The sequence below is a fragment of the Sphingomonas molluscorum genome, assembly GCF_039522995.1.
Lineage (GTDB): Bacteria > Pseudomonadota > Alphaproteobacteria > Sphingomonadales > Sphingomonadaceae > Sphingomonas > Sphingomonas molluscorum.
This window is the reverse complement of record NZ_BAAAEL010000015.1, coordinates 339,651-397,321: the sequence shown is the minus strand read 5'-3', so window position 1 is coordinate 397,321 and position 57,671 is coordinate 339,651. Positions and strand designations below refer to the sequence as shown.

Annotated in this window: 50 protein-coding genes (1 of these 50 only partly in view); 22 read left to right on the top strand and 28 right to left on the bottom strand. The window is 68.2% G+C overall.

Annotated elements, in window-relative coordinates; genetic code table 11:
• Positions 1-8: 8 nt before the first annotated feature.
• The 3 genes from ABDZ92_RS16090 to ABDZ92_RS16080 are packed head-to-tail and all read right to left on the bottom strand — an operon-like array spanning position 9 to position 5,964.
• Complete coding sequence (locus ABDZ92_RS16090) at positions 9-1,457, bottom strand: efflux transporter outer membrane subunit (RefSeq protein WP_125960000.1); 1,449 nt, start codon at positions 1,455-1,457, stop codon at positions 9-11.
• Positions 1,450-4,680, bottom strand: coding sequence for a multidrug efflux RND transporter permease subunit (locus ABDZ92_RS16085; protein ID WP_272695319.1), 3,231 nt, complete (start codon positions 4,678-4,680; stop codon positions 1,450-1,452). The genes ABDZ92_RS16090 and ABDZ92_RS16085 overlap by 8 nt, the downstream gene beginning before the upstream one ends.
• A gap of 3 nt (positions 4,681-4,683) precedes the next feature.
• Positions 4,684-5,964, bottom strand: a complete 1,281-nt coding sequence (locus ABDZ92_RS16080) for an efflux RND transporter periplasmic adaptor subunit (protein WP_241211780.1) — start codon at positions 5,962-5,964, stop codon at positions 4,684-4,686.
• Between ABDZ92_RS16080 and ABDZ92_RS16075 the strand changes: the two genes are divergently transcribed.
• A complete protein-coding gene (locus ABDZ92_RS16075) occupies positions 5,957-6,739 on the top strand; it encodes a TetR/AcrR family transcriptional regulator (RefSeq protein ID WP_272695318.1) in 783 nt (260 codons plus the stop codon). The genes ABDZ92_RS16080 and ABDZ92_RS16075 overlap by 8 nt on opposite strands.
• 19 nt (positions 6,740-6,758) lie before the next feature.
• Here ABDZ92_RS16075 and ABDZ92_RS16070 read toward each other — a convergent pair whose 3' ends face one another.
• Positions 6,759-7,406, bottom strand: a complete 648-nt coding sequence (locus ABDZ92_RS16070; protein ID WP_343763863.1) for a Crp/Fnr family transcriptional regulator — start codon at positions 7,404-7,406, stop codon at positions 6,759-6,761.
• A gap of 265 nt (positions 7,407-7,671) precedes the next feature.
• On the opposite strand from ABDZ92_RS16070, the gene ABDZ92_RS16065 reads away from it, so the two are divergent.
• The 9 genes from ABDZ92_RS16065 (at position 7,672) to ccoS (ending at position 15,957) form a co-directional block, all read left to right on the top strand.
• Positions 7,672-7,971, top strand: a complete 300-nt coding sequence (locus ABDZ92_RS16065; RefSeq protein ID WP_125960005.1) for a hypothetical protein — start codon at positions 7,672-7,674, stop codon at positions 7,969-7,971.
• Between the two features lie 96 nt (positions 7,972-8,067).
• Positions 8,068-9,753: a cytochrome-c oxidase, cbb3-type subunit I gene (ccoN, locus tag ABDZ92_RS16060; RefSeq protein WP_125960006.1), complete on the top strand. Its 1,686-nt coding sequence runs from the start codon at positions 8,068-8,070 to the stop codon at positions 9,751-9,753.
• Positions 9,754-9,764: 11 nt separating this feature from the next.
• A complete protein-coding gene (gene ccoO / locus ABDZ92_RS16055; RefSeq protein ID WP_125960007.1) occupies positions 9,765-10,499 on the top strand; it encodes a cytochrome-c oxidase, cbb3-type subunit II in 735 nt (244 codons plus the stop codon).
• A complete protein-coding gene (locus ABDZ92_RS16050) occupies positions 10,496-10,660 on the top strand; it encodes a cbb3-type cytochrome oxidase subunit 3 (protein WP_125960008.1) in 165 nt (54 codons plus the stop codon). Before ccoO ends, ABDZ92_RS16050 begins: the two co-directional genes overlap by 4 nt.
• Positions 10,653-11,618 (top strand): cytochrome-c oxidase, cbb3-type subunit III, encoded by a 966-nt coding sequence (gene ccoP / locus ABDZ92_RS16045; RefSeq protein ID WP_125960009.1) that lies wholly within the window; start codon positions 10,653-10,655, stop codon positions 11,616-11,618. The genes ABDZ92_RS16050 and ccoP overlap by 8 nt, the downstream gene beginning before the upstream one ends.
• The gene (locus ABDZ92_RS16040; RefSeq protein WP_125960010.1) at positions 11,605-13,152 is read left to right on the top strand and encodes a 4Fe-4S dicluster domain-containing protein; all 1,548 of its coding nucleotides are present in this window, start codon (positions 11,605-11,607) and stop codon (positions 13,150-13,152) included. The genes ccoP and ABDZ92_RS16040 overlap by 14 nt, the downstream gene beginning before the upstream one ends.
• Complete coding sequence (locus ABDZ92_RS16035) at positions 13,149-13,628, top strand: FixH family protein (RefSeq protein ID WP_272695317.1); 480 nt, start codon at positions 13,149-13,151, stop codon at positions 13,626-13,628. The genes ABDZ92_RS16040 and ABDZ92_RS16035 overlap by 4 nt, the downstream gene beginning before the upstream one ends.
• Positions 13,625-15,772 carry a heavy metal translocating P-type ATPase gene (locus ABDZ92_RS16030; protein WP_125960011.1) on the top strand — a complete coding sequence of 716 codons (2,148 nt, stop codon included), beginning with the start codon at positions 13,625-13,627 and terminating at the stop codon, positions 15,770-15,772. The genes ABDZ92_RS16035 and ABDZ92_RS16030 overlap by 4 nt, the downstream gene beginning before the upstream one ends.
• On the top strand, positions 15,769-15,957 hold the full coding sequence (ccoS, locus tag ABDZ92_RS16025) for a cbb3-type cytochrome oxidase assembly protein CcoS (protein WP_125960012.1): 189 nt from the start codon (positions 15,769-15,771) through the stop codon (positions 15,955-15,957). Before ABDZ92_RS16030 ends, ccoS begins: the two co-directional genes overlap by 4 nt.
• 284 nt (positions 15,958-16,241) lie before the next feature.
• Here the strand turns inward: ccoS and ABDZ92_RS16020 are convergent, their stop codons facing one another.
• Positions 16,242-17,789 carry an alpha/beta fold hydrolase gene (locus ABDZ92_RS16020; protein ID WP_272695316.1) on the bottom strand — a complete coding sequence of 516 codons (1,548 nt, stop codon included), beginning with the start codon at positions 17,787-17,789 and terminating at the stop codon, positions 16,242-16,244.
• A gap of 255 nt (positions 17,790-18,044) precedes the next feature.
• On the opposite strand from ABDZ92_RS16020, the gene ABDZ92_RS16015 reads away from it, so the two are divergent.
• The 3 genes from ABDZ92_RS16015 to ABDZ92_RS16005 all read left to right on the top strand — a co-directional run bounded on the left by ABDZ92_RS16015 (position 18,045) and on the right by ABDZ92_RS16005 (position 19,845).
• Positions 18,045-18,431, top strand: a complete 387-nt coding sequence (locus ABDZ92_RS16015; protein ID WP_272695315.1) for a VOC family protein — start codon at positions 18,045-18,047, stop codon at positions 18,429-18,431.
• Positions 18,432-18,652: 221 nt separating this feature from the next.
• The gene (locus ABDZ92_RS16010) at positions 18,653-19,486 is read left to right on the top strand and encodes a chromate transporter (protein WP_272695314.1); all 834 of its coding nucleotides are present in this window, start codon (positions 18,653-18,655) and stop codon (positions 19,484-19,486) included.
• Positions 19,393-19,845 carry a chromate transporter gene (locus ABDZ92_RS16005; protein ID WP_272695313.1) on the top strand — a complete coding sequence of 151 codons (453 nt, stop codon included), beginning with the start codon at positions 19,393-19,395 and terminating at the stop codon, positions 19,843-19,845. Before ABDZ92_RS16010 ends, ABDZ92_RS16005 begins: the two co-directional genes overlap by 94 nt.
• Before the next feature lie 144 nt (positions 19,846-19,989).
• Here the strand turns inward: ABDZ92_RS16005 and ABDZ92_RS16000 are convergent, their stop codons facing one another.
• The gene (locus ABDZ92_RS16000) at positions 19,990-20,679 is read right to left on the bottom strand and encodes an OmpW/AlkL family protein (protein WP_241211781.1); all 690 of its coding nucleotides are present in this window, start codon (positions 20,677-20,679) and stop codon (positions 19,990-19,992) included.
• A gap of 130 nt (positions 20,680-20,809) precedes the next feature.
• On the opposite strand from ABDZ92_RS16000, the gene ABDZ92_RS15995 reads away from it, so the two are divergent.
• Positions 20,810-21,049, top strand: a complete 240-nt coding sequence (locus ABDZ92_RS15995; protein ID WP_125960014.1) for a hypothetical protein — start codon at positions 20,810-20,812, stop codon at positions 21,047-21,049.
• A 56-nt stretch (positions 21,050-21,105) separates the two neighbouring features.
• Here the strand turns inward: ABDZ92_RS15995 and ABDZ92_RS15990 are convergent, their stop codons facing one another.
• The 7 genes from ABDZ92_RS15990 to carA form a co-directional block, all read right to left on the bottom strand.
• Positions 21,106-22,116 (bottom strand): 2-hydroxyacid dehydrogenase, encoded by a 1,011-nt coding sequence (locus ABDZ92_RS15990; protein WP_125960015.1) that lies wholly within the window; start codon positions 22,114-22,116, stop codon positions 21,106-21,108.
• Between the two features lie 14 nt (positions 22,117-22,130).
• A complete protein-coding gene (locus ABDZ92_RS15985) occupies positions 22,131-22,997 on the bottom strand; it encodes a pirin family protein (protein ID WP_125960016.1) in 867 nt (288 codons plus the stop codon).
• Positions 22,994-23,956: a glutathione S-transferase family protein gene (locus tag ABDZ92_RS15980; protein ID WP_125960017.1), complete on the bottom strand. Its 963-nt coding sequence runs from the start codon at positions 23,954-23,956 to the stop codon at positions 22,994-22,996. The genes ABDZ92_RS15985 and ABDZ92_RS15980 overlap by 4 nt, the downstream gene beginning before the upstream one ends.
• A 71-nt stretch (positions 23,957-24,027) precedes the next feature.
• On the bottom strand, positions 24,028-24,504 hold the full coding sequence (greA, locus tag ABDZ92_RS15975; RefSeq protein WP_125960018.1) for a transcription elongation factor GreA: 477 nt from the start codon (positions 24,502-24,504) through the stop codon (positions 24,028-24,030).
• Between the two features lie 79 nt (positions 24,505-24,583).
• Entirely contained in the window at positions 24,584-27,916 is a 3,333-nt protein-coding gene (gene carB / locus ABDZ92_RS15970; protein ID WP_125960019.1) for a carbamoyl-phosphate synthase large subunit, read from the bottom strand.
• Positions 27,916-28,503: a hypothetical protein gene (locus ABDZ92_RS15965; protein ID WP_125960020.1), complete on the bottom strand. Its 588-nt coding sequence runs from the start codon at positions 28,501-28,503 to the stop codon at positions 27,916-27,918. The genes carB and ABDZ92_RS15965 overlap by 1 nt, the downstream gene beginning before the upstream one ends.
• Positions 28,500-29,696, bottom strand: a complete 1,197-nt coding sequence (gene carA, locus ABDZ92_RS15960; RefSeq protein ID WP_125960021.1) for a glutamine-hydrolyzing carbamoyl-phosphate synthase small subunit — start codon at positions 29,694-29,696, stop codon at positions 28,500-28,502. The genes ABDZ92_RS15965 and carA overlap by 4 nt, the downstream gene beginning before the upstream one ends.
• A 141-nt stretch (positions 29,697-29,837) precedes the next feature.
• Between carA and ABDZ92_RS15955 the strand changes: the two genes are divergently transcribed.
• The 8 genes from ABDZ92_RS15955 (at position 29,838) to ABDZ92_RS15920 (ending at position 41,437) form a co-directional block, all read left to right on the top strand.
• The gene (locus tag ABDZ92_RS15955; protein WP_125960022.1) at positions 29,838-30,293 is read left to right on the top strand and encodes a GatB/YqeY domain-containing protein; all 456 of its coding nucleotides are present in this window, start codon (positions 29,838-29,840) and stop codon (positions 30,291-30,293) included.
• Positions 30,294-30,343: 50 nt separating this feature from the next.
• The gene (dnaG, locus tag ABDZ92_RS15950) at positions 30,344-32,239 is read left to right on the top strand and encodes a DNA primase (RefSeq protein WP_125960023.1); all 1,896 of its coding nucleotides are present in this window, start codon (positions 30,344-30,346) and stop codon (positions 32,237-32,239) included.
• A gap of 41 nt (positions 32,240-32,280) precedes the next feature.
• A complete protein-coding gene (gene rpoD, locus ABDZ92_RS15945; RefSeq protein WP_125960024.1) occupies positions 32,281-34,305 on the top strand; it encodes an RNA polymerase sigma factor RpoD in 2,025 nt (674 codons plus the stop codon).
• Between the two features lie 160 nt (positions 34,306-34,465).
• Positions 34,466-35,122, top strand: a complete 657-nt coding sequence (locus ABDZ92_RS15940; RefSeq protein ID WP_125960025.1) for a DUF6975 family protein — start codon at positions 34,466-34,468, stop codon at positions 35,120-35,122.
• 72 nt (positions 35,123-35,194) lie between these two features.
• A complete protein-coding gene (locus tag ABDZ92_RS15935; protein WP_125960026.1) occupies positions 35,195-35,737 on the top strand; it encodes a CHAP domain-containing protein in 543 nt (180 codons plus the stop codon).
• A 34-nt stretch (positions 35,738-35,771) separates the two neighbouring features.
• Positions 35,772-37,157: a hypothetical protein gene (locus ABDZ92_RS15930; RefSeq protein WP_272695311.1), complete on the top strand. Its 1,386-nt coding sequence runs from the start codon at positions 35,772-35,774 to the stop codon at positions 37,155-37,157.
• 74 nt (positions 37,158-37,231) lie between these two features.
• Positions 37,232-39,505 carry a coiled-coil domain-containing protein gene (locus ABDZ92_RS15925; protein WP_164521215.1) on the top strand — a complete coding sequence of 758 codons (2,274 nt, stop codon included), beginning with the start codon at positions 37,232-37,234 and terminating at the stop codon, positions 39,503-39,505.
• A gap of 273 nt (positions 39,506-39,778) precedes the next feature.
• Positions 39,779-41,437: an MFS transporter gene (locus ABDZ92_RS15920; RefSeq protein WP_164521216.1), complete on the top strand. Its 1,659-nt coding sequence runs from the start codon at positions 39,779-39,781 to the stop codon at positions 41,435-41,437.
• On the opposite strand, the gene ABDZ92_RS15915 is transcribed toward ABDZ92_RS15920, so the two are convergent.
• The 15 genes from ABDZ92_RS15915 to nuoF form a co-directional block, all read right to left on the bottom strand.
• The gene (locus tag ABDZ92_RS15915) at positions 41,424-42,668 is read right to left on the bottom strand and encodes a S41 family peptidase (RefSeq protein WP_125960030.1); all 1,245 of its coding nucleotides are present in this window, start codon (positions 42,666-42,668) and stop codon (positions 41,424-41,426) included. The two genes, ABDZ92_RS15920 and ABDZ92_RS15915, sit on opposite strands and share 14 nt — an antisense overlap.
• Positions 42,669-42,715: 47 nt before the next feature.
• Positions 42,716-43,402, bottom strand: coding sequence for a GNAT family N-acetyltransferase (locus ABDZ92_RS15910; protein WP_125960031.1), 687 nt, complete (start codon positions 43,400-43,402; stop codon positions 42,716-42,718).
• Positions 43,403-43,765: 363 nt separating this feature from the next.
• A complete protein-coding gene (locus tag ABDZ92_RS15905; RefSeq protein ID WP_125960032.1) occupies positions 43,766-44,026 on the bottom strand; it encodes a DUF1467 family protein in 261 nt (86 codons plus the stop codon).
• A 5-nt stretch (positions 44,027-44,031) separates the two neighbouring features.
• Positions 44,032-45,669: a ribonuclease J gene (locus tag ABDZ92_RS15900; RefSeq protein ID WP_125960033.1), complete on the bottom strand. Its 1,638-nt coding sequence runs from the start codon at positions 45,667-45,669 to the stop codon at positions 44,032-44,034.
• Positions 45,670-45,748: 79 nt separating this feature from the next.
• Positions 45,749-46,537 carry a type III pantothenate kinase gene (locus tag ABDZ92_RS15895; RefSeq protein WP_125960034.1) on the bottom strand — a complete coding sequence of 263 codons (789 nt, stop codon included), beginning with the start codon at positions 46,535-46,537 and terminating at the stop codon, positions 45,749-45,751.
• Positions 46,538-46,577: 40 nt separating this feature from the next.
• On the bottom strand, positions 46,578-47,291 hold the full coding sequence (locus ABDZ92_RS15890; protein WP_425542298.1) for a biotin--[acetyl-CoA-carboxylase] ligase: 714 nt from the start codon (positions 47,289-47,291) through the stop codon (positions 46,578-46,580).
• Positions 47,288-48,745, bottom strand: a complete 1,458-nt coding sequence (gene nuoN, locus ABDZ92_RS15885; RefSeq protein ID WP_125960035.1) for an NADH-quinone oxidoreductase subunit NuoN — start codon at positions 48,743-48,745, stop codon at positions 47,288-47,290. Before nuoN ends, ABDZ92_RS15890 begins: the two co-directional genes overlap by 4 nt.
• Complete coding sequence (locus ABDZ92_RS15880; protein ID WP_125960036.1) at positions 48,745-50,313, bottom strand: NADH-quinone oxidoreductase subunit M; 1,569 nt, start codon at positions 50,311-50,313, stop codon at positions 48,745-48,747. Before ABDZ92_RS15880 ends, nuoN begins: the two co-directional genes overlap by 1 nt.
• A gap of 109 nt (positions 50,314-50,422) precedes the next feature.
• Positions 50,423-52,543, bottom strand: a complete 2,121-nt coding sequence (gene nuoL / locus ABDZ92_RS15875; RefSeq protein WP_125960037.1) for an NADH-quinone oxidoreductase subunit L — start codon at positions 52,541-52,543, stop codon at positions 50,423-50,425.
• A gap of 7 nt (positions 52,544-52,550) precedes the next feature.
• Entirely contained in the window at positions 52,551-52,856 is a 306-nt protein-coding gene (gene nuoK, locus ABDZ92_RS15870) for an NADH-quinone oxidoreductase subunit NuoK (protein ID WP_125960038.1), read from the bottom strand.
• Positions 52,853-53,464 (bottom strand): NADH-quinone oxidoreductase subunit J, encoded by a 612-nt coding sequence (locus ABDZ92_RS15865; RefSeq protein WP_125960039.1) that lies wholly within the window; start codon positions 53,462-53,464, stop codon positions 52,853-52,855. The genes nuoK and ABDZ92_RS15865 overlap by 4 nt, the downstream gene beginning before the upstream one ends.
• A gap of 127 nt (positions 53,465-53,591) precedes the next feature.
• Entirely contained in the window at positions 53,592-54,077 is a 486-nt protein-coding gene (gene nuoI / locus ABDZ92_RS15860) for an NADH-quinone oxidoreductase subunit NuoI (protein WP_125960040.1), read from the bottom strand.
• A complete protein-coding gene (gene nuoH / locus ABDZ92_RS15855) occupies positions 54,074-55,129 on the bottom strand; it encodes an NADH-quinone oxidoreductase subunit NuoH (RefSeq protein ID WP_125960041.1) in 1,056 nt (351 codons plus the stop codon). Before nuoH ends, nuoI begins: the two co-directional genes overlap by 4 nt.
• The gene (gene nuoG / locus ABDZ92_RS15850) at positions 55,126-57,126 is read right to left on the bottom strand and encodes an NADH-quinone oxidoreductase subunit NuoG (protein WP_125960042.1); all 2,001 of its coding nucleotides are present in this window, start codon (positions 57,124-57,126) and stop codon (positions 55,126-55,128) included. Before nuoG ends, nuoH begins: the two co-directional genes overlap by 4 nt.
• Positions 57,126-57,671, bottom strand: partial view of an NADH-quinone oxidoreductase subunit NuoF gene (gene nuoF, locus ABDZ92_RS15845; RefSeq protein ID WP_125960043.1) — the 3' portion only. Its footprint extends 759 nt past the window's final position; 546 of the gene's 1,305 nt are visible here — the last part of the coding sequence; its start codon lies off the right edge, out of view — the gene reads right to left on this strand; it ends in the stop codon at positions 57,126-57,128. Before nuoF ends, nuoG begins: the two co-directional genes overlap by 1 nt.

Below are 57,671 nucleotides of genomic sequence, written 5' to 3'. Positions count from 1 at the left end.
GCCGCATGTTACTGGGCGGACACCTCACGAAGGCCGCCGCCCAGCGCCACATAGAGCGACACGCCGTTCTGGAGCTCTGCGGCGCGAAGCGCCAGCAGTTGCTGCTCGGCCGCGAACAGGTTGCGCTCCGCGTCCAGCACCTCGAGGTAGATCGAGATGCCGTTCTGGTACCGCAGCCGCGCCGTGCGGGCGAGGCTGCGCTGCGCGGCCACGGCTCGCGTCTGCGCCTCGATCTGCTCGGCGTAGCGCCGACGCGCGACCAGAGCGTCTGCGACTTCGCGGAACGCCTCCTGGACCGTACGCTGATAGGCCGCGACGAGTTCGTCCGCCTGTGCCCGCGTCAGCTGCAGATTGGCCTCGCGGCGTCCCCAGTCGAAGATGGGCAGGTTGAGCGCACCGCCGAAGGACCAGCTCTGCGAGCTTCCGCTGAACAGGCCTCCGAGATCCGGCGAGGCGAAGCCATAGTTGCCGGTCAGCGAGATGTTCGGGAAAAAGGCCGCCCGCGCCGCGCCGATGTCGGCATTCGCCGCACGCAGCTGCAGTTCCGCGCCCAGGATGTCCGGCCGGTTGGCCAGGAGCACAGAAGGCAGTCCGGGGTCGATCGCGCTGAACTGCGCGGACTGGCTGAGCGGACGCGCCTCCGGCAGCGGCCCCGTCAGCGGCCCGCCGATCAACACGGTCAGCAGGTTCTCCGACTGGGCGGTGGTCCGCCGCAACTCGGCGAGTTCCGCTTCCGCCTGGGTCACCAGCAAGGTGGACTGGTCAAAGTCCACCGAGGAGGTGACGCCGCGCTCCATGCGAATGCGCGCAATGCGCAATCCCTCGCGGCGGGCTTCCAGCGTCCGTTCGGCAAGCGCGATGCGCTCCTCGCCCGCGCGGATCGACAGGTAGGTCGCCGCGACCTGGCTCACCAGCGACAGGCGGAACGAACGCTCCGCCTCGATCGTCGCCAGATAGCGCGCCCGTGCCGCTTCGCTGAGGTTGCGCACCCGGCCCCAGAAGTCGAGTTCGAACGAGGTGACCGCCACGCCGACGTTCAACTGGGTGACTTCGATCGCGTCCGGCGACTCCGCAGCCTCGCCGCCGCCGCCCCCCAGCGCATCGCCGAACCCCAGCGAGTTGAGCGGGGTCCGGGTGCGGGTGCCGCTGGCCTGTAGCCCCAACTCCGGCAAGCGCTGCGCGTCGGTGATGCGGTACTGCGCCCGCGCCTGGTCGATGCGCGCGACGGACTGTGCCAGGTCGCGGTTATTGGCCAGTGCCGCAGCGATATAGGACTCCAGCCGCGCATCGCCGAAGAACTCGCGCCAGCCGATCTCGGTCGCGAGGCGGCTTCCCGGGGCAGCTACCGCCTCCGGGAACGTCCCGGACACGGGTGCCACGGGCTGGCGGTACTGGGGTGCGAAATTGCACCCCGCGAGCATGGTGGTCGCCGCAAGGGCGGTGACGAGCTTACGCATTCTGGGGCTCCCCGGCGCGGCCGTCGCGCTCCGCAAGGCGTCGGGCATCCTCCGCCTCCTCGCGCGCATCCATCGCCTCATAGTCGTGGTCGCGGGCAAGCCACTTCTTCGCCGCGATGTAGAACACCGGCGTGAAGAAGATGCCGAGCAGCGTGGCAGTGATCATGCCGCCCATCACGCCCGTACCCACCGCATGGCGGCTTGCCGCACCCGGACCGGTCGCGATCACCAGCGGGACCATGCCCAGGATGAAGGCAAGGCTGGTCATCAGGATCGGTCGCAGGCGCTGGCGTGCGGCCTCTATGGTCGCAGCCTCGGCAGTCTTGTCGCCCTGCTCGTCCTCGATCGCGAACTCGACGATCAGGATCGCGTTCTTTGCGGCCAGGCCGATGATCGTGATCAGGCCGACGTTGAAGTAGACGTCCGCCGAAAGCCCGCGCAGCGAGGTGAAGACCACCGCGCCCAGCACGCCGAACGGCACCACCAGCAGCACCGCCAGCGGGATCGGCCAGCTGTTGTAGAGCGCGGCCAGCAGCAGGAAGACGACCACCATGGAGAGGCCGAGCAGAAGGCCGATCTGGCCGCCCGCCTGCTTCTCTTCATAGGCAGTGCCGGTCCACTCATACGCCTGGCTGCCCTTCAGCACCTCGCCCGCGATCTTCTCCATCTCCTCGAGCGCGGTACCGCTCGACTGACCCGGAGCCGCCTGACCCGAGATCGTCAGCGACGGATAGCCGTTGTAGCGTTCGAGCTGGGTGGGGCCGGACGTCCAGCGCACGGTGGTGAAGGCGGAGAACGGCACCATCGTGCCGGTCGTCGCATTGCGGACGCGCAGGTTTAGCACATCCTCCGGCTTCATCCGCTGCGGAGCGTCCGCCTGCAGATAGACGCGCAGCACGTTGCCGTCGCGGCTGAAGTCGTTGGCATAGGCCGAGCCGAAGCTGATCGCGAGGGTCGCGTTCACGTCCGCGATCGAGAGGCCAAGCGCACGTGCCTGTACCCGATCGATGTCGACGTAGAGCTGCGGCGCCTCACCCTGGCCTTCCGGCCGGACGCCGGCGAGCACCTTGCTCTGCATGGCGCGGCCGAGGATGGCGTCGCGTGCTGCAAGCAGGCCGGCACGATCGGTGCCGCTGCGGTCCTCGATCTTCATCGAGAAGCCCGTGGCGTTGCCGAGCGACTGGATCGGCGGCGGGTTCAGCGGAAACACGGTCGCCGACGCGATGCCCGACACGAAGCCGAACGTCTTGCCGATGATGGTGTCGACGCTGTTCTCCGCGCCCGGACGCTCTTCCCACGGGTGGAGGTCGACGAACGACAACGCCGCCGACTGCCCTTGGCCGAAGAAGTTGAAGCCGACGATCGACACGATGTTCCGGACCTGCGGCTGCTCCTTCAGGAAGGCCTCGGTCGTCTTCACCGCCGCCTCCGTCCGCTGCATCGTGGACCCGGGCGCCGCGTCATAGTTGACCATGAAGTAGCCCTGGTCCTCGTTCGGCAGGAAGCCGCCGGGCAGGCGCATGAACATCAGGACGGTGATGACGAGCACGACCGCGAACACGGCCAGCCAGCGCACCGGACGCGACAGCATCGATCCGACACCACGCCCGTAGCGGTTGGTCGCGCGACCGAACCGGTTGTTGAACCAGTTGAAGAAGCGCTGCGGCATGCCCCGCCAGCCCGGCTTCGGCTCCGGCGGGTGCTCGCCCGGCAGATGCGCCTGATCCCGCTTCAGCAGCTGCCCGCAAAGAGCAGGCGTGAGCGTGAGCGCGAGCACGGCCGAGAAGAAGATCGACACGGCCAGCGTGACGGAGAACTGGCGATAGATGCCGCCGGTCGAACCGGGGAAGAACGCCATCGGGATGAACACCGCGATCAACACCAGCGTGATGCCGATGATGGCGCCGCGGATCTGGCCCATCGCCTTCACGGTTGCGCGGCGGGGGCTGAGCCCCTCCTCCGCCATGATGCGCTCGACGTTCTCCACGACGACGATCGCGTCGTCGACGAGGATGCCGATCGCCACCACCATGCCGAACAGCGACAGCGTGTTGATGGAGAAGCCGAAGAGGTAGAGCCCCAGGCACGCACCCGCGAGCGCGATCGGAACCACGATCGCGGGGATCAGCGTCGCCCGCCAGTTCTGCAGGAACAGGAACATGACGAGGAACACCAGCACCATCGCCTCGACCAGCGTATGGATGACGCTGTCGATCGAGGCGTTGATGAAGGGCGTCGTGTCGAACGGCACCCGCCACGTCATCTCAGGCGGGAAGTTCGCCTCCAGCTCCTGCATGCGGGTGCGCACGGCCTCTGCCGTCGCGACCGCATTGGCGCCGGCCGCGAGCTGCACGCCCATGCCGGCGATCTCGCTGCCGTTCAGCGTCGCCTTGAAGCCATAGCTCTCGGCGCCGAGCTCAATACGCGCCACGTCGCCCAGGCGAATGGTCGCGCCGCTCGGGTCGGAGCGGACGATGATGTTCCGGAACTGCTCCGGGTCGCTGAAGCGGTTCTGCGTGACGATCTTCGCGTTGAACTCGGTCTCGCGCGTGATCGGCTGCTCGCCCAGGCCGCCACCGGCCGTCTGGCTGTTCTGCTCCTGAACCGCCGCCAGCGCCTCGGCCGGCGAGATGCCGTAGCCGGCAAGCTTCTCCGGATCGAGCCAGATGCGCATCGCATATTGCGAGCCGAACAGCTGCACATCGCCCACGCCCTCGACACGGCGCAGTTCGTTGACGACGTTGTTCGCCGCGTAGTTGCCGAGCTCGACGACCGGCATGGTGCCGTTCTTCGACGTCAGCGCGACGACCATCAGGAAGCCCGAGGTATTGTCCGTGATCTGGATGCCCAGCCGCCGCACGTCTTCCGGCAACCGCGGCTCAGCGCGGTTGAGGCGGTCCTGGACCTCGACGCGGGCGGTGTTCAGATCGGTGCCGCTCTGGAAGGTGAGCGTGATCTGCGCCGTGCCGTTCGAGCGGCTCGTCGAGTTCATGTACAGGAACCCGTCGATGCCGTTCATCTCGCGCTCGATGACTGAAGTCACGTTGCGGTCGAGCGTCTCGGCGTCGGCACCGTTATAGGTGAAGGCGAGATTCAGCGCCGGCGGCGCCACCTGCGGATACTGCTCGATCGGAAGGCCGATCAGCCCGATCACGCCGGCCAGGGCGATGAACGCCGCGATGACCCACGCGAAAACGGGCTTGTAGACGAAAAAGCGGTCCATGGATCAGCGTCCCGATGCGGGGCCGTTAGCGGCACCCGGTTGTCCGGGCTGCCCCGACTGCGCGGCAGTGCCGCCCTGGCCCGGCTGCCCAGCGGCCCCGCCCTGTCCGGCCGGCCCTGCGCGGCCAGGGGCGCCGGCTGCGGCGGGCTGCTCGCCCTGCACCCGCACCTTGCCGCCCGGCTGTACCTTCTGCCAGCCTTCGGTGATCACGCGGTCCCCCGCCTTCAGGCCCGAGCGGATGATCCAGTTGGCACCGCTCTGGCCGCCCAGCTGCACCTGACGCGTGCTCACGCTTCCGTCCTGTGCAACGACGGAAACACTCGCGTTGCTGCCGGCGATCTGCACGGCGCGCTGCGGGACCATGAAGCCGTTGACGGTGCCCGCCGACAAGCGGCCGCGCACGAACTGACCGGGCAACAGACGCCGATCCGGGTTCACGAAGCTTGCCCGCAGCACCTGGCTGCCGGTTGCGGGATCGACGCTCAGGTCGGCGAAGTTCAGCCGGCCGACCGGGCCATATTCCTCACCGCTCTCCAGGATCAGCCGGACTTCCACGCCGGTAAGCGTCGGCAGCTTCAGCTCACCGTTGCGCGCACGAGTAAGCAGCGTCTGCAGCTCGGTGCTCGACTGGGCGAAGACAGCGTAGACCGGGGTCAACTGCTCGATGGTCGTGAGCGGCGTCGCCTGGGTGGCGCTGGCAAGCGCACCCTCGGTCACCTGGGCTCGACCCACCCGGCCGCTGATCGGCGCACGCACGGTCGCGTAGCTCAGCTCCAGCTCTGCACGCGTCAACGCCGCGCGCGCATCGGCGACGCTCGCCTCCGCCTGGCGAAGCGTGGCCTGGGCAGCCTCAAATTCCTGGGCGCTCACCGCACGCTCGCTGATCAGCGGCCGATAGCGTTCGTACACCTGGCGGGCGTTGACGCGCGTCGCCTCTGCACGCTGCACTGCAGCGCGAGCCTGCTGCACCGCGGCCCGCTTGTCGCGCGGATCGATCAGGAACAGCGGCGTGCCTTCGCGCACGTCGGTTCCTTCCTGATACAGACGGCGCTCGATGATGCCGTCGGTGCGCGCGCGGACTTCCGCCGAGCGAACCGCCTCGATGCGGCCGGGCAGCTCGATGATGTTGGGCACGGTCTGCGCCTGGATCGTCACCACCGACACGAGCGGCGGCGGGGGTGCAGGCGGTTGCTCCGCACCGCCGCCACAAGAGGCGAGCGCAAGCGCACCAGCGACGACGACCAGCGTCCGGCCGGGCCGGCCGAAGGAGGGGGCGATGATCACAAACGATTCTCCAAGAGGGCGAGCCCGTGCAGGCGCGGATTTCTGTACCGCTCCGATGCGACAAATCAACTGTGTCGTGCATTTTTTTGCGGACCAGTTTATAACGTTTCGAGGGAAGCGTGGAGCTACTGATTTGAAATGTGGTGAACGCCGGGGCGCCGGCCGTCCGACGCGCGAAGAAGCAGCTGCAATCAACGATCGCGTGCTCGACGGGGCCCGCACCGCTTTCTGCCGCCAGGGAATATCCGGTGCGTCGATGGACGAAATCGCAACCGCGGTCGGCGTTACCAAGCACACCATCTACCGCCGCTATCCCAGCAAGGCAGCCTTGCTGGAAGCCGTTGTGCAGCGCGACATCGCGCGCTTCGCAGGAGAGATGCAGGCCAATAGCGATCAGGCGGCGGCAGAAGCCAGTGGGCCCGTGGAGGCGCTGAAACTCGCCACGCGCCGTTTCTTCCAATGCTGCGTAACACCGGAGGACGTCGCCTTCATCTCCTTCCTCCAGGCGGAGGGCGCCTTTTCGGAAGACATGCGCCGCAAGCTGACGGAGTGGGAGCGCGTTGCCAACGCACCTTTGCGCGAACGAATCGAAGATGCGCAGGCGGCGGGCTGCGTTCGCACGGGCGATCCCGCCCGGATCTGTGAGGTCCTCGTCGATCTGATCGACGGCGGCGCCCGGCGGTCCACCTCCACCGAAGGCACCAAGAGCCTTTCCGAAGAGCGGTTCGAGGAGCGCTGGAGCATCTTCGCGCGCGCGATGCTCGAACGCTGTTGAGGCACCCTAGCCGGCGAGGTTACTCGGCGGTCTCGCCCTCCGTCTCGAGGCGTTCCGCATCGAGGATGCGCACCCGCTTGCGTCCGGCCGCAACGATGCCGGCACGCTCCCACCGGCTCACCAACCGGCTGACGCTGTGGAGCGTCGTGGCGGTCAGTTCGGCGAGATCCTGACGCGAAAGCGCCACTTGCACCCCGCCCTCGCCCGGCGCCCCGTCCGCTGCGAGCCGCAGGAGCGCGCGCGCCACCCGCTGCGCGACCGGCAGCGTTGATACCTCGTGAAGCCGCTGGAGCATCTCCTCGTTGCGCTCGGCGATCATCTGCAGGAAGTTGCTCGCAAGTTCGGGGTGCGCGGCGATGAGCTGACGCATTTTATCGGCTGGCCAACTCAGCGCACGAATGTCGGTCAGTGCCGTGACGGTCGCAGGATAGGGCATCTGGCGAAGTGCGGCGACGCAGCCCGGCATTGTCCCCGGCCCCAGCATGTGCACGGTCATGGCCGTGCCCCCGGTCGACGTCCGCCACACCCGCACACGCCCCTCCGTCAGCAGCAGGAACTGATCGGGTCGGTCCTCCTCGTACATCAGGACCTGACCGGCCCGGTACGTCCGGGGGGTCGCACTGCGACGCAGCACGGCGTCCAGTTCTTCCGGAAGACCGTTAAACAAGCGGCAATTGGTCAACAATCCTGGCACGGTGATTCCGTTTCTCCGCGCGAGGAAGCGGCGCGCCCGTTGCAAGCAGCTGCGAACCCCCGCGGCTTCCCCGACAGTCCAGCACCTAGAAACCCGCGCGCAATGCTTCTTTGACGCGCGTCAAACCGCGTTCTTTGACCGCCATCAAATCCCGTTCGTCTCGGCCGTGCCATTCGGAACCCGTGATTCCCGGCACCTGAGCTGTGCCGGGACTATTGGCGCAGGGAGGACGATGCGCATGCCGATCGGAGTAATCACCGGTACCTATGGGCTGTTGATCCTGGTGACGCTGGTGTCGGGGTATTTCGCATTCCTGCACGCCAACACGCTCGCGCGGGAATCGCAGACGCCGGACAACGACGTCGTTGCAGGCCGCAGCCGCCCGGTCGGCCGCCGCGGGCGGGCACGCCGGTCGATCCTGGCGGTGATCATCTTCCACCTGGCCTGGATCGGCCTGATGGTTCTGATCGGCCTGCACGTGAGCGGCACGCTCTCCACCCTGGTCAAGTCCCAGGATGTGACGGTGCAGCGGCCGTAGCGCCCGCGCCGCTGGTCTTGACGGAAATCAATGTTGCAGGGGGCCGAGCAGCCGAGGGCCCCCGTTAGCTGGATCGGCTGCTCGAGCGAGGGGCTCATGGACAATATCATCACAAATGCCGGGGCCTGGTTGCTCCTGGCTATTCTGGCGCTGTTCGGCGCGGCGCTCGCCGCCGACGCGGGCTTCGCCGTCCACATGGGGATCATGGCGATCGCGGCGCTGGCCGCGTCGTTCCTCACCATTTCCAAGGGTGACTTCAACGCGCTCCCGGGTCGGCTTGCCGGCCCCGCGGCACTGCAGAGCCGCTACTACGACGACGTGATCCGCTGGGGCGTGATCGCGACCGTCTTCTGGGGCGTCGTCGGGTTCCTGGTCGGCGTGGTGATCGCGCTCCAGCTGCCCTTCCCGGCGCTGAACCTCAACAACGAGTTCACGACCTTCGGCCGCCTGCGCCCGCTGCATACCTCCGCCGTGATTTTCGCGTTCGGCGGCAACGCGCTGTTGGCGACGAGCTTCTACGTCGTGCAGCGCACGTGCCGCGCGCGGCTGTTCGCCCCCAAGCTCGCGAACTTCGTGTTCTGGGGCTACCAGCTGTTCATCGTCCTGGCGGCGACCGGCTACGTCCTCGGCATCACCGAGGGCAAGGAATATGCCGAGCCCGAATGGTACATCGACCTGTGGCTGACGATCGTCTGGGTCTGCTACCTGGTCGTCTTCGTCGGCACGATCGTGAAGCGGTCCGAACCCCACATCTATGTGGCCAACTGGTTCTACCTGTCCTTCATCATCACCATCGCGATGCTCCACATCGTCAACAACCTGTCGATGCCGGTGTCGCTGCTGGGCTCCAAGTCCTACGCCGCCTTTGCCGGCGTGCAGGATGCGCTGACCCAGTGGTGGTACGGCCATAACGCGGTAGGCTTCTTCCTGACCGCCGGCTTCCTGGGCATGATGTACTATTTTGTGCCCAAGCAGGCCGAGCGCCCCGTCTACAGCTATCGCCTGTCGATCATCCACTTCTGGTCGCTGATCTTCCTCTACATTTGGGCGGGTCCGCACCACCTCCACTACACCGCCCTGCCCGACTGGGCGCAGACGCTGGGCATGGTGTTCTCGGTGATGCTGTGGATGCCCAGCTGGGGCGGCATGATCAACGGCCTGATGACGCTCAACGGCGCCTGGGACAAGATCCGCACCGATCCGATCATCCGCATGATGGTCTTCGCGCTCGCCTTCTACGGCATGGCGACCTTCGAAGGCCCGATGATGTCGATCAAGTCGGTCAATTCGCTCAGCCACTATACTGAATGGACCATCGGCCACGTGCACTCAGGGGCGCTCGGCTGGAACGGCATGATCACCTTCTCGGCGATCTACTACATGGCGCCGCGCCTGTGGGGTCGTGAGCGGCTCTACTCGCTCCGGATGGTGAACTGGCACTTCTGGCTCGCGACGCTGGGGATCGTTCTCTACGCCTCGTCCATGTGGGTGGCGGGCATCACCCAGGGCCTGATGTGGCGTGAGTACGGGGAGGACGGCTACCTCGTCTACGCCTTCGCCGAAGTCGTCTCCGCAATGAAGCCCTACTACGTGATCCGCATGGTGGGCGGCCTGTTCTACCTCACCGGTTCGCTGGTGATGGCCTGGAACATCTTCAAGACGATCAAGGGCGAACTGCGCCAGGAGGCGCCGATGACCGACGCCGCCTTTGATCCCGAGGCGGACCGCCCGGTCGTGCGGGCGCCCGCCGCCGGCACCCCCCAGCCAGCCCCCGCCGAGTAAGGACAAGGACGATGGCTTCCAAGTTCCTCGATCACAAGAAGATCGAACGCAACGTCACCGTCCTGGGCGTCCTCGCCTTCCTGGCGGTGATCATCGGCGGCATCGTGGAGATCGCGCCCTTGTTCTGGATCGACTCCACGGTCGAGAAGGTGGAGGGGGTCCGCCCCTACACCCCGCTCGAGCTCGCGGGTCGCAACATCTACATCCGTGAGGGCTGCTACAACTGCCACAGCCAGCAGATCCGCCCCTTCCGGGATGAGGTGGAGCGCTATGGCCACTACAGCCTGGCGGCCGAGAGCATGTACGACCACCCGTTCCAGTGGGGCTCCAAGCGCACCGGGCCGGACCTGGCCCGGGTCGGCGGCCGCTATTCGGACGAGTGGCACGTCCAGCACCTGAAGGACCCGCGCTCGGTGGTGCCGGAGTCGATCATGCCGCCCTACGCCTTCATGGCCGAGCGCGACCTGGATGCGGGCGACATGGCCAAGCACCTGATGGCGTTGCGCCGGGTCGGCGTCCCCTACACCGATGAGGACATTCAGAAGGCGCAGCAGGACCTGTCGCTTCAAGCGCTGGCCGACGGCGACGCCGCCGACTTCGCCCGCCGTTATCCCAAGGCGCAGGCCCGTGACTTCGACGGGGATCCAAACCGACTGACTGAGATGGATGCGCTGGTCGCCTATCTCCAGATGCTCGGCACCACCGTCGATTTCCGGTCGGCGGAGGCACAGGAGCAGCCCCGGTGAACTACAGCGATCTGCGGCATTTCGCAGACAGCTACGGCCTGGTCTTCATGAGCGTGGTCTTCCTAGTGCTGGTCGGATGGACGTTCCGCCGCAATGCCGGGAAGCACCACGACCAGGCCGCCCACAGCATCTTCGAGGAAGAGGACCGCTCCGATGGTTGAGCGCAAGCGGATCGACGACAAGACCGGCACCAGCACGGTCGGCCACGAATGGGACGGCATCGAGGAACTCGACACGCCCATGCCCCGCTGGTGGCTGATCACCTTCTTCGCCAGCATCGTGTTCGCGGCGGTATACGTCGTGCTCTACCCGGCATGGCCGCTGGTCCACAGCGCCACCGCGGGCGTGCTCGGCTGGTCCAGCCGCGGCCAGCTCGCGAAGGAAGTGGCGTCCGAGGGCGACCGCAAGGCGCCGATCGAACAGGCGCTCGCCCGCATCCAGATCGAGCGCCTGCCGGAGAACAGCGAACTGTTCCAGGCGGCCGTCGCCGGCGGCAGCGCCGCGTTCAAGGTGCACTGCGTCCAATGTCACGGTGCGGGGGCGGCCGGCAGCAAGGGCTATCCAAACCTGAACGACGACGACTGGCTGTGGGGCGGCGACCTCAAGACCATCCAGCAGACGCTCGCCAACGGCATCCGCCAGCCCGGCAACGACGCGACCCGCATGTCGGTGATGCCGGCCTTCGGCCGCGACGGCATCCTCCAACCCGCCGACGTCCAGGACGTGGTGAGCTATGTCCGCGTGATCTCCGGCCAGGAGAAGCCGAGCGAGGCTGCAAGGCGCGGTGCCGCGCAGTTCGCCAACAACTGCGTCGCCTGCCATGGGCCGCAGGGCAAGGGCATGCGCGAGTTCGGTGCGCCGAACCTGACGGACGGCATCTGGCTCTACGGCGGCGATCGCGACAGCCTGACCCAGACCGTCACCAACTCGCGCTATGGCGTGATGCCCGCCTGGGGTCATCGCCTCGATCCGGTGACCATCAAGATGCTCGCAGCCTATGTCCATTCGCTGGGCGGCGGCGAGGCGTTCGTACCCGAGACGCCGGCGACCGTTGCGGCCGCCACGTCCAACCCGGAGGCGGCCACACCGGTCGCGCAACCCCGAAATGTCCAGCCCTGACGACCTGGCGGGCCCCAAGCAGAAGCTGTTCGAGGCCCGCACCAAGATCTTTCCCAAGGCAGTCGACGGCAGCTTCCGCCGGCTGAAGTGGGCGCTGATGGCCGTGACCCTGACCATCTACTATGTGACGCCGTGGCTGCGGTGGGATCGGGGGCCCTATGCCCCCGACCAGGCGGTGCTGGTGGACATCGCCCACCGCCGCTTCTTCATGTTCTCAATCGAGATCTGGCCGCACGAGTTCTACTACGTAGCTGGCCTGCTCATCATGGCCGGCATCGGCCTGTTCCTGGTGACCTCTGCGGTGGGGCGCGCCTGGTGCGGCTATGCCTGCCCCCAGACGGTCTGGACCGACCTGTTCGTCCATGTCGAACGCTTCGTCGAAGGCGACCGCAACGCCCAGATCCGCCTGCAGAAAGCGCCATGGGGTCCGGCCAAGATCGCCAAGCGCGTCACTAAGCACGGCATCTGGCTGCTGATCGCGGTCGCGACCGGCGGCGCCTGGATCTTCTATTTCGACGATGCCCCGACGTTGTTCGGGCAAGTCGTCCACGGCGAGGCGCCGATCGCCGCCTATGCCACCATCGCGATCCTGACGGGCACCACCTATGTGCTGGGCGGGCTGATGCGCGAGCAGGTGTGCGTCTACATGTGCCCGTGGCCGCGCATCCAGGGCGCGATGCTCGACGAGAAGTCGCTGCTGGTCACCTATAAATACTGGCGGGGCGAGCCGCGCACCCACGGCCTGAAGCGCGCCGCTCCTGCCGCGCGCCGGCCGGAAGTGCAGGACCAGGCCGCCGAGCCGCAGGTCGGCATCCCCTCGCTGGTGGCGCTCGCCGCCAACCCGGAAAAGACGCCACGCATTGGCGACTGCATCGACTGCAACGCTTGCGTCGCGGTGTGCCCGACCGGCATCGACATCCGCAATGGCAGCCAGATCGGCTGCATCACCTGCGGGCTGTGCATCGACGCGTGCGACCAGATCATGGCCAAGATCGGCCGGCCGCCGCGGCTGATCGGCTACAGCACCATCGCCGACGAGACGATCGCGGGCGAAGGCGGCGAGCCGATGCATCCTCTGCGCCGGCTGCTGCGGCTGCGCACCATCCTTTATACGCTGGTGTGGGCGGGGATCGGCATGGGCATGTTGTTTGCCCTGGGTACGCGCACCCGCATCGACCTGTCGGTCAGCCAGACGCGCAACCCGCTCTACGTCCGCCTGTCGGACGGCAGCATCCGCAACACCTACACGATCAAGGTTCGCAACATGGAGAACCGCCCGCGCGAGGTGGAGATCGGCCTTGCCGGCCTGACGGGCGCCGCCCTGTGGAACGACGGCGGCAGCCGCGAGGCCGCAGGGCAGACCGTCCGGCTCAAGGTGCCGGCCGACCAGGTCGCACGGACCCGCGTGTTCGTGGCCGCGCCCGCTCAAGGACCGACCCGCCAGGACGTGACCTTCACCGTCCGCGCCCTCGACCAGGAAGGCGGGCAGGACACCGACCAGAACTTCTTCGAGCGCCCGGAGACCGGACAATGATGAACCCCCGCCCCGCCCCCGCCGGCCGCTTCACCGGCTGGCACATGCTGGCGATCCTGCTGGGCATGTTCGGCACGATCATCGCGGTGAACTTCGTCATGGCGCGCTCTGCCGTGGGTACGTTCGGGGGGACGGTGGTCGACAACAGCTATGTCGCCAGCCAGAAGTTCAACCGCTGGCTTGCCGAGGCACGGGCGCAGGAGGCGCTCGGGTGGAAGCTGGACGTGACGGTGGATCACAGCCGCACCGTCCGCATCGCCACCAACTCGCCGATGGGGCCGCTGTACGCCGCCACGATCGACGCCGTGGCGACCCACCCGCTGGGCCGCGCACCCGAGCAGAAGCTCCATTTCGTGAACGTCGGTGGCGGCGCCTTCGCATCGCAACAGCCGCTGCCGGAGGGGCGCTGGCTGCTCCGGATCGAGGTCCGTGAGGGGCGCAGCACCGCCCGCTTCGACGACCAGGTCGGCGCATGAACGCCCCCGCCCCCGCGGCCCTTGCGGCCGAGCGCTGCGCCACCAGCCAGTTCAGCGTGCCAACGCTGCATTGCGCCGGCTGCATCGCCAAGCTGGAGGGCGGGCTCGCCGCCACGCCGGGGGTGATCGACGCGCGGGTCAACTTCACCACCAAGCGGGTGCGGGTCGCCCACCTGCCCGAGCTCGACACCGGCGCGGTGCGCGACGCGATCGCCCGCATCGGCTTTCCGGCCGAGCCGTTCCTGGGCGAAGCGGACGGCGCCGCCAGTCGGGAAGGCCGGGAGCTGGTGAAGGCGCTGGCGGTCGCGGGCTTTGCCGCGATGAACGTCATGCTGCTGTCGGTGTCGGTCTGGTCCGGGGCGGAAGGCGCGACCCGGCAGCTGTTCCACTGGCTTTCGGCGATGATCGCGCTCCCGGCGGTCGCCTATGCCGGGCGCCCGTTCTTCCGGAGCGCCTGGGCGGCGCTGCGCCATGGCCGCACCAACATGGACGTGCCGATCTCGATCGGGGTGGTACTCGCCTGCGGGCTGAGCCTCTACGAGACCGCGACGGGCGGGCACGACGCGTACTTCGACGGCGCCGTCATGCTGCTGTTCTTCCTGCTTGCGGGCCGCTTCCTCGACAGCGTGATGCGGGCGCGGGCGCAGGACAGCGCGGGCGCGCTGCTGCGCCAGACGGCGCCGGGCGCACAGGTGCTCGACAAGCAGAACGTGCCGCAATGGCGCGCGGCCGAGGAGCTTGCCCCCAACATGCGGATGCTGGTGGCGGCTGGCGATCGGCTGGCGGCCGACGGCGTGGTGGAGAGCGGCACCAGCAGCGTCGACCGCTCGCTGATCACCGGCGAGAGCGTGCCCGAGGCGGTGGCACCCGGCAGCCGGGTGCTCGCGGGCACGATCAACATGGACGGGCCGCTGATCGTGAAGGTGACCGCCGCGGGCGAGAACACCGCGATCGCGGACATCGCCCGGCTGATGGAGGCGGCGGGCGGCACCAAGTCCCGCTACGTCCGCATCGCCGATCGCGCGGCGCGGCTCTATGCGCCTGCCGTCCACAGCCTGGCGGCGCTGAGCTTCCTGGCCTGGATGCTGGCGGGTGCCGGTGTGCACCAGGCGGTGCTGATCGCGGTGGCGGTGCTGATCATCACCTGTCCCTGTGCGCTGGGGCTGGCAGTGCCGGTGGCCCAGGTGGTCGCGGCGGGCGCGCTGATGCGGGCGGGCGTGCTGATCAAGGACGGCTCGGCGCTGGAGCGGCTGGCCGAGGCCGACATCGCGCTGTTCGACAAGACCGGCACGCTGACCCTGGGACGGCCGACCCCTTTCGGTTCCCTGCCGCTCACCGTCGAGGAGAAGCCGGTCGCGCTCGCGCTGGCGCGGGCGAGCCGCCACCCACTGTCGCGGGCGTTGGCCGCAGCGCTGGAAGCAGAAGGCGTCCAGGCAACCACGATCGCGGACATGATCGAGCAGCCCGGCCTGGGGATCGAGGGACACGTTGAGGGCGTCCGCGCACGGCTTGGCCGGGCGGACTGGGTCGGCGCGGAGCAGCCGGCGGAGGGCGCGGCGCTCAGCACCGGCTTCGTAATGGGCAGCGCGCCCGCGCGGCTGCTGCGGTTCGAGGACGCCTTGCGGCCGGACGCCGAACCGGCAATCGCGCGGCTGCGCAGCCAAGGGCTCGCGCCCGCCATCCTGTCCGGGGACCGGGCGCAGGCCGTGGCGGCGATCGGCCATCAGCTGGCGGTCGACGCGACGGCCGAGCTGTCGCCCGCCGACAAGTTCGCCGTGATCGAGCGGCTGTCAGCATCCGGGCGCCGCGTGCTGATGGTGGGCGACGGCCTCAACGACGGCCCCGCGCTGAAGGCGGCGCACGTCTCGATCGCCCCCTCCTCCGCCAGCGATGTCGGCCAGACCGCGGCGGACCTGCTGTTCCTGGGCGACCGGCTGATGCCGGTGCCGGTGGCGGTCGCCGCCGCGCGCCGGACCATGACGGTCGTGCGGCAGAACTTCGCCCTGGCGATCGGCTATAACGTGCTGGCCGTGCCGCTCGCCATTGCAGGCTATGTGACGCCCTTGATCGCGGCGCTCGCCATGTCCGGTTCCTCGCTGATCGTGGTGGCCAATGCGCTGCGGCTGCGGAGTGCCGCCCGATGAACGGCCTGGCCCTGTTGATCCCCATCGCGCTGCTGCTGGGCCTGGCCGGCCTGGGCGCGTTTTTCTGGTCGGTGAAGTCGGGCCAGTTCGAGGACATGGACGGTGCCGCCATGCGAGTGCTGATCGACGACGAGGCCCCCGGTGAGGCTCCGGACGAGGGATCCGACCGCGGAAGGTTAAGCTAAAGTTAGTCCAAGAACGCTTCTGTCGTCCTGTGCCGAAGGCGCGTTTCCGCGCCATTGCGCGGCTTCTCCGGGCGGCATCACGCCGGCGCGGATTGCACCCTTCGCGCAGCTGATGGCGATCGTGCTCCGGCAACGCTCCGACCTTGGGTTGAGGGGAAGCAGCGTAGCCCGGCGTCGCTGCTGTAGGACAGAGGCGGCCTCGTCCCGGCGCGCCTGAAGCCTGGACCCCCGCCTTCAGATCGTGCGCTCTCCGGACGGCAACGGGTGGGAAGCCGAGGTCCGGCTTATCGGGCAGCCTCAAGCCCGCGCGGCGCGAGCGCATCGCGCAACCAGTCGCCGACCAGCGAAACGAGCCGGGGCGAACCGAGGTTCGCACCCAGGACGGCGCTCTCTTCCACGGTTCCGGTCGTGGCGCCCTCCTGGAACCAATGGCTCAGCCCGTCGAACACCACCACTTGGGCGCGCGGATTGCCGGCAAGCGCAGTGCGCGCCGCGGGCGCCTCCTGCGACGCGATGACCAGCGGATCCAGCGTGCCGAACACCGCCAGCACCGGCACCTGCAACGCGCGCAGATCGGACGCGGAGCGCAAGCGGTGCGCCCGGGCCACCTCTTCGGTATCGATCATCGCCAGCCCCGCTTCGCTTTCGACGCGTGTGAAGCCCGACGCCTGCAGCCGGTCGACCAGCGTGGCGCGCAGCGGCGCCATCGCCGCGGCATCGCGGTTGTCGATCCGACCCTGGATCAGCGCAAGCGCGGCATCCACCGTCGGCTCGATCGAAGCCGCCGGCCGGTGTGCTGCAACCATCTGGTTGCGCAGCGCCTGGCGAAGGTAGGGCAGGCCGTCGCCGACGGACCCCGCCAGCGTCACCACCGCGGCAATGGCCGGATCGGCCGCGGCCACGGCCGGGGCGATCACGCCGCCTTGGCTCTGCCCGACCAGCGCGACGCGGCGGCCGTCGAGCTCCGGCCGGCGGCGCATCGCGGCCACCGCCGCTGCGGCATCGGCAGTCAGCCGCTCGATGTCCTCGCGATACTCGCCGGTCGACTGGCCGATGCCGCGCTTGTCATATTCCAGTGTGGCGATGCCCTCCGCGGCGAGTCGCTTCACGATCTCGGGGAAGCCGCCGCGACCGTTGCGCCCGTGCCCCTGGATCAGCACGGCGATCGGCAGCGGGCCGGGGCGCCCGACCGGCAGGTGCAGCGTTCCTGCCAGCGTCACGCCGGGTTCGGACGGGATCGTCACGTCCATGGCGATCGACCGCGGGCGAAAGGCGGCAAAGGCGCTAGTCACTCCGTCGCGGTCGGGTGCGCCGCGCTGAAATGCGACCGGGCCCAACGTCACGCTTCCCGCCGCGAGCCCGAGGGGGACGGACAGCGACTGGGTTCCGGCGGCGAAGGCGGAGGGCGCGGTGCCGCTGATCGTCACCTGCTGCCACCTGGGGGCAAGCGTAACCTGCGCCTGGGCGAAGCGGGCGTAGCCGGGTGCTCCGCCCTGCATTCCGATCGTCACGGCCGTGGGGCGTTCCGCGCGTACCCAGAACACCGCACTCACCCGTTCTCCAGCGGAGAGCGCTCCCGGTATCGGAAGCGCAGCGCCGCTGGACCATGGCTCGCCACCGCGCGTGCCACGCGGCTCGACCCGCACCGTGCCCTCTCCAGGCACGTTTGCATCGCGTGTCCGGGTATAGGCGGTGCCATAGACCTGCCATTCGGACGCGGACAGCACCTGCGCTTCCTGCGATCGCGCCGGCAGCGGTGCGGAAAGCGCAACCGTCGCCAGCGGCAGCGCCCAACGCAGTAGACCCTTCGAGCGTGTCCCCGTGTGTGCCATGCGCCTTCTCCCTGTTCGGTTGCGATCAGTCCATGAGCATGCCGTCCACGCACAGCCGCGCCTGCCAGCGCGAACGCTTCGGGGCGTTACCTTTCGGTCCGCGACTTGATGGTTAGCGGGCAGTCTCCCTTGAGAAGGGAGACCAGCATAGCAGACAATGTGCGGCGCGGCTGCATTCCCCGCGACGATTTCAAACGGCCAGCGTGCCTTGGCGCAACGCGCAGATTCGGGCAGTTTCACCGGATGCCCCAGCGCTTGAGCCTGACCACCCTTCTCGTCGACGAATATGACACTGCCCTGTCCTTCTTCGTTGGGAAGCTTGGCTTCGAGCTGCGTGAGGATTCCGAGCTGGCAGACGGAAAGCGGTGGGTCGTGGTCGCGCCGCGCGGTGCGCAGGGCGGACTGCTCCTGGCGCGCGCAATAGGCGACCGGCAACGGCAGGCGATCGGGAATCAGAGCGGTGGGCGGGTGTTCCTGTTTCTGGAGACCGATGACTTCGCCCGGGATCACCTCACCTACACAAGGCGGGGCGTGCGTTTCGTCGAGGCGGCTCGCCACGAGCCATATGGCATCGTCGCCGTCTTCGAAGACCTTTACGGCAACCGCTGGGATCTGATCCAACCTGCTTCCGTGGAGCGATAGTTCGCGGCCTCTCCGCCTGGAGTTGGAGAACGGAAGACCCCCCTGAATAAGCCGCGGTAGGGCGGATCGGCCGCGAGGGCGTTCATCGCTCGCTGGCGGCCGTTGTGTCGGGGCGGTGATCGTGCATAATCGGCCGCACGGGCCTTTGTCGCGGACGCCCGTTCAGACGGTTGTCGTCCAAGTCCGCTCCCGGAGTCGCGCCTTTGCGACCAGGAGCCGATATGATGCACGCCCATTCGCCCCACCCTTCCGCCATCAGCCTTCCGCGGTTGTTCGCCAAGTTCCTGCGCTTCGGCATGCTGGCCTTTGGCGGGCCGGTCGCGCAGATCGCGATGATCCGACAGGCGCTGGTGGAGGAGGAAGGCTGGATCCCGAGCAGCCGGTTCAATCGCCTGCTGGCGGTGATGCAGGTGCTGCCCGGGCCGGAGGCGCACGAGCTGTGCGTGCACATGGGCATGGTCGCGCGCGGACGCATCGGCGGAGTGCTGGCGGGCCTGGGGTTCATGCTGCCGGGCTTCGCCCTGATGCTGCTGTGCGCCTGGGCCTATGCCGCCTTCATTGCGGGCAATGCGCAGCTCGCGGGCGTGCTGCTGGGCGTGCAGGCAGCGGTGCTGGCGATCATCCTGCGGGCCGTGCACCGGATCGGCAGCCATATCCTGGTCGACCGGACCCTGGTGGGGCTGGCGATCCTGGGCCTCCTCGGCACGCTGGCGGGGGTCCCTTTCTGGGTCCTGCTGGCGGCGGCGGGGGCTGCCCACGCATTGCTCCGGCGGCCCGTGACAATCCTGGGTTCGGTGCTGCTGGTGGCGGTCGCGGCCTGGATCGGGATCCAGGCCCGCGGAGCGCCGGACACCGCCGTGCTCACGCACGTAGCCGCTCCGGCCGGAGTCCTCGCGCTGTTCGTGGCGGGGCTGAAGGGCGGGCTTCTCACCTTTGGGGGCGCCTATACCGCCATCCCTATGTGCGCGAGGATACGGTCGGCCGGGGCTGGCTGGCGGACGGCGCCTTTCTCGACGGGGTGGCGCTCGCAGGGCTGTTGCCGGCGCCGCTGGTGATCTTTGCGACCTTTGCCGGCTATCTCGCCGGCGGCCTGGCGGGCGCGCTGGCGATCACGGCGGGCATGTTCCTGCCGGCCTTTGCCTTCTCGCTGCTCTTCTTCGAGCGGCTGGAGGCGCTGGTCGACAACCCGACCCTGCACCGCGTGCTCGACGGGGTGGCGGCGATGGTGGTCGGCATCATCGCGGCGACCTTTCTGGAGCTCGGCGCCAGCACGCTGGAGCGAGCGCCGCGGTTGCTGCCGGTGGTGGCGATCTTCGTGGTTGCGGCGCTGGCCGGCTGGCGGCTGAAGGGGCGTTGGCTGCCGCTCGCGCTTGTGGGCTTTGGCGGCGCGGCGGGTTGGCTGGCGCTTTCCTGACGCCCTGCTGCCGCTTGCGGCGGGGTTCGTCTTCCACCCCAGCGTCGTCGCACACGGAAAAACCCTGCCCCTCCGCCTCTCCGTCCTGCGCGGGCAGTCGGTTGAGGTGGAGGAACAGGGTCCCCTCGCTCCGGGCGGAGAGCCTTAGAAGCGGGTGCCGATACCGATGCCGAACACCAGCGGATCGAGGCTGAGCTTGACGCTCTGGCGACCGGCCGCGGTGGTGTAGAGCTTGGCGGTGGTGTCGATGTCGATGTACTTCACGTCCAGGTTCAGGAAGACCTTGGGCGTGAGATCGATGTCGACGCCGGCCTGGGCGGCCCAGCCGAAGCTGTCGTCCATCTTGACCCGGGTCTCGCCGACCGCGGCCTCGAGCGAGCCCGACGCCTTCTCGTTCCAGAAGATCGTGTAGTTGACGCCCGCGCCGACATAGGGGCGCACGGTGCCGGTCGGGTTGAGGTGGTACTGGGCCGTCAGCGTCGGCGGGAGCACCCAGGTGCTGGCGAGCTTGCCCAGCGATCCGGTGGTGCCGGTCTGGCCCGACGCCTTGTGCTTGGTGGTGGAGGCGATCAGTTCGAAGCCGATGTTGTCCGTCGCCATATAGGTGACGTCAACTTCGGGCATGAAGCTGTTGTTGACGCTGACCTTTTCACCCGGGAACGCCGGGAGCACGCTGCCCGACTCCTCGTTGGGCGCCACGACGATGCCGCGCAGGCGGACCAGGACGTCGCCTGCCGCGACGCCGACGCGGCCGGTATCCTGGGCTGCCGCAGGCGTTGCCGCCACACCGGCTGCAAGAGCGGCGAGGATCGCGCCCTTCATCGTCTTGTTCATCCCCCGTCTCCTTCAAATTGGGTGAGGGCGAGATAGGAGCGGCCCGGCCCGCCAGCTTTGATCCAGCCCAAAGCCGTGTTTGCGCGCGGTCAACGTGGACAGGGACGCCACGGCGCATGAAGGTAGCGCGATGCCGACCAGCGCCCCGCCCTTCACGCGTCTCGCCTGTGCGGCCCTTTCCGGGGCCAGCGCGCTGATGCTGGCAGTGCCCGCGGGTGCGCTGCCCAGCCGGGTGCTGGTGGTGGCGACGTGCCACGGCGGTCGCGTGTCGATCCCCATCGGGGAGGATCGGCAGGGGCCGGGCAAGCAATGCCCGGGCGGGTGCCACGCCGCCTGCGCGCGCAAGCGTGGGGAAGACGACGCGGACTAAGGGCCTGGGCGAGCGTAGTCGGCGGTGCCACCGCAGCCGCCGGTGGTGCGGCGTGGCTAAGCGTGCACCATCTCTGCGCTGAGGCGTAGCGGGAGCGGTTCACCGGCTTCGGCGCGGGCGAGACTGTCGAGGGTGGTGGCGGCGATGGCTTCGAGCGCCTCGTCGGTCAGGAACGCCTGGTGGCCGGTGACGAGGACGTTCGGAAAGGTCAGCAGGCGCTGGAAGACATCGTCCTGGATGATCTCGTCGGACAGATCCTCGAAGAACAGGTCCGCCTCCTGCTCATAAACGTCCAGCGCGACGCCGCCGATCTTGCGGGATTTAAGGCCCTCGATCAGCGCAGAGGTGTCGATCAGGCCGCCGCGGCTGGTGTTCACCACGATCAGGCCGGGGCGTGCGGCTGCGATGGCAGCGGCGTCGACGATGTGGCGCGTCTCGGGCGTCAGCGGACAGTGGAGGCTGACGATGTCGACCTGCCGCAGCAAGTCGGCCGGCTCGACATAGCGCACGCCGATCGCCTCCAGTTCGGGATCGGGCGTGACGTCGCTTGCCAGCACCTCGCAACCGAAGCCGAGGCGAAAGGCGCGCGCGACATACCCGCCGATGCGGCCGGTGCCGATGACACCCACCGTGCGGCCGTGGACGTTGCGGCCGATCAGCCCGTCGAGCGCGAAGTTGTTCTCCCGCACGCGGGCCCAGGCGCGGTGGATCTTGCGATCGAGCGCCATCAGCAGCGCGACGGTGAACTCCGACACCGCATGCGGCGAATAGGCGGGCACGCGCACGACCGTGATGTCCAGCGTGTCGGCGGCACGCAGATCGACGTTGTTGAAGCCGGCGCACCGCAGCGCAATGGTGCGGATGCCGGTGTTCGCCAGCGCCTCCAGCACGGGCCGGTCGACCCGATCGTTGACGAAGACGCAGACCGCGTCGTGGCCCTCTGCAAGCACCGCCGTCTGCTCGTCCAGCCGCGCCTCGAAGAAGCTCAGTGCGTGGTCGAAGCGCGCATTGGCGGCCTCCAGGAACCGGCGGTCGTAACCCTTGGTGCTGAACACCGCGACGCGCATGCTTGTCTCCCCTGTCAGATGCGAAGGCCGGCGGGATCGCCGAAGCGACCGGCCTGGTAGTCCTGGATCGCCTGCACGATCTCCTCGCGCGTGTTCATCACGAAGGGTCCGTGGGCGACGACGGGCTCGCCGATCGGGGCGGCGTGGCCGAAGAGAAGCAGCGCCCCGGCTTCGTTTGCGAGCGCGAGCGTGTCCCCGTCGTAGGCGAGTTCTGCGAGGTGCCATTGTGGGAGCGGCTTGCCCGCGACGGCAACGTCGCCGCGCATGGCGTAGAGAAAGACGCTGCGGTCGGCGGGTGCCGGCAGGCGGACGTCGGCTCCGGGTGCGAGCGATACGACCGACATGAAGACGCCGGTGAGCGAGTCCACCGGACCCTGCGTATCGGCGAAGCTGCCGGAGATGAGCCGCAGCTCGCAGCCGGACCCGAGCGGCAGCACCGGGATCGCATCCGCCTGCACGCCGGTGTAGCGCGGCTCGGTCATCTTGAGGCGGCCGGGCAGGTTCACCCAGAGCTGCAGGATCTCCATCGGGCCGCCGGTGCGCTTGAATGCCGGCGGGGAGAGTTCGGCGTGGATTAGGCCCGAGCCGGCCGTCATCCACTGCACGCCGCCCGCATCGACCACATAGGCGTGGCCGCCGGTGTCGTGATGGGCGAGGCTTCCCTCCAGGATGAAGGTCACCGTCTCGAACCCGCGATGCGGGTGCGGGCCGAACGGCAGGCCGTGGTTGCCCGGCGCGTAGGTCTGCGGGCCGTGGTGGTTGAGGAACAGGAACGGATCGACCTGCGGCAGGCCGGGTCCGGGCAGCGGACGGCGGGTGACGAGGTCCGCAATGTCATCACGCTGGGCGGGGTGCGCGGCAACCAGGCTGCGGTCGCTCATGCGCCGAGCTCCAGCGCCATGTCCGGTCCGAGGGGCACGATGCCGGTCGGGTTGATGGTGGTGTGGCTCTGGTAATAGTGACGCTTGATGTGATCGAAGTTGGTCGTCTCCGCGACGCCCGGCAGGTGGTAGAGGTCGCGCACGAAGCGGGAGAGCGCGGGATAGTCGGCGATCCGCCGCAGGTTGCACTTGAAGTGGCCGTGGTAAACCGGATCGAAACGAATGAGGGTGGTGAAGAGGCGGATGTCGGCCTCCGTCAGCGTGTCGCCGAACAGGTAGCGCCCCTGCCCCAGCCGCGCCTCCAGTGCGTCGAGGGCTGCGAACAGCGGGACGACGGCTTCCTCATAGGCCGCTTGCGTGGTGGCGAAGCCGGCGCGGTACACGCCGTTGTTCACGTCGTGGTAGATGCGCTCGTTGAGCGCGTCGATCTCCGCCCGTAGCGGTTCGGGGTAGAAGTCCCCCTCGCGCGCGCCGACGTTATCGAAGGCGCTGCCGAACATGCGCAGGATGTCGGCGGATTCGTTGCTGACGATGGTGGCGCGCTGCTTGTCCCACAGGATCGGCACGGTGACGCGACCGCTGTAGTGCGGGTCGGCGGCGGTGTAGACCTGGTGGAGATAGTCGGCGCCGTGGACCGGATCGCCGGTGACGCAGGGGCCGGCGGCGAACGTCCAGCCGTTCTCCTGCATCAGCCAGTGCACGACCGAGATCGGAACCGTCTCCTCCAGCCCCTTCAGCCGGCGCGCGATCAGCGTGCGATGCGCCCAGGGACAGGCGAGGCTCACATAGAGGTGATAGCGGCCGGGCTCCGCGGCGAAACCGCCCTCGCCGGTCGGGCCGGCGGCGCCGTCGGGCGTCACCCAGTTGCGGAACTGGCTCTTGGAGCGTTCGAACCGCCCGCCCGTCGTGCTGGTGTCGTACCAGCGATCCTGCCAAACTCCGTCGACGAGCAGTCCCATGCGTTTCCTTCCTGGTTGCCCGGGCGGAACGCACGAGCCCGGCGAACGTCCCCGCGCGCCGGGCCGGTCGATCAGATGAACTCGATCTTGGACACCACATAATAGCGGTCGCCGGCGGGCACCGACACCTCGACCTCGTCGTCGACCTTGCGGCCGATCAGCGCGCGGCCGAGCGGCGAGTTGTACGAGATGCGCCCGGTCTTCGCGTCCGCCTCCGTCTGGCCGACGATCTGGTACTTCACCGGCTTGTCGTCATCATCGAGCAGCGTGACGGTGGCGCCGAACACGATCTTGTCGCCCGACAGGTCGCGCGGGTCGATCACCTGCGCGCGGCTGAGCTTGTCCTCAATGTCGGAGATCGATGCCTCGACCTGGCCCTGGCGCTCCTTGGCAGCGTGGTATTCGGCGTTTTCCGAAAGATCGCCGTGCGCGCGCGCTTCCTCGATCGCGTCCACGATCTGCGGCCGTTCTTCTTTGAGACGCTTCAGGTCCTGGATGAGCTTTTCATAGCCCTCCTGGAGCATCGGCATCTTTTCGACGGTCGCCATCGTTGCGGTCCTTCGTTCACGTCCCCTGGCGCGAGCGGACCCGGATGGCCCGCCCGCACCTATCGTCTTGTTCTGGGGATCAGTTGTGCGGCCGCGAATAATAGGCCTGTAGCGGACGCACTTCAAGGGAGCGCCGCGACAGGGCCTCGATCGCCTGCGCCGTGGCCACGCTCGCCGATGCCGTGGTGAAGTACGGCACCTTCTGCGCGACCGCAGACGCGCGGATGGACTCGGAGTCCCGCAGCGATTGCCAGCCTTCGGTGGTGTTGAAGATCAGCGCGATGTCGCCGTCGAGGATGCGATCGACGATGTGCGGCCGGCCCTGTGCCACCTTGTTCACGCGCTCGACCGGCACGCCGTGTTCGGCGAGATAGTCGGCGGTGCCGGCGGTGGCGACGATGGCGAAGCCCAGCTCCACCAGCAGCCGCGCGCCCGGCAGGATCACCGCTTTGTCGCTATCCTTGACCGAAACGAACACGGTGCCCCCGGTCGGCAGGGTGATGCCGGCGCCGAGCTGCGACTTGGCGAAGGCGGTCGCGAAATCGCTATCGATTCCCATGACTTCGCCGGTGGACTTCATCTCCGGGCTGAGCACCGGATCGACGCCGGGGAAGCGGCCCCAGGGGAACACGGCTTCCTTGACGGCGATGTGATCGATGTTGCGATCGATCGGCGGCAGATCGGCCAGCTTCTCGCCCGCCATCACCCGGCTGGCGATCTTGGCGACGGGAACGCCGATCGCCTTGGCCACGAACGGCACGGTGCGCGAGGCGCGCGGGTTCACCTCGATGAGGTAGACCTGCCCGTCCTTGACCGCGAACTGGATGTTCATCAGCCCCTTCACCGACAGCGCCTTGGCAAGCGCCACCGTCTGGCGCTCGATCTCGGCGATGAGTTCGGCCGAGAGGCTGTAGGGCGGGATCGAGCATGCGCTGTCGCCCGAGTGGACGCCGGCTTCCTCGATGTGCTGGAGCACGCCCGCGACGGTCACGTCGGTACCGTCGCTGATCGCGTCGACGTCGACCTCAATCGCGTCGCGCAGATACTGGTCGATCAGCACGGGGCTGTCGCCGGACACCTGCACGGCCGTCTGGATATAGTCGTCGAGCTGGCGCTGGCTGTCGACGATCTCCATCGCGCGGCCGCCGAGCACGTAGCTGGGACGCATCAGGACCGGGTAGCCGATGCGCTCGGCCACTGCGACGGCCTCGTCGCGGCTGCGGGCGATGCCGTTCGCCGGCTGGAGCAGGCCGAGCTTGGAGACGAGCGCTGCGAAACGCTCGCGGTCCTCGGCGAGGTCGATCGCATCCGGGCTGGTGCCCAGGATCGGGATCCCTGCGTCTTCCAGCGCCTTGGCGAGGTTGAGCGGGGTCTGGCCGCCGAACTGGACGATCACGCCCAGGAGTGTGCCCTTCTGCTGCTCGACATGCAGGATCTCCAGCACGTCCTCGGCCGTCAGCGGCTCGAAATAGAGGCGGTCGGAGGTGTCATAGTCGGTGCTCACCGTCTCCGGATTGCAGTTGACCATGATCGTCTCATAGCCCGCGTCCGACAGCGCAAAGCAGGCGTGGCAGCAGCAATAGTCGAACTCGATACCCTGGCCGATGCGGTTGGGACCGCCGCCCAGGATCACGACCTTGGTGCGCTCGGACGGCTGGCTCTCGTCCTCGGGATCGCCGAAGGTCGGCGCCTCATAGGTCGAGTACATGTACGGCGTCTTCGCCTCGAACTCGGCGGCGCAGGTGTCGATGCGCTTGAAGACCGGGCGGACGCCGAGCTTCAGGCGATGCTCGCGCACCTCCGCCTCGGTGACGCCGCCCGACATCGCCTTCACCACCTCGTGGATCAGGCCCGACCCTTGCGCGATGCCGCGCTGCATGCCGCGCAGGTGCACGGAGTCGAGCGCGAGCTTGGCCAGGCGCTTGTCGGAGAAGCCCATCGCCTTGAGGCGGCGCATGCCGGCCGTGTCGATCGGCAGGCCGTTGCGCTTCACCTCGTCCTCGGCAGCGACGATCTCGGCGATGCGCTCCAGGAACCAGGGATCGTACTTGGCGATGGCGTGAACCTCGGCGACGGTGAAGCCTTCGCGCAGCGCCTGCGCGGCGACCAGCAGCCGGTCCGGGGTGGCGACGGCGAGCGCGGCCTCGATCAGGTCGCGGCGGGCGCCGACCAGCCGCTCGACCTCGTTGAAGCCGCACAGGCCGGTCTCGAGGCCGCGGAGCGCCTTCTGCAGGCTCTCGTGGATGTTCCGGCCGATCGCCATCACCTCACCCACCGACTTCATGGCGGTGGAGAGCACGGCCTCGGAGCCCTTGAACTTCTCGAACGCGAAGCGCGGGATCTTGGTGACCACATAGTCGATGGTCGGCTCGAACGAGGCCGGGGTCGCGCCGGTGATGTCGTTGGTGATCTCGTCCAGCGTATAGCCGACCGCGAGCTTGGCCGCGACCTTGGCGATCGGGAATCCGGTCGCCTTGGATGCGAGCGCCGAGGAGCGCGACACGCGCGGGTTCATCTCGATGACGATCAGGCGACCGTCCTTCGGATTGACTGCGAACTGGACGTTGGAACCACCTGTTTCGACGCCGATTTCCCGGAGTACCGCGATCGACGCATTGCGCATGATCTGGTATTCCTTGTCGGTCAGCGTCAGCGCCGGCGCGACCGTGATGGAGTCGCCGGTGTGGACGCCCATCGGGTCGATGTTCTCGATCGAGCAGACGATGATGCAGTTGTCCGCCCGGTCGCGGACCACCTCCATCTCATACTCCTTCCAGCCGAGCAGCGACTCCTCGATCAGCACCTCGGTGGTGGGCGAGGCGTCGAGGCCGGCGCGGACGATCTTGAGGAACTCGTCCTTGTTATAGGCGACGCCGCCGCCGGTGCCGCCGAGCGTGAAGCTGGGACGGATGATCGCGGGCAGGCCGACCTTCTCCAGGCCCTCCAGCGCCTCCGCCTCGGTATGCGCGATCGCCGAGCGGGCGCTTTCAAGGCCGATCTTGTCCATCGCGTCGCGGAACTTCAGCCGGTCCTCGGCCTTGTCGATCGCGTCGGCGTCGGCGCCGATCATGGTCACGCCGAACTTGTCGAGCGTACCGTCGCGGAACAGCGCAAGCGCGGTGTTGAGCGCGGTCTGCCCGCCCATCGTCGGGAGCACCGCATCGGGGCGCTCCTTTTCGATGATCTTGGCGACCACCGCCGGCGTGATCGGCTCGACATAGGTCGCGTCGGCCAGCTCCGGATCGGTCATGATCGTCGCCGGGTTCGAATTGACCAGGACGATGCGGAAGCCCTCTTCCTTCAGCGCCTTGATCGCCTGCACGCCCGAATAGTCGAACTCACAGGCCTGGCCGATGACGATCGGCCCCGCGCCGATGACGAGGATGGAGGAGATGTCGGTGCGTTTTGGCATTACTGAGCAGCCGCCGTAAAAAGAGAGATCACAGAAACAAAGAGGGAGGCGATTCCAGCCATCGCATTAGCACGATTGAGGATTTCCCAAATCAAGTCGACCTGCGGCTCCGGAGCCTCCGCAAGCTCACGTGCAGCAGAAACGTAGCTTCTGATCTGTGTTCTGGCACTGTTGCTAAGGGGGAGTCCGTCGATTTCTTCCTCAACCTCTTTAAGCAACGTCAACAGTTGCTCGCGCTGCTTCCAACTTAAGGTCGAAGGCACCCCGGTCCAGCTCGCACTTTTAACAGCAACATCATCGCTCTGCACTTCAGAAGCCGCTAGACCGTTCAAGAGTTTCTCAGCTTGCCTTACTCCGGAAGCCGTAAGTTCGAACGAAACATCGTCGTCGTTGCCGTTGAAGTGTACGTTACGCGCGTAGCCAGAGTCCGAAAAGCCAGATATCGCCCTGCCGATCCAGTTGGCTTTAGGAGACAGCGCTCCACGGAGAACAATATCGCTCGAGACGATGTACTCTTCACCAGCCTCTTCGGTGAATTGATACGCCGCGACTAAAAACGCGTTCTCGAAATCGGTGTAATTGCTCACCGCAGCATCCCCACGAACCGCTCGAACAGATAGAAGCTGTCCTGCGGGCCGGGGCTGGCTTCGGGGTGGTACTGGACGCTGAACGCGGGCTTGTCGGTGAGTTCCAGCCCGGCGTTGCTGCCGTCGAACAGCGAGACGTGGGTCTCGCGGACGTTGGCGGGCAGGCTGTCGCGCTCGACGGCGAAGCCGTGGTTCATCGAGGTGATCTCGACCGCGCCGTCCTCCAGCCGCTTGACCGGATGGTTGGCGCCACGGTGGCCCTGGAACATCTTGGTCGTGGTGGCGCCGACCGCGAGGCCGAGCAGCTGGTGGCCCAGGCAGATGCCGAACAGCGGCTTGCCGGTGTCGAGCAGCTGGCGGATCACCGGCACGGCGTACTCGCCGGTCGCGGCCGGATCGCCCGGGCCGTTGGACAGGAAGATGCCGTCGGGGTTCTGCGCCATCACCTCGTCGAAGGTGGCGGTGGCGGGCAGCACGGACACGCGCGCGCCGGCCTGGACCAGGTTGCGGAAGATGTTGCGCTTCGAACCATAGTCGATCGCGACGACATGGGGCGCTGCGCTGGCCTGTGCCGCCCGTGCCTGCGCCTCGTCGGACGGATTCTCGCTGGTGTCGTAGCCGGCGCCCAGGCGCCAGATGCCGCCCTGCCAGCCATAGTGCGTCTCGCAGCTGACGTCCTTGGCAAGGTCCATGCCCTCCAGCCCCGGCCAGCTGCGCGCCTTTTCGAGCAGCGCGTCGATGTCGAACGTGCCGGTGGGCGAATGGGCGATGACGCCGTTGGGGGCGCCGCCGACACGGATGCGGCGGGTGAGCGCGCGGGTGTCGATGCCGGCCACGCCGATGCGGCCGTGCTTACGCATCCAGGCGATCAGCGGCTCGGACGAGCGGAAGTTGCTGGGTGCGGTCGGATCCTCGCGCACGATCATGCCGAGCGCGTGGGGATCGTTCGCCTCGATGTCGTCGGGGTTCGCACCGACGTTGCCGATGTGCGGGAAGGTGAAGGTGATGATCTGCCCGGCGAAGGACGGATCGGTCATGATCTCCTGGTACCCGGTCATCGCGGTGTGGAAGCAGACTTCGCCGACGGCGTCGCCCTCGGCACCGAAGCCGCGGCCCCACAACACGTCTCCGGACGCCAGAACGAGTACGCCGGTGGCTCCTTCGGGCGCGGGCATGGGTTTGGCGTCGGCCACTCGGGCGATCCTCCTGAAAAAGGTTGTGCTGGCGATGTCGCTAAGCGCTGCCGGCTAAGGCCCACTGGCGCTCGCGTCAATCTGTTAAAGAAGGCGAGTTCCGGCTACCCTCCCCGGCTTTCCGACGAACCGAGAGAACCGATGATTCGCGACACCATCAAGGCTGCGCTGGTTTCCGCCATGAAGGGCGGCGACAAGCAGACCACGGCCACGATCCGCCTGATCCAGTCCGCGATCAAGAACCGCGACATCGAGGTGCGCACCGGCGGCGCCCCCGCCGACGACGACGCGCTTGTCGTTGAAGTGCTGCAGAAGATGGTGAAGCAGCGCCGCGAATCGATCGCCATGTACGAGCAGGGCAACCGCCCGGAGCTCGCCGCGAACGAGGCGGCCGAGGTCGACGTGATCGAACGCTTCCTGCCCACGCAGATGGACGAGGCCGAAACCGCCGCCGCGATCGAGGCGATCAAGGTCGAGCTGGGCGCAACGTCCATGAAGGACATGGGCCGCGTCATGGCCGAGCTGAAGGCGCGCCACGCCGCCAACCTCGACATGAGCAAGGCGTCGGGCGCGGTGAAGGCGGCGCTGGCGGGCTGAGCCCGAGCGCGCCCCTGCCTGGCGGCGGGGGCGCCGGCGGCGCGTAACCCATGAGCCTTTCCCCCCAGTTCCTCGACGAGCTGCGCGCCCGCACAATGCTGTCGGCGCTGATCGGCAAGACCGTGAAGCTCCAGCGTGCGGGGCGGGAATGGCGCGCCTGCTGCCCCTTCCACGACGAGAAGACGCCCAGCTTCTACGTCAACGACGAGAAGGGCTTCTATCACTGCTTCGGCTGTTCGGCGCATGGCGATGCCATCCGCTGGATGACCGACCAGCGCGGCCTCCCCTTCATCGATGCGGTGAAGGAACTGGCGCAAGCCGTTGGTTTGGAAGTCCCAGCGCAGGACAAGCGCTCCGCGGAACGGGCCGAGCGGGCCAAGGGTCTCCATGATGCGATGGAGGAGGCCGCGCGCTGGTTCACCGAGCAGCTGCACGGGCTCGCCGGCGCCGAGGCGCGGGCCGCGCTGGAGCGGCGGGGTATCTCTGCGAGCACGGCACGCAGCTTCGGACTGGGCTTCTCCCCCGACTCGCGGGGCAAGCTCAAGGAAGCGCTGGGCAGCTATGGCGACCCGATGCTGGTCGAGGCGGGGCTGCTGATCCAGGTCGAGGACAAGGCGCCCTATGACCGGTTCCGCGGCCGGCTGATGATCCCGATCCGCGACGTGCGCGGGCGGGTGATCGCGTTTGGCGGCCGCGTGATCGGCGACGGCGAACCCAAGTACCTCAACTCCCCCGAGACGCCGCTGTTCGACAAGGGACGTACGCTCTTCAACCTCGATCGCGCGCAGGCCGCCGCCCGCAAGGCGGGCCGGGTGATCGCGGTCGAGGGCTATATGGACGTGATCGCGCTCGCCCAGGCCGGGTTCGGGGAGGCAGTGGCGCCGCTCGGCACCGCGATGACGGAGAGCCAGCTGGAACGGCTGTGGCGGATGTCGGACGTGCCGATCCTGTGCTTCGACGGGGACTCCGCGGGGCAGAAGGCGGCGATCCGCGCCGCGCATCGCGCGCTCCCGCTGCTGGGGCCGGGGCGGAGCCTTTCCTTCGTGACGCTGCCGCAGGGGCAGGATCCGGACGACCTGGTGCGCGCCAAGGGGCCCGGCGCGTTCGAGGCGCTGCTGCGCGAGCCCGAGCCGCTGGTCGAGCGGCTGTGGAAGCATGAGCTTGCCGCAGAGCCGCTCACGACGCCGGAGAACCGCGCGGGCCTCAAGCGCCGGCTGAGCGAGCTTGCTCGTACGATCGGCGATCCGATGGTGCGCGACGAGTATCTGTCGGAGTTCCGCAATCGCTGCGACCAGGAGTTCGCGCCGCCGGAACGGACGCGACAGTGGCAGGGCGGCGGCGGTGGTTCGTGGCAGCGCGGCAGCGGCGGCCAGCCGCGCGGCGGCAACCGGCCGGGGCAGCGTGGCGGCTGGCGCCCGCCCGAGCCCCCGCCCTCCGACACCGCGCGCCAGATCGCGCAGGGCATCGATCCCGTGCTGGCAAAGGCGGTGGTCGCGGGCCTGATCCGGCACCCGGCGCAGATCGCGCGGCACCTGGAGGTACTGGGATCGCTGCGCCTGGCGGACGGTGCGCTCGGCCGATTGTTCGAAGCGGTGGTCGATGTGGCACTTGCCGACCGGCAACTTGATAGCGCCGGTATTCGTACCATATTGGCGAAGTCTGGTTTCAACGACATCGCAAGCGACCTGCTAAGGGCGGACACCCTGCCCTTTTCGTTCACCCGCAAGGATGGGGACGATGAGGCGCGGGCGATGGCGGACCTGGACGAGGCGATCGCCGTTCTGGTGACGCGTCCCGCGGTGGATGCGGCACTGGCAGAGGCGACGGCTGCGTTGCAGGCCGGGCTCGATGAGACCGCATTCGAGCGTCAGGTGGCGCTGGTACAGGAACAGCAGGCGCTCAAGGCGCGTCTTGCAAATCTGGTGCTGGCAGACGAAGACGATTAGAATCAGGCCGGATTTCAGTCCGGGTTTTTCGAGGGCAATTGATGGCGAAGGCGAACGGTGGCGGCGACGACACGATGGAGACGGGCGACGCGCCGCTGATCGATCTGAATGAAGGGTCGATCAAGAAGCTGATCGCGCGCGCTAAGAAGCGCGGCTACATCACGGTCGATCAGCTCAACGAGATGCTGCCGCAGGACCAGATGTCCTCGGAGCAGATCGAGGACATCATGGCCGCGCTCAATGAAATGGGCGTGAACGTCGTCGAGAACGAGGAAGCCGGCGAGGAAGGCGACACCGAGCAGGCCGCCGACGACGGCGACGAGGAGTCCGGCGACCAGCAGGACGACTCCGCGCCTGCGTTCGAGGCGGTCAAGAAGAAGGAGACGGTCGATCGTACCGACGATCCCGTCCGCATGTACCTGCGCGAGATGGGCGCCGTCGAGCTGCTCAGCCGCGAGGGCGAGATCGCGATCGCCAAGCGCATCGAGGCCGGCCGCGACACGATGATCCTGGGGCTGTGCGAAAGCCCGATCACCTTCAACGCGATCATCGGCTGGTCCGAGGCGCTGAACGAAGGCACGATGCAGCTGCGCGAGATCCTGGATCTCGACGCGATGCTGTCGAAGGGCCCGTCCGCCGAGCAGGTCGAAGCCGCCGAGGACGACGAAGGCGACGAGATCAACGAGAAGAGCACCGGCCCGACCTTCAAGGAAGAGGAAGAGCCGGAAGAGGAATCTTCGGACGACGAGGACGGCGAGCGCCGGGGCCCGCGCAACTCCGACGACGAGGAGGAGGACAACACCCTCAGCCTCGCGCAGATGGAGGAGACGCTCAAGCCGCAGGCGCTGGAGAAGTTCGCCAACATCACCGCGATCTACGAGCAGTTCTCGCGCATGCAGGGACGCCGGCTGGACGCGATGTCGTCGGGCGGCGAGCTGTCGGCCAAGGACGAGGCGACCTATCAGAAGCTGCGCGAGGACCTGACGGCCGAGGTCGAGAGCGTCCAGTTCCACCAGGCGAAGATCGAGTATCTCGTCGACCAGCTCTATGCGTTCAACCGACGCCTGACGACGCTGGGCGGCCAGATGCTGCGCCTTGCCGAGCGCCACAAGGTGCCGCGCAAGTCGTTCCTGGAGCAATATGTCGACCACGAGATGGACGAGCAGTGGCTGACCTCGGTCGCGACGCTCGACAAGAAGTGGAAGGCGTTCGCCGAGAACGAGGCGGCCGCCGTCGACCGCATTCGCAGCGAGGTCGCCGAGATCTCGCAGCAGACCGGCATGGCGCTCACCGAGTTCCGCCGCATCGTGAACATGGTGCAGAAGGCGGAGCGCGAGGCACGCATCGCCAAGAAGGAGATGGTCGAGGCGAACCTGCGCCTCGTGATCTCGATCGCGAAGAAGTACACCAACCGCGGCCTGCAGTTCCTGGACCTCATCCAGGAGGGCAACATCGGCCTGATGAAGGCGGTGGACAAGTTCGAGTACCGTCGCGGCTACAAGTTCTCGACCTATGCGACGTGGTGGATTCGGCAGGCGATCACCCGCTCGATCGCGGACCAGGCGCGGACGATCCGCATCCCGGTCCACATGATCGAGACGATCAATAAGCTGGTTCGCACCAGCCGCCAGTTCCTGCACGAGCAGGGCCGCGAGCCCACGCCGGAGGAAATGGCGGAGCGCCTCTCCATGCCGCTGGAGAAGGTGCGCAAGGTGATGAAGATCGCCAAGGAGCCGATCTCCCTCGAAACGCCGATCGGCGACGAGGAAGACAGCCACCTGGGCGACTTCATCGAGGACAAGAACGCGATCATCCCGGTGGACGCCGCGATCCAGGCGAACCTGAAGGAAACGGTCACCCGCGTTCTCGCCTCGCTCACCCCGCGTGAGGAGCGCGTGCTGCGCATGCGCTTCGGCATCGGCATGAACACCGATCACACGCTGGAGGAAGTCGGGCAGCAGTTCTCGGTCACCCGCGAACGCATCCGCCAGATCGAGGCGAAGGCGCTTCGGAAGCTCAAGCATCCGAGCCGGTCTCGCAAGATGCGCAGCTTCCTCGACCAGTAAGCACCAGAAGACCCCGGAGAGCAGCGCTTTCCGGGGTCTTTCTTTTGTGGCGACCCGACGCCACATGCACCGTCTGTTTACGCCCTTCTGCTAGGCCCTCGCGCATGAGCGGGTGCCATGGCGGGCCCGGGGCAGTGGACGTGACGGAGGAGGCCGGCCCGTGGGTGGGGTGATCAACACGACGGCGCCGGACGCATGGTCCGTGGTGTCGTCGCTGGCGAAGCGCGATGGCAGTGCCGGGCAGCCGCAGCTTGCGGCGCTCGCCCAGGACGCGTGCGACCCGCGCGACGTCGCCGATGCCGCCCATCACCTCTGCATCCTTCACGGCCGGCAACCGGGCGTCATCGAATATGCGGCAGCCCATAGCGACTTCGACTTCGCGCGCGACTGGCTGATCGAGGCGGCGGCAGGCTTTGCCCAGGAGCGCGGTTATCTGGTGGCGCTGGCCGCCGCGGCGGGGCCGATGCCGAGCACGCCGGGCCAGGCCAATACCGAAGCCGCCATCGCCGCACAGCGCCACGCGATCGACATGCTCTCGCAATCGGAACGGCGCGGCTGTGCGCTGGGTGCGGCGATCGCGCTGGTGCTCGACTGGCCGGCGATCCGGACCGGGCTGGATGCGGCGGCAGTCCGCCAAAGTCTGGACCCGGTGCCGGTCGCCCTGCCCGATTCGGCCGCGACCGCCGACCTGGTGGCGATGCTCGCTACCAACCGGGCGACCGAGCGCGCGATGTTGTTCGGGGTGGAACAGCTGCTCGCCCAGCATCGTGGCCTTTGGGACCTGATGGAGGCGCGGTCCGAAGCGCGCGCGGGCTGAGGACAACGCTTTTGCGATCTTCCCTGCGCCGGCGTTAACCGACAGGTTAGGAAGCCGGGCTACCACCGCCTCATGTTCGCTTCGTTGCTCAGGGGCGCGCTCTGCCTCTCCCTTGCTGTCACCGCGACGCTGCCCGCCGGCGCGCGAACCCTGCTCGACTATACGGGCGAGTGCGTGCCCTTTGCGCGCAGCGCGTCGGGCGTGCAGATCTATGGCGATGCCTGGACCTGGTGGGACCAGGCAAAGGGCAAGTACGAGCGCGGCCACGTACCCAAGGTCGGCGCGGTGCTGGCAATGGCGAAGTCTGAGCGGCTGCGGCTCGGCCATGTCGCGGTGGTCAGCCGCATCGTCGACAAGCGCGTGCTGATGGTCACCCATGCCAACTGGTCGCGCATCGGCGGCACGCGCGGACAGGTGGAGCAGGACGTGACGCTGTTCGACGTCTCCCCCGACAACGACTGGACGCAGGTAAAGGTCTGGTATCGCGACAGCGAGGGACTGGGCGGCAGCATCTATCCCGCGCACGGCTTCATCTATGGGGACAAGCCGGTGGCGGAGCTGAGCGGGAAGAGCCCCGATTACGTAGGATCGCTGATCGACGCCTATGCGCGCTGACCCCTGCCCGCTAGCCTGAGCTCGGGGGGTACCAATGGGGGTGTGGAAGCGGGACGAGCGCTGGGCGCTTGCGGCCGTCGCGACGGCGATCGCGGCAGGGCTCGCGCTGCGCATCGCGGCGGGCACCGGGGCGCTGTGGCTGGACGAGGCTTGGTCGGCGGTGTTCGCCCGCGATGCGGGGACGCCGCTCGGCATCCTGTGGCTGATCAACCACGACAATAATCATCACCTCAACACGCTGTGGATGCAGTGGGTGGGGTTCGATGCGCCGCCGCTGCTGCAGCGCGGGCTGGCGATCGCGTCGGGCACGCTCACCATCGGCGTGGCGGCGGCGATCGGCTGGCGACGCAGCCCCCTGGCCGGGGCGATCACGGCGGGATTGTTCGCGCTGTCGCCCGCGCTGGTCTGCTACGGATCGGAGGCGCGCGGCTATGCGCCGATGCTGCTGGCGTTCGCGACGGCGGTGCTGCTGGTCGACCGCTGGCTCGCCGCCCCTGAACGAGCGCCCGGAGCAGCGAGCCTCGCGATCGCGCTGGGATTGGGGCTGCTCGCCCAGGCGACGATCGTTTTCGGGCTGGCGGCGCTGCTCGGCTGGGCGGTGATCGAGCGACGGCGCGTCGTGGGCCCTCGCACCGTGGCGCGCGAGATGCTGCGCGTCTTCGGCCCTGCCCTGCTGACGATGGCGGGGATCGTCGCGCTGATGTGGCTTGCCGCGCACACGAGCGCGACCGGCTTTGCCGTGGGCGGGGTGCAGCCGCACAGCTGGGGCGGCTGGGCGCATGCGCTGTCGCAGCTGCTCCACTATACGCTGGGCCTGCCGCCGCTGGTGGGCGCGGTCGTACCCCTGATGCTGTTGCTGGCACCTCGGAGCCGGCTGCGCGACCTGGCGCTGTGGAGCGCGATCGCCTTTCCGCTGGTGCTGGCGCTGCTGGCGCTGCCCAACAGCATGATGCCGCGATATTATCTGGTCGGCAGCGTCGGGCTGCTGCTGTGGCTGGGCGAGTGGCTGGCGCAGCTTGCCGGGCGCGGTGCCCGCGCGAGGGTGGCGGTCGGCGTGGCGCTGCTCGCGGGGGCGGTGGCGATGCTCGCGACCGACCGGCTGCTGATCCGCGACCAGCGTGGCGACCCGGGGCAGGCGATCGCCGCAATGGCCACGCTCGCGCCTCAAGGGACGACGGTGGTGGTGCACCGCGATCGGGAGACGGCGGTGCTCGATGCGGCAGCGGCCGCGCGCGGCTATCCGCTGGAGGTGCAGGTTCCCCCCTGCCCGGCCGCGCCGTTCGTGCTGGTCGACCGGGACGGCGACCACCCCTTTCCCGCGCACGTGCGCGCGTGCGGCCACCCCTATGCCGTGGTGGCGGAACGCCGTGCCCTGGGCCTGTCCGGCCTTCACTGGCAGCTGCTGCGCCGGCGCGACTGATCCGCCCGCGACCGCGCCGAGGCGAGAGGCCGGCCGGTGTTGCGCAGGCGCAATAAATGCTACAGCCCCGCCCCATGGATTCCGGCTTCAGCACCGCGGGCGAACAGGCGCCAGACGTACAGGCATATGCGGGCGAGACGCGTCGCTCGTTCGAACCCGCGCAGGACGAGGCCGAAGTGGAAGCGCCCTCGGCGAAGCGCTGGCTGCTGCCGGTGGTCGTACTGGTGCTTGCGCTCGGGTGGGTGGCGCTGATGGTGTCGCTGGCGGGGCCTTGGCTGGGGAGCGGTCCCTTTCCGCCGCAGGTCGCGAGCTTCGTGGCGGCGCTGTGCGTGCCGCCGACGCTGCTGGCGATCCTGTGGCTGGTCTTCCAGCGCAACAGCGTGGCGGAAGCGCGGCGGTTCGGCGACGTGGCGAGCGGGCTGCGCGCAGAGGCCGAGCGCCTGGAACAATCGGTCGCGGCGCTCACCGAGCGGCTGGCGGCGAATCGCGCCGAACTGGCGGAACAGGCGAACACGCTGCTGGCGCTCGCCGGCAATGCCAGCGAACGGCTGGCAGTGATCCGCAGCGGCATGGCGCAGGAGAGCGAGGCGCTGAAGCGCCACACCGACCTGCTGGGCGGCACCGCGCGCGAGGCCGAGCAGCGATTGCAGCGGCTGGTGCAGGCGCTGCCGGATGCCCGGACCGAGATCAGCGAGATCGCCGAGGCGGTAGAGCGCGCGGGCAAGGCGGCGACGCGCTCGGCAGGCGAGCTCGACACCCGGCTGGTACAGCTGGCGGAGCATGGACGCGTCGCAGGCCGCGAGGCCGGAGCGGCGAGCGAGCGGCTGGCGCAGCATCTCGCACGGATCGAGGCGGCGGGCGACTTTGCCGGCGCACGGCTCGAAACGGTCGCGGGCAGCATGGTCGACATGATCGAGGCGGTGTTGGAGCGGACCGGCAGCGCGGTCGAGAACGCCCGCTCGGCACTTGCCGCCGAGGGCGATGCCGCGATCGAGCGGCTCCAGCGCGAGCATCTGGCGATCGAGCGTACTGCGCGCGAGGGGGGCGAGGCGCTGGACGCGCGCATTGCCCGCATCGAGGAGGGACTGGCGCGGATTGGCGCGACGCTGGACGAGCGGCACCGCGAAGGCGATGCGCTGGTGCGCACCCTGGCCGAGGGCATCGACGACGTCGACGCGCGCTTTGCCACGCTGCATGCGACCGGCACCGAGCGCGCCCAGGCACTGGCGGCGGCGATCGACGCGCTGCGCAACCTGATCGGCTCCACCACCGCGGCGATGCGCAACGGCGATGCGACGGCGCAGGAGGTCATCACCACGGCCGAGCGGCTGCTGACCGCGCTCGACGCATCGGCGCGCGAGCTGGACGAGACGCTGCCGGCGGCGCTGGAGCGGCTGGACCAGCGGCTCGCCATCACGCGCGGCGCCGTTGCCGGCACCACGCCGGAAGTACGCGCGCTGGTGCAGGACGCCGAGGCGACGCAGCAGGCGGTGGAAAAGGTCGGCGCCCTGATAGAGGGCCAGCGCGTGGCACTGAACGACGCGGCACGTACCATGGCCGAGACGTTGGACACGGGCCGCGAGCGCGTGGACGGGGTCCATGTCATCGTCGATGCGACGGTCGCGACCACCCGGCGCTTCGCCGAGGAGGCGGCACCCCAGCTGATCGAAGCGCTGGAACAGATCCGCGCGACCGCGACGGGCACCGCGGAGGACGCGCAGAACGCGTTCGACCGGATCGTGCCGACCGCGGCCAAGCGGCTCCAGACCGAGAGCGCCGCCGCGCTTTCACGTGCGATCGATCGAGCGGTCGTGCAGCAGGTCACGGCCCTCGGCGAGGCTGCGACCAAGGCGGTCGAGACCGCCCACCGCGCCTCCGATCGGCTGGCGCAGCAGCTCGGCCAGATCGCCGAGACCAGCGCCGCCATGGAAGCGCGCCTTGCCGAGCATGAGGCGGAGCGCGAGGCGTCCGACACGGACACGCTGGCGCGCCGGGTGTCGCTACTGATCGAGGCGATGCACTCGGCCTCGATCGACATCACCCGCGCCTTCTCGCAGGAAGTGACCGACGCCGCCTGGGCCGCGTATCTGAAGGGCGACCGGGGCGTCTTTACCCGCCGAGCCGTCAAGCTGATCGACTCCGCCCAGGCGCGCGAGATCGCCCAATTCTATGACGAGGATGCGGGCTTCCGCGAGCAGGTGAACCGCTACATCCACGACTTCGAGGCGATGCTGCGCCAGATCCTGACGCTGCGCGACGGATCGCCGCTGGGCGTGACGCTGCTGTCGTCGGACATGGGCAAGCTCTACGTCGCGCTCGCCCAGGCGATCGAGCGGCTGCGCGGCTGAGTCGCGTCGCGGAAAGTTAGTCGAAAGTTAGTCCAAGAACCGCCCTCCCCGCATCCCCGACGGACGGCGCCGGAAGGCCGCCACCGGGACGTGTGCTCGGCGAGTCAGATCAGAGGCGCGCGCTGTAGGAAAGCCCCCGCCGGCGTTCCGGCGGCAGGGTTGCCGCCTGGCCGCTGGCCGATATCGCGGCCGCGATGCAACTTCTGGGGCCGCCCGCCGCTCTAGCCGGGTCTGCAAGTCAAAGCCGGCGGGGTGTTGCCGATGCCTTCTGCGGTGCTGCGTACCATTCTGGCTCCCCGGGCGACGATCTCGCCGGAAGCGCGCGAGCGCGGCTTGCGCTTCCTGCTGATCGATGCCGCCTTTGCCACCGCGATCGGCGCGCTCAACAGCGGCGTGGTGCTGCTGGCGCTGGCGCTGCATATCGGGGCGAGCGAGATCGAGATCGGCGTGATCGCGGCCATCCCGCTCCTGACCCAGATGCTCCAGGCCCCGGCCGTGACCCTGGTGGAGCGGGTGCGGCGGCGGCGGCTGATCTCGGTCGCCTGCGTGTTCGGCGCGCGGCTGGCGCTGCCGGTCTATGCGGCGGTTCCGCTGATCCCCGACCGGAACATCGCCGTCGGCGTGCTCGTCGCCGCAGCGCTGCTCCACTACGGCCTGAATGCGGTGGGCGCCTGCAGCTGGAACAGCTGGATGCGCGACCTGCTGCCCGAAGAGCAGCTGGGAGCGTTCTTCGCGCGCCGCAACCTCTATGGAACGGTGGTGGGGGCGGTGGCGACCCTGCTGGCAGCGTTCGCCCTCCAACGCGCGGGACGATCGGACGCGGGCGGCGACCGCGTCTATGTGGCGCTGTACCTGATCGGCTTCCTGTGCGGGCTGGCGAGCACCGCGGCGCTGGCGCGAGTGCCGGAGCCGTGGATGGGACGGCGCCGCGGGCGGCCATCGCTGCGAAGGCTGCTGCTGCGGCCGCTGCGCGATCGCAACTTCCGCTCGGTGCTGCGCTACCTGGCGAGCTGGCAGTTCGCGGTGAACCTGGCGACGCCGTTCTTCACCGTCTATTTCGTGCGTGAGCTGGGCTTTTCGGTGGGCTTTGTCCTCACCCTGACGGTGGCGAGCCAGCTCGCCAATGCGGCGGTGGTGCGCGGCTGGGGAAGCCTGTCCGACCGGTTCACCAACAAGTCGGTGCTGACGGTCGCCTCCCCCCTCTACCTGCTGTGCGTCGCCGGGATGATCTTTGCCGACGACTTCACCGGCGAGCTGTCGCGACCGGCCTATCTGCTGGCGCTGCACCTGGTGATGGGCGCCGCCCAGGCCGGCGTCGGGCTTGCGGCGGGCAACATCGTCATCAAGCTGAGCCCGGCGGGCGCGGCCACCAGCTACATGGCGACCAACGCGCTGGTGGGGGCGCTGGCATCCGGCGCCGCGCCGATCGTCGGCGGCTGGCTGACCGAGTTCTTCGCGGCACGCAAGCTGCACCTGTCGATCGACTGGACGAGCCCGAGCGGCACCGCCGAGCTGTTCGGCGTCGGCATCGCGCATTGGGAGTTCTTCTTCCTGCTGTCCGCCGTCCTGGGACTCTATGCGCTGCACCGGCTGTCGGTGGTGACGGAGTTGGGCTCGGTCGAGCGGCGCGAGGTGATCCAGCACATCGTCCAGTCTGCGCGCTACAATCTGCGCAACGCCTCCTCGGTCGCCGGGGTGCGCCAGGCGCTCGCCTTTCCCGCCGACGCGCTCATCAAGTCGCGGGAGGGAACGCGCTTCCTGGTCGAGGCGCTGTTCGAACGCCACCGCGACACCCGCGCGCCCGAGGTGGCACAGGAGGCGGTCGGCACCATGCTGGATGCGGCGTTCGAGCCGCCCGCCGACGACATGTTCGACGCGCTGGTCCGCCAGCTCGACGCGCAGCCCCGCCGGGACCCGCCTAGCGCCCGATAGCCGCCAGCACCGGATCGTGGCTGCCGTCGCGCTCGGCACGGGGAAGGTAGAGGCGCGGGCGATAGGCCTCGCGCGGGAGGCCATCGACCGTGAAGAGCTGTTCCGTGCCGAGGTCGATCCTGGCCGCGGAGCCGTCGATCGTCTCGTTGCTCAGCGCACCGAGCAGGTCGCCCAGATCGCTGCCCACCGTGGTGGCGCCGATCGCGTCGAAGCCGATCATCAGCCCCTCCCCCATGCTGCCCGTCCAGCGGCCGCCGGCGACATAGACCTTGCCCCCGTAGCGCGCGCCGAAGGGGGCGACATACTCTGCGAACCGGCGCGGCGGCCCGAGCACGCGCGACTCATAGGGGACGACGTGCACCTGATAGGGCCGGTCGTGGTCGACGAAATGGCCGAGGATGCCGCGCGCGACGCTGGTGTTGCCGCCGCTGGGCGTGTTGCGCAGGTCGATCAGCAGCGTGGTGGTGTCGGCGAGGCCTGCCAGCGCCTGCGAGAATTGCGCGATCAAGGCTTGATCGCCGAGCGAGTTGTGGATGCGCAGGATGCCGAGCGTACCCTGCCGCTCGACGCTGAGCAGCGGGCCTTCCTGCACCCGCTTCGCCTGATCGGTGGTGGCGGCGAGGGCGACGGTGCGGCGGCGGTGCCCATCGACGAGCTCCAGCGTGCGCGGGCGCCGGCGAGTGCCGGCGAGGGCCATGTTGAAGGCGAAGTCGATCTGGGCCGGGACGAGCGTCGCGAAGGGCCGGCCGGTGATGGTCTCAACCGTTGCGCGCGGTGACCGGCCGTCCAGGGCCCGCACGACCATGCCGGGCTTCAGGCCCTTGGCGAGCGCGTCGCTGTCGGCCCGCACCTCTTCGATCCGGAACGCGGTGCCGTCGAAGGTGCCGAACAGGTCCGAGGCGGTCGGGATGACGGCCCAGTCTTCCAGGTCGAGCGGGCCGACGACGAAGTGCGGGTCGGCGAAATTGTGCGCGACGAGCTGGAGCGTTTCGATAAAGGCCTTGTCGTCCGGCGCGCGGCGGGCCTGTTCGGCGAAGGCGGAGAGGATGGCGTTACCGTTGATGCCGGGACGGTCGAAATAGCCGTAGCGCTCCCGCAGCAGGGTTTCGAAGGACGCCCAGGCGGTCACTGCGTCGAACGGCTTTGCCGGGGGCGCCGATTGTGCGCGGGCCGCGGGGGCGGAGAGCAGCAGCAGGGCTGCCAGCGAAACGGTCGCGCGGCGGAGGTCCATCGGGCGATCATCCAACATGGGGCGGCGGAATGGCAAGCGCGGGCGGATCAGGCAGTAGTTAGGCGCGTCATCAGGATCTCGCGGCGGTGGCGGAAGCCCAGGCGTTCGTAGAGGGCGATCGCGGCCTGGTTGCTGGCATAGGCGTGGAGGAACGGCGTGTCCCCGCGGGCGAGGATGCCGGCGGCGACGCGGCGCATCAGCGCGGCGGCGTATCCGCGGCCGCGATGGTCGGGATGGGTGCAGACGCCGCTCACCTCGGTGAAGCCGTCGGGCTGCATGCGCTCGCCGGCCATGGCGACTAGGCGGCCGTGCTGGCGGATGCCGACGAAGCTGCCGAGCTGGTGAGTCTTTTCGAAGAACGGGCCGGGCTCGGTGAGGGTGGCGAGCGCCAGCATCTCGGGCGCGTCGGCGTCGCCGAGCGCGATGATGGCGGCGTCGGGTGCGCTCGCGTCGGTGACTTGCGTTGCCACCATCTGGACGCCGAGGTCCTGGGACACGACGGCGAGGCCGGGGATCGGCGGAGGCGCGTCCGGCTGAAGCAGTGCCACGTCGCCATGCTCGATCGCCAGCGCGGCAAGGCTGGTGAGGCTGGGCTCGGCGTCGTCCGGGAGCGCGGCGAAGACGCCGTATGCTGGGTGGTAGCGACGGGCTGCGCCGTGGACGACGGCAAAGCGCGCGTGGCGACCGCGGAGCGCGGAGAGGGCTGGGAGGTCGAGGGGGTGCGCTGCCGTCATGGCGCGGAGCTTAGTCGGAGTGGGGGTGCTTCGGTAGCGGGCTCGTGGGGCGGGTGTGCCGCCGATCTCGGGCGGCGTCGCAACTGGGCCCCGGCCTTCGCCGGGTTACGGGTTGGGGCTTTAGGGGTGAGCCGGTGGCTAGTTGCGGGGGTTTGGCTTTGGCCGCAGCCTGCCCGTGTTCGTACCTCGGCGGAGGCCGGGGTCCAGGTGGGCGGCGCTGGCGAGGAGTCGCCCTGCCCGTACCACGCCGTGCTCCTGCGGAAGCAGGAGCCCAGGGTTATGAAGCACGCCGCTTGTGGCTCTGGGCTCCTGCCTGCGCAGGAGCACGGTTGGCTGCCGGCACGCGGTGGCCGCGATCCTCGGCTAGCCGAAGAAGTCGAGGTTCTCCGGGGTCAGCCAGCCATAGATATAGTTGAGGTAGAAGGCGCCGAAGAGCACGAGCGAGACGATCGTGGTGCGCAGCGCGATCTTGCCGGGGGCGAAATGGGCCGGGGCGCTTTCGGCCTGGCCGGGGACGTGGGCATGGCCCGCCTCCTCGGCCGTGCGCATGCCGAACGGCAGGACGAGGAATGCGCTGAGCACCCAGAACAGCAGGTAGATCGCCAATGCCGACTGCCAGCGCATATCCCTCAGGCCTCGATCAGGAGGACGTCCACGATCGGCTTCTTGCCGGTCCAGCGGGTCGCGACGCGGCGTACCGCCAGGCGAAGCTGCTCGCGCAGCTTCTCGCGGTCGCGACCGCCCTTGCGCACCGCAGCCTCGGCGGCGTCGGCGGCTTCCTCCAGGAACGGGTCGCGCTCGTCCTCGACCGGCACGCCCTGGGCGCGGACCACCGGGCTGCCGACCAGGTTGCCGCGGCGGTCGATCGCCACCGCGACCGACATCTGGCCGTAGAGCGAGATGCGGCGGCGCTCGTTGATGGTGTTGCCGTCCGCCGGCAGGATAACGTCGCTGTCGAGCGCCAGGCGGCCGACCACGGCATGGCCGATGCGGCGCGGATCACCGGGGGCGAGGCGCAGGATGTCGCCGTTCTGCTGCGTGATCGCATCGGGCACGCCCTGTGCCAGCGCGAAGCGGGTGTGCTCGGCGAGATGGCGGGCTTCACCATGGACCGGCACGACCAGATCGGGGCGGATCCACTTGTACATGGCCGCGAGTTCCGGCCGGCCGGGGTGGCCGGAGACGTGGACGTGCGCCTGGCGATCGGTGATCATCTCCACGCCCTTGGTCGCAAGCGCGTTCATGATGCGGCCGATCGCGACTTCGTTGCCGGGGATCTGCTTGGAGGAGAAGACGACGCGGTCGCCCTGCTCCAGGCTGATCTGGTGGCTGCCCTCCGCCACGCGGGCGAGGGCCGCGCGCGGCTCGCCCTGGCCGCCGGTGGCGATGATCAGCACCTCATTGCGGGGCATCGACATGGCGGTGTCGAAATCGACGGTCGCCGGGAAGTCCGTCAGGTAGCCGGTGGCGCGGGCGACGCGCAGGATGCGGTCGAGCGAGCGGCCGGCGACGCAGACGGCGCGGCCGGTCTCCTGCGCGACCTTGCCTAGCGTCGAGAGGCGCGCGGCGTTGGAGGCGAAGGTGGTGACCATGACGCGGCCTCGCGCGCTGGCGACCGTGTCGAGCAGCCCTGCGTAGACGTCATCCTCGGAACCCGAGGCGGTGTCGTTGAGGACGTTGGTGGAATCGCAGACCAGCGCGAACACGCCTTCGTCGCCGATCGCTTCCAGCTCGGCCGGGGTGGAAGCTGCGCCGACCAGCGTGGTCTTGTCGAGCTTCCAGTCGCCGGTATGGAACACGCGGCCGTGCGGCGTGTCGATCAGGAGCGCGTTCGCCTCCGGGATCGAGTGGGCGAGCGGCACGAAGCGGAAGCCGAACGGGCCCGCCCGGAAGCTGCCGGCGCGCTCGATCACCTTGAGCTCGACGGTGTCGGCGATGCCCTCTTCCTCGAGCTTGCCGCGGATCAGGCCGGCCGTGAACGGCGTGGCGTAGATCGGCACGTCGAGGTCGGCGGCGAGGTAGGGCAGCCCGCCGATGTGATCCTCATGCCCGTGGGTGATGACGATGCCGACGAGGTCGTCCAGGCGATCTTCGATGAACTGGAGGTCGGGCAGCATCACGTCGATGCCGGGATAGGCCGGATCGGCAAAGGTGATGCCGCAATCGACCATCACCCACTTGCCCTGGGTTCCGTAGAGATTGACGTTCATGCCGATCTCGCCCGATCCGCCGAGCGCGACAAATAAAAGTTCGTTTCCGGGAGTCACTGGGTTCTTTCTTCAGGTAACTCGCCGCCATCCCGCGACGAGGGGCCCGGCCGTGCCGGTGCCACTTTGCAAAATCTCTTCAGGCTTTGGCGGCTATATGGGTTCTTGCCCACAGCATCGCCAGCCCTCGCAAGGTGAGGTCCGCCTCCACCACGTCGAACACCTGGGTACGCTGTTCGAACAGGATGGCGAGGCCGCCGGTCGCGATGACCTTCACGGGGCGGCCGATCTCCTGTTTCAGCCGGGCGACCAGCCCCTCGATCATCGCGACATAGCCCCAATAGATGCCGATGTGCATCTGGCTGACCGTGTTGCGGCCGATCACGGTGGAATCAGCCGGCGCCTCGATCGCGATGCGGGGCAGCTTGGCGGCCGCCGTCACCAGCGCGTCGAGCGAGAGATTGATGCCGGGCGCGATGATGCCGCCCTTATAGGCACCGCGAAAGTCGACGACGTCGAAGGTGGTGGCGGTGCCGAAGTCGATCACGATCAGGTCGCCGGGATGCTCGGCATGGGCAGCGATGACGTTGAGCGCGCGGTCGGCGCCCAGGTTCTGCGGCTCGTCCACGTCGAGCGGGAAGCCCCAGGGCGCGGCAGCGCTGCCGGCGATCACCGGCTCCGTCCCGAAATATTTGCGGGCGAGCACCTGGAGGTTGTGGAGCGCGCGCGGAACGACGGTGCCGATCATCACGCCGTCGACATCGGAGCGCTGATGGCCTTCCAGGGCGAGCAACTGGCTCAGCCACACGGCATATTCGTCGGCGGTCCGCCGGGGATCGGTCGCGATGCGCCAGCGCGCATGGATGGTCTCCCCCTCCATCAGCGCGAACACGATGTTGGTGTTGCCGGCGTCGATCGCGAGCAGCATGGCGGCTTCTACCCTTTGGTTCGTGGCGGGCGTGCGGGCGTCAGGCCAGCAGCACGTCGCCTGCGTGCATGGCATGGCGCGTGCCATCGGCCAAGCGCAGCAGCAACGCCCCGTCGGAATCGAGCCCGTCGAACAGCCCGGTGACGCTGCCGCCGTCGGGCAGGCGCGCGGTGAGCGCGGTGCCGAGCGGGTGGGCGCGATCGAGCCAGCACTGGCGGATGGGCCCAAGCCCCTCCCCACGCCAGCGGCCCAGCCAGCGCGCGAAGCATTCCGCCAGCGTCTCCAGGAACGCGTCGGGTGCGACCTGGGCGCCGTGCGCGGCGAGGCTGGTGGTGGCGCGGTCGGCGAGGTCGGGATGGTGGGCGAGGTTGACGCCGATGCCGATCACGACTGTGTCCCCTGCCCGCTCCAGCAACATGCCCGAAAGCTTGGCGCCGTCGACCAGCAGGTCGTTGGGCCATTTGAGCGCGAGCCCCGCCGCTTGCGGAAGATAGACGCGCACCGCCTCGTCCAGCGCCACGGCGGCCACGAAGGCGAGCGTGGATGCGGGCGGATCGGTAGGGCGCAGGCACACGGCGGTGCTGGCGTAGCAGTTGCCGGGGGGCGAGACCCAGGCGCGGCCGAGGCGGCCGCGGCCCGCGGTCTGGCGCTCGGCGCGCAGCCACAGGCCTTCGGATGCGAGACCGGCCCCAGCCAACGCCAACAGGTCGGCGTTGGTGGAGCCGGTCTCCGCAACGACGCGGATGGTCGTCAGAACAGCGACCGTGCCGCCGTCATGGTCCAGGCGCCAAGCGGGGCGAGCAGGAACCAGCCCACCGGCGAGATGAACACGGCGCTCGCCGCGAGCAGGCCGCCCTCGAAGCGATCGGTGCGAACGGCAACGCCCTCTGCCGGTGCGTCGAAGTAGAGCGTCTTGACGATGCGGAGGTAGTAATAGGCGCCCGGTACCGAGCCGATCACCGCAACCACCGCCAGCACGAACAGGTCGGCTTGAACTGCGGCGTTGAACACCTCCAGCTTGGCATTGAAGCCGAGCAGCGGCGGGATGCCTGCGAGCGAGAACATCATGATCGCGAGCGCAGCGGCGAGGCCCGGATGCGAGCGCGACAGGCCGGCGAAGCCGGCGATCGTCTCGATCGGGCGACCCGCGACGTCGCGCATCTGCAGCACCACCAGGAAGGAGCCGAGCGTCATGACGATGTAGATCGCCATGTAGAACAGCACCGAGGCGACGCCCTCCGGCGTGCCGGCAGCGAGGCCGACGAGCGCGAAGCCGACGTTGTTGATCGACGAATAGGCGAGCAGGCGCTTGATGTTGGTCTGGCCGATCGCCGCGACCGCACCGAGCACGATCGACGCGAGCGAGGCGAAGATCACGATCTGGCGCCAGTCGGCGGTCGCCGGGCCCATCGCCTCGACCGCGACGCGCATGCCGAGGCCGATCGCCGCCACCTTGGGCGCCGAGGCGAAGAAGGCGGTGACCGGGGTCGGTGCGCCCTCGTACACGTCCGGCGTCCACATGTGGAACGGCACGGCCGACATCTTGAACGCGATGCCCGCGAACACGAACGCCAGGCCGAACAGCAGGCCGAGCGAACGATCGCCGCCGAGGTCGCCGGCATAGGCCTGGGCGATGTCGACGAAGAGGGTCGTGCCGCTGAAGCCGTACACCAGGCTGATGCCGTAGAGCAGGATGCCCGAGGCGAGCGCGCCGAGGACGAAGTACTTCAGGCCGGCTTCGGCCGAGCGCGTGTCGCGGCGCATGAAGCTGGCGAGGACGTAGGCGGCAAGGCTCTGCAGCTCGAGGCCGACGTAGAGCAGCAGCATGTCGCCCGCCGACACCATCATGCCCATGCCGGTGCACGAGAGCAGGATGAGGATCGGATATTCCGGCTTCAGGTTATCGCCGGCCGTCTGCGCGAAGAAGCGCGGGGCCACCATGATCGCTATCGCCGAGGCCGCGTAGATCAGCACCTTCGCGTACGCCGCGAAGGCGTCGGCACGGTACATGCCGCCGAACGCGGTCGTCCCCGACGAGGCCGGGCCGACGAGCGCGATGCCCGCGCCCACCAGGACGAAGACGGAGGCGATGCTGACCGCGCGGGTCGAGCGCTGCCCGCCCCAGGCGGCGACGAGCATCAGCACGATCGCGCCGGCCGCGAGCACGAGCTCCGGCAGGGTCGTCGCGAGTTGGGATGCGTAGCTCATCAGTGCGCCTCGGAGTGTGCAGGGGCGCCGTGCGCCGCTTCGCCGCCGTGCTCAGCCGCCGCGGCCGCAGCCGCTTCGGGGTTGCCGGGGGTGGGTCGGGAATCGCTGGCTGGGGTCGCACGTTCGATGCGGGCCAGCAGCGTGGTGACGTCGTTGCGCATCGGCGCCATGAAGCTTTCCGGATAGACACCCATCCAGAGCGCTACGGCCGCGACCGGTGCCAGCAGCGCGATCTCGCGCACCGACAGGTCCGGCATCGCCCGCACGTCTTCCTTGTCGAGCGGGCCATAGGCGACCCGACGATAGAGGTAGAGCATGTAGGCAGCACCCAGGATGATGCTGGTGGTGCAGATCAGCGCCGCCCAGGTCGACACCTGGTAGAGGCCGGCGAGGCTGAGGAACTCGGCGACGAAGCCGCTGGTCCCCGGCAGGCCGATCGATGCCATGGTGAAGAACAGGAAGAACACGGCATAGCGCGGCATGTTCTCCGCCAGACCGCCGTAGCGGGCGATCTCACGGGTGTGCAGGCGGTCGTAGATGACGCCCACGCACAGGAACAGCGCGCCCGACACCAGGCCGTGGCTGAGCATCATGATCATCGCGCCTTCAATGCCCTGCCGGTTGAAGGCGAACAGGCCGATGGTCACGATCGCCATGTGCGCGACCGACGAATAGGCGATCAGCTTCTTCATGTCCGACTGCACCAGCGCGACGAGCGAGGTGTAGACCACCGCCACCGCCGAGAGCAGGAACACGAGCCAGGCGAGATCGCCCGAGGCGTCCGGGAACATCGGCAGCGAGAAGCGCAGGAAGCCGTAGCCGCCGAGCTTCAGCAGCACGCCCGCCAGGATGACCGAGCCCGCGGTCGGCGCCTGCACGTGCGCGTCCGGAAGCCAGGTGTGGACCGGCCACATCGGCATCTTGACCGCGAACGATGCGAAGAACGCCAGCCACAGCCAGGTCTGGACCTGCGGCGGGAAGTCGTACGCCATCAGCGTCGGGATGTCAGTCGTGCCGGCGGTCGAGCGGATGTAGATCATCGCGATCAGCATCAGCACCGAGCCGAGCAGCGTGTAGAGGAAGAACTTGTACGACGCGTAGATCCGGTTCGCCCCGCCCCAGATGCCGATGATCAGGTACATCGGGATCAGGCCACCTTCGAAGAAGATGTAGAACAGCAGCAGGTCCTGCGCCGCGAAGGTGCCGATCATCAGCACTTCGGTAAGGCAGAAGGCGGCCATGTATTCCGGCACGCGATCCGTCACCGACTTCCAGCTGGCGCCGATGCAGATCGGCATCAGGAAGACGCTGAGCATGATCAGCAGCAGCGAGATGCCGTCGATGCCGAGCGCCCAGTTGAAGCCGCCGACGTTGATCGGGCCTTCGACGAACTGCCACTGAGCACCGCCGACGTCGAACGACGCCCACAGCAGGATGCCCAGCGCGAAATCGACCAGCGTGGCGAGGAGCGCGATCCAGCGCGCCGCCTCCGCCTTGACGAACAGGCAGGCGATAGCCGCGATCGCGGGGACCGCCAGCATCACCGACAGGATCGGGAACTCCATCACTTCGCGAACCCCCGAACCAGGATCGTTACATAGCCGGCCATTGCCGGACCCCCCATTGCTTGTTCGGCCATCCCGGTGCCGCGCACGGCCGGTGCGCCCGCGCCGCCGATCACGACGCGATCGCCCAGGTGACCGCCGCCGTCAGGCCGATCAGCATGACGAAGGCATAGGTGTAGAGATAGCCGGTCTGCATCTTGACCGCGACGCGGCTGCCCAGTGCCACCACCGCGGCCGAGCCGTTAGGCCCGAACCGGTCGATGGTGCCCTCGTCGCCGCGCTTCCAGAAGAAGCGGCCGAGCGCGAACGCCGGACGGACGAAGATCAGGTTGTACAGCTCGTCGAAGTACCACTTGCGCAGCAGGAACTGGTGCAGCGGACGCAGGGCGGTTGCCGTGCGGCGCGACGTACCGGGCTTGAGCACATAGGTGACCAGCGCCGCCACGAAGCCGAGGATCATGACGATCGTCGCCGCCAGCTTCACCAGCATCGGCACCTCGTGCATCGCGTGCATCAGGTGTTCGTTGAAGAACAGGCTGCCGCCCCAGAAGCGCGCGCCCTCCTCTGCCCCGATGAACCACGGGTTGAACACGAAGCCTGCAGCCACGGCGCCCACCGTCAGCACGATCAGCGGCACCAGCATCGGCAGCGGGCTTTCGTGCGGATGATAGCCGCCGGTCCCGGCCGGAATCTGGTCCGCATGCGCCGCATGGGTCGAAGGCGCATGGCCCGCGTCCTCGGCATCCGCGTGCACTTCCTGGCCGTGCGAGTCCGCGGCAGCGTGGGCATGGGCGTGGTCGTCGTGACCGTGCGCGTCATGGCCATGGCCGTGGGCGTCGTGGAGCGCATGCTGGATGTGCTCCGACGCGGCCCAGCGCGGCGTGCCGAAGAAGGTCAGGAAGATCAGGCGCCACGAGTAGAAGCTGGTCAGCAGCGCGGCGAAGGCGCCGACGTAGAACGCCAGCGTACCGGTGCCGCCGGCCGCGAACGCCGCCTCGAGGATCGCGTCCTTCGAGTGGTAACCCGCAAAGCCGCCCACGCCGTAGATGCCCACGCCGGTGATCGCGAGCGTGCCCGCCATCATCGCCCAGAAGGTGAGCGGGATCGACTTCCGAAGGCCACCGTAGAAGCGCATGTCCTGTTCGTGGTGCATCGCGTGGATCACCGAGCCCGCACCCAGGAACAACAGCGCCTTGAAGAAGGCGTGGGTGAACAGGTGGAACATCGCCGCGCCATAGGCGCCGACGCCGGCCGCGAAGAACATGTAGCCGAGCTGCGAGCAGGTCGAATAGGCGATCACGCGCTTGATGTCGGTCTGCACCAGGCCGATCGTCGCGGCGAACAGGCAGGTCGCGGCGCCGACGATGGTGACGACGGTGAGCGCCGTCGGGCTCGCCTCGAACATCGGCGACAGGCGGCACACCATGAAGACGCCCGCGGTGACCATGGTCGCCGCGTGGATCAGCGCCGACACCGGGGTCGGGCCTTCCATCGCGTCCGGCAGCCAGGTGTGGAGGCCCAGCTGCGCCGACTTGCCCATCGCGCCCACGAACAGCAGCAGGCAGAGCACGGTCATCGTATCGAAGCGCGCGCCCAGGAAGCCGATGGTGGAGCCTGCCATGCCGGGTGCCGCGGCCAGGATCTCCGGAATGGAGACGGTGCCGAAGACCAGGAAGGTGCCGAAGATGCCGAGCATGAAGCCGAGATCGCCGACGCGGTTGACGACGAACGCCTTGATCGCGGCGGCATTGGCGCTGGGCTTATAGTACCAGAAGCCGATCAGCAGGTAGGACGCGAGACCCACCCCTTCCCAGCCGAAGAACATCTGCACCAGGTTGTTCGCCGTCACGAGCATCAGCATCGCGAAGGTGAACAGCGAGAGATAGGCGAAGAAGCGCGGCTGCGACGGGTCCTCGCTCATATAGCCCCAGCTATAGAGGTGGACGAGCGCGGACACGCTGGTGATCACCACCAGCATCACGGCCGTCATCGCATCGACGCGCAGCGCCCAGGCGATGTCCATGTCCCCGGAAACGATCCAGGTGAACAGCGGCTCGACGTGCGGGACCTGCGTGCCCGTCATGAAGCCGATGAAGATCGGCCAGGACATGGCGCACGAGGCGAACAGCGCGCCCGTGGTCACGATCTTGGGAAATGCGGTGCCGAACGCACGGTTGCTCAGGCCCGCGATCGCGGCGGCCAGGAGCGGCAGGAGAACGATAAGCTGGATCACCGAATGATCACCCCTTCATCCGGTTGACGTCGTCGACCGAGATCGAGCCGCGGCCACGGAAATAGATCACCAGGATCGCCAGGCCGATGGCGGCTTCGCCGGCGGCCACGGTGAGCACGAACATCGCGAACACCTGCCCCACAAGGTCGCCCAGGTAGGAGGAGAAGGCCACGAAGTTGATGTTCACGCTGAGCAGGATCAGCTCGATCGCCATCAGCAGCACGATCAGGTTCTTCCGGTTGAGGAAGATGCCGAGCACGCCGAGCGTGAACAGGATCGCTCCCACGACCAGATAATGGATCAGACCGATCACAGCTCCACTCCCTGCCCGACGGGCTGATTGACGTTGCGGGTCGCGTCCTTGGAACGACGATTGACCTGGCGGCTGACGTTCTGGCGATGGCTGTCGGTGCGGTTGCGGTGCGTGAGCACGATCGCGCCGATCATGGCGACCAGCAGCACCAGCCCCGCGCCTTCGAAGACGTAGAGATAGCGCGTGTAGAGCAGGTGGCCGATCGCCTCGATGTTCGGGAGCGCGCCGTCGATCGGCGCGATGCGCCGGCCGAGCTCGATGCGGCCTGCCGACCAGGCGCCGACCGCGATCAGGATCTCGGCCACCAGCGCCACCGCGAGCACCAGGCCCAGCGGCAGGTAGCGGACGAAGCCCGCGCGCAGCTCCGCGAAGTCGATGTCGAGCATCATGACCACGAACAGGAACAGCACGGCGACCGCGCCCACATAGACGATGACGAGCAGCATCGCGATGAACTCGGCACCGACGAGCACCATCAGGCCGGCCGCGTTGAAGAACGCGAGGATCAGCCAGAGGACGGCGTGGACCGGGTTGCGCGACGTGATCGTCAGCGCCGCCGACACGATCACCACCGCGGCGAAGAGATAAAAGGCGAGTGTATGGATCACGGACGCGTTGGGCCCCCTGCCCTCCGTTCGCCCCGCGCGCTGCGCGAGGCCGGTTCACTTCTTGAGGAAGCAGCGCAGGGCCTCGACTGGCTCGGCCCGAACGGCATGAATTTCGAAGTCGCGCGCATTACCGGTACGGCGCGTCGCTCGCAAGGTTCGCGGCGATGGCGCGTTCCCAGCGGTCCCCGTTCGCGAGCAGCTTGTCCTTGTGGTAGATCAGCTCCTCGCGCGTCTCGGTCGCGAACTCGAAGTTGGGCCCCTCGACGACGGCGTCCACCGGGCATGCCTCCTGGCAGAGACCGCAGTAGATGCACTTGGTCATGTCGATGTCGTAGCGCGTGGTGCGGCGGCTGCCGTCCTCGCGCGGTTCGGCCTCGATCGTGATCGCCAGCGCCGGGCACACCGCCTCGCACAGCTTGCACGCGATGCAGCGCTCTTCGCCATTGGGATAGCGACGCAGCGCATGCTCACCGCGGAAGCGGGGCGACAGCGGGTTCTTCTCGTACGGATAGTTGATCGTCGCCTTGGGCTTGAAGAAATAGCGCAAGGTCAGCGCGTGGGCCTTGATGAACTCCCACAGCGTGAACGATCGGATTACCTGTGCGACGCTCATGCGGGCACTCCAACGCGGTCGAGCATGAGATACCCCGACACCATGAACACGAACAACAGCGACAGCGGCAGGAAGATCTTCCAGCCAAGCCGCATCAGCTGGTCGTAACGGTACCGCGGCACCGTCGCGCGAACCCAGCTGAACACGAAGAAGAAGAACAGGATCTTGGCGAACAGCCAGATGATGCCCGGCACCATGTAGAGCGGCGCCCAGTCGACCGGCGGCAGCCAGCCACCCCAGAACAGCGTCGCGTTGAGCGCGCACATCAGGAGGACGTTGGCGTACTCACCCAGCCAGAACAGCGCGAACGCCATCGAGCTGTATTCGGTCTGGTAGCCGGCGACGAGTTCGGACTCCGCCTCGGTCAAGTCGAACGGGGCGCGCTGGGTCTCGGCCATGGACGAGATCAGGAACACGACGGCCATCGGGAACAGCAGCGGATTGAAGCCGAAGCCGTTGATGAAGCCGAAGATGTGCCCCTTCTGCTCCGTCACGATCGTCGACAGGTTGAACGATCCGGCCCAGAGCACCACCGCGATCAGCACGAAGCCGATCGCGACCTCGTACGACACCATCTGCGCGGCGCCGCGAAGCGCCGAGTAGAAGGGGTATTTCGAGTTGGACGCCCAGCCCGCGATGATGATGCCATAGACGCCGAGCGACGAGGCCGCGAGCACGTAGAGCAGGCCGACGTTGATGTTCGAGAGGACCACGCCCTCCTGGAACGGCACCACCGCCCACACGATCAGCGCGACCGTGAAGGTGATGATCGGCGCGAGCAGGAACAGGCCCTTGTTCGCGCTGGTCGGGATGATGGTTTCCTGAAGGAACACCTTCAGGCCGTCGGCGAAGCTCTGCAGCAGGCCGAACGGGCCGACGACGTTAGGGCCGCGGCGCAGCGCCATCGCCGCCCAGATCTTGCGATCGGCGTAGATGATCATGGCGACGGCCAGCATCAGCGGCAGCGCGATCAGCAGGATCGAGACGACCGTGCCGACGAACCACGCCCAGTCGTAGGGAAGCCCTACGGTATTCTGAAAGAACGAAGTCACTCCGCGGCCTCCGCGAAATCCTGGCCATGGACCAGTTCAGCCGAGCAGCGCTGCATCGTGGGGCTCGCGCGGCAGATGGCGTTGGTGAGATAGAAGTCGGCGATCGGATAGGTGACGCTGCCTTCGGCACGCGCGTCCAGCACCGGCGGGTTCCAGTCGTAGCGGACCAGGCCCTCGGTGGCGAGCGCGGGCACCTCGGCGAACATCGCCGCGCGCAGCGCCTGGAACGTGTCGAACGGCAGGGTCGCGCCGAGCCGGTCCGACAGCGCGCGCAGGATCGTCCAGTCCTCGCGAGCGTCGCCCGGTGCGAACACCGCCGCGTCGCCACGCTGCACGCGCCCTTCCAGGTTCACATAGGTGCCCGCCTTTTCGGCGTAGCTGGCACCCGGCAGGATCACGTCCGCATGGTGCGCGCCCTTGTCGCCGTGGTGGCCGATGTAGACCTTGAAGCTGCCCGCAAAGGCCGAGAAGTCCACCTCGTCGGCGCCCAGGAAGAACACGAGCTTCGGATTGGCGGCGACGATATCGGCGATGCCGCCTGCTTGCGCGAAGCCGAGCATCAGCCCGCCCATGCGTGCCGCCGCGGTGTGGACGACGTTAAAGCCGTTCCAGCCATCGCGAACCAGATTGCCGTCGGTGGCAAGCTTGAGCGCGGCCGCATGACCGTTCTTGAGCGCGCCCGGGCCGACGATGACCATCGGCCGCTCGGCCGCGTCCAGCGCCTCTGCGGCGCGGTCGGGAAGACCGCCCAGCAGCGACAGGTCCTCGCCCAGCCACTCGACCTTGTAGGTCAGGTCCGTCTCCGGCCCGATCGCGAACACGCGCGCGCCGCGCTTGATCGCCTTGCGCACGCGGGTGTTCACCAGCGGTGCCTCATGGCGGAGGTCGGTGCCGACCAGCAGGATGGCGTCGGCCTGCTCGACACCGGCGATGGTGGTGTTGAACGCCACGGCGCCGAGGTTCGAGACGTCATAGGCCATGCCGGTCTGGCGGCCCTCGATCAGCGACGAGCCCAGGTTGCGGACCAGCGCCTTGGCGGCGAACATGGTCTCGCAATCGAGCAGATCACCCGCGATCGCGGCGACGCTGGAGCCGGCGTTGACGGCGGCGATCGCATCGAACGCCTCGTCCCACTCGACCGCGACCAGCTTGCCGTCGCGGCGCACGTACGGACGGTCGAGCCGCTTGCGCACCAGACCGTCCACCGCGTGGCGGGTCTTGTCGTGCGCCCACTCCTCGTTGACGTCCTCGTTGATGCGCGGCAGCGCGCGCAGCACCTGGCGACCGCGGCTGTCGAGCCGGATGTTGGTGCCGACCGCGTCCATCACGTCGATGGCGAGCGTCTTCTTGAGCTCCCACGGACGCGCTTCGAACGCATAGGGCTTCGAGGTCAGCGCGCCGACCGGGCAGAGGTCGACGACGTTGCCCGAGAGCTCGCTCGACACCGCGCGTTCGAGGTAGGAAGTGATCTGCATGTCCTCGCCGCGATAGATCGCGCCGATTTCCTCCACGCCCGCGACTTCCTCCGCAAAGCGGACGCAGCGCGTGCACTGGATGCAGCGGGTCATCACCGTCTTGACGATGGGGCCCATGTACTTCTCGGTCACGGCGCGCTTGTTCTCGTCATAGCGAGAGATGCCGCGGCCATAGGCGACCGACTGGTCCTGCAGGTCGCACTCGCCGCCCTGATCGCAGATCGGGCAGTCGAGCGGATGGTTGATGAGCAGGAACTCCATCACGCCTTCGCGCGCGGCCTTGACCATCGCGCTGTCGGTGCGGACTTCCTGGCCATCGGCGGCCGGCAACGCGCACGACGCCTGCGGCTTGGGCGGCCCGGGCTTCACCTCGACCAGGCACATGCGGCAGTTGCCGGCGATCGACAGGCGTTCGTGGTAGCAGAAGCGGGGAATTTCCTTGCCCGCGATCTCGCACGCCTGGAGCACCGTGGCGCCCTGGGGGACCTCTACTTCGATCCCGTCTACTTTGAGCTTCGGCATTACTCGGCAGCTTCCATCATCGGTTCCAGCCCGCCACCGCGCTTCTCGAGGATGCGGCGTTCGATTTCGGGGCGGAAGTGTCGGATCAAGCCCTGGATCGGCCATGCCGCCGCGTCGCCGAGCGCGCAGATGGTATGGCCTTCGACCTGCTTGGTGACCTGTTGCAGCGTGTCGATCTCGGAAATGTCGGCGTCGCCGGTGCGCAGCCGCTCCATCACGCGCCACATCCAGCCCGTGCCTTCGCGGCAGGGCGTGCACTGGCCGCAGCTCTCGTGCTTGTAGAAGTACGACAGGCGGCTGATCGCGCGGACGATGTCGGTGGACTTGTCCATGACGATGATCGCCGCGGTGCCCAGGCCCGAGCCCAGCGCCTTCAGGCCATCGAAGTCCATCGGCGCGTCCATGATCTGCGCCGCCGGCACCAGCGGCACGGACGAGCCGCCCGGGATCACCGCGAGCAGATTGTCCCACCCGCCGCGAATGCCGCCGCAATGCGTCTCGATCAGTTCGCGGAAGGAGATCGACATCGCCTCCTCCACCACGCA

Coding starts and splice junctions, on each gene's coding strand:
- ABDZ92_RS16090 (WP_125960000.1), bottom strand. CDS start 1,457: ATGCGTAAGCTCGTCACCGCCCTTGCGGCGACCACCATGCTCGCGGGG.
- ABDZ92_RS16085 (WP_272695319.1), bottom strand. CDS start 4,680: ATGGACCGCTTTTTCGTCTACAAGCCCGTTTTCGCGTGGGTCATCGCG.
- ABDZ92_RS16075 (WP_272695318.1), top strand. CDS start 5,957: ATGATCACAAACGATTCTCCAAGAGGGCGAGCCCGTGCAGGCGCGGAT.
- ABDZ92_RS16065 (WP_125960005.1), top strand. CDS start 7,672: ATGCCGATCGGAGTAATCACCGGTACCTATGGGCTGTTGATCCTGGTG.
- ccoN (WP_125960006.1), top strand. CDS start 8,068: ATGGACAATATCATCACAAATGCCGGGGCCTGGTTGCTCCTGGCTATT.
- ccoO (WP_125960007.1), top strand. CDS start 9,765: ATGGCTTCCAAGTTCCTCGATCACAAGAAGATCGAACGCAACGTCACC.
- ccoP (WP_125960009.1), top strand. CDS start 10,653: ATGGTTGAGCGCAAGCGGATCGACGACAAGACCGGCACCAGCACGGTC.
- ABDZ92_RS16040 (WP_125960010.1), top strand. CDS start 11,605: ATGTCCAGCCCTGACGACCTGGCGGGCCCCAAGCAGAAGCTGTTCGAG.
- ABDZ92_RS16035 (WP_272695317.1), top strand. CDS start 13,149: ATGATGAACCCCCGCCCCGCCCCCGCCGGCCGCTTCACCGGCTGGCAC.
- ABDZ92_RS16030 (WP_125960011.1), top strand. CDS start 13,625: ATGAACGCCCCCGCCCCCGCGGCCCTTGCGGCCGAGCGCTGCGCCACC.
- ccoS (WP_125960012.1), top strand. CDS start 15,769: ATGAACGGCCTGGCCCTGTTGATCCCCATCGCGCTGCTGCTGGGCCTG.
- ABDZ92_RS16020 (WP_272695316.1), bottom strand. CDS start 17,789: ATGGCACACACGGGGACACGCTCGAAGGGTCTACTGCGTTGGGCGCTG.
- ABDZ92_RS16010 (WP_272695314.1), top strand. CDS start 18,653: ATGATGCACGCCCATTCGCCCCACCCTTCCGCCATCAGCCTTCCGCGG.
- ABDZ92_RS16000 (WP_241211781.1), bottom strand. CDS start 20,679: ATGAACAAGACGATGAAGGGCGCGATCCTCGCCGCTCTTGCAGCCGGT.
- ABDZ92_RS15995 (WP_125960014.1), top strand. CDS start 20,810: ATGCCGACCAGCGCCCCGCCCTTCACGCGTCTCGCCTGTGCGGCCCTT.
- ABDZ92_RS15990 (WP_125960015.1), bottom strand. CDS start 22,116: ATGCGCGTCGCGGTGTTCAGCACCAAGGGTTACGACCGCCGGTTCCTG.
- ABDZ92_RS15985 (WP_125960016.1), bottom strand. CDS start 22,997: ATGAGCGACCGCAGCCTGGTTGCCGCGCACCCCGCCCAGCGTGATGAC.
- ABDZ92_RS15980 (WP_125960017.1), bottom strand. CDS start 23,956: ATGGGACTGCTCGTCGACGGAGTTTGGCAGGATCGCTGGTACGACACC.
- greA (WP_125960018.1), bottom strand. CDS start 24,504: ATGGCGACCGTCGAAAAGATGCCGATGCTCCAGGAGGGCTATGAAAAG.
- carB (WP_125960019.1), bottom strand. CDS start 27,916: ATGCCAAAACGCACCGACATCTCCTCCATCCTCGTCATCGGCGCGGGG.
- ABDZ92_RS15955 (WP_125960022.1), top strand. CDS start 29,838: ATGATTCGCGACACCATCAAGGCTGCGCTGGTTTCCGCCATGAAGGGC.
- dnaG (WP_125960023.1), top strand. CDS start 30,344: ATGAGCCTTTCCCCCCAGTTCCTCGACGAGCTGCGCGCCCGCACAATG.
- rpoD (WP_125960024.1), top strand. CDS start 32,281: ATGGCGAAGGCGAACGGTGGCGGCGACGACACGATGGAGACGGGCGAC.
- ABDZ92_RS15935 (WP_125960026.1), top strand. CDS start 35,195: ATGTTCGCTTCGTTGCTCAGGGGCGCGCTCTGCCTCTCCCTTGCTGTC.
- ABDZ92_RS15930 (WP_272695311.1), top strand. CDS start 35,772: ATGGGGGTGTGGAAGCGGGACGAGCGCTGGGCGCTTGCGGCCGTCGCG.
- ABDZ92_RS15925 (WP_164521215.1), top strand. CDS start 37,232: ATGGATTCCGGCTTCAGCACCGCGGGCGAACAGGCGCCAGACGTACAG.
- ABDZ92_RS15915 (WP_125960030.1), bottom strand. CDS start 42,668: ATGGACCTCCGCCGCGCGACCGTTTCGCTGGCAGCCCTGCTGCTGCTC.
- ABDZ92_RS15910 (WP_125960031.1), bottom strand. CDS start 43,402: ATGACGGCAGCGCACCCCCTCGACCTCCCAGCCCTCTCCGCGCTCCGC.
- ABDZ92_RS15905 (WP_125960032.1), bottom strand. CDS start 44,026: ATGCGCTGGCAGTCGGCATTGGCGATCTACCTGCTGTTCTGGGTGCTC.
- ABDZ92_RS15895 (WP_125960034.1), bottom strand. CDS start 46,537: ATGCTGCTCGCGATCGACGCCGGCAACACCAACATCGTGTTCGCGCTG.
- nuoN (WP_125960035.1), bottom strand. CDS start 48,745: ATGAGCTACGCATCCCAACTCGCGACGACCCTGCCGGAGCTCGTGCTC.
- nuoI (WP_125960040.1), bottom strand. CDS start 54,077: ATGAGCGTCGCACAGGTAATCCGATCGTTCACGCTGTGGGAGTTCATC.
- nuoG (WP_125960042.1), bottom strand. CDS start 57,126: ATGCCGAAGCTCAAAGTAGACGGGATCGAAGTAGAGGTCCCCCAGGGC.